Genomic DNA, 56,440 nt, shown 5'->3' on the forward strand with positions numbered 1-56,440 from the left:
TTCGGAAAGAAATCAAAACGGTTGCTGATCTCAAGGGCCTTAAGTTTCGGATTGCTGGGTTTGCCGGCAACATTCTTTCCAAATTAGGGGTTGTGCCACAGCAGCTACCCGCCGGTGAAATTTATTCCGCTTTAGAAAAAGGCACAATCGATGCTGCCGAATTTGTCGGTCCTTACGATGACGAAAAGCTTGGCCTAGCCAAAGTAGCTAAAAATTACTACTACCCTGCGTGGTGGGAAGGTGGTGCGTCACTCTCTTTTCTGGTGAATAAAAAGAAGTGGGATGAATTGCCTCCTGCCTATCAAGCTGCATGGGAAGCGGCTTGCTTTTTGGCGCATACCGAGATGTGCGCGAAGTACGACGCCCTCAATCCTCCAGCACTCCAGCGCTTACTGCAAAACGGCGCCGTATTGCGCAAGTTCAATACGCAAATACTCGATGCGTGCTTCACTGCAACCCAAGAGGCCTATGCCGAGGAGGCTGCAAAAAATCCCCGCTTCAAAGCCATTTATGAAGACTACCGGCGCTTTCGGAACATGGAGGCGCAGTGGTTTAATGTGGCCGAACAGGCATTTGCACAGTACAGCTTCAATAAAAAACTGTAGCAATCAAGCGCAACACAAACTTATTTTGACTTACGCTCCAAGGTAACAAAGTCGAAATGGATGTCGCCTTCGTGTGCGGGGGTGCGCTCTAGTTCGCGCCATTGTTCTGGGTGGGGGACGGCAAAAAAGGTATCGCCGCCGTCAACCTCAATGTCAATTTCGGTAATGTAAAGGCGGTCAGCTAAATCAAAGGCCTGAGTAAAAAGTTGCTCTCCGCCAATCACGAAGACCCGCTCCAGGTCACTCAAGCGCTCGAGCGCATCGCCTAAGGAGCTAGCTACTTCCGCGCCAGTGAGCTGCAAGTCGGGGTTACGGCTCACCACAACATTGCGCCTGCCGGGCAAAGGGCGGCCAATCGATTCCCAAGTTTTACGGCCCATGATGACGGGGTAGCCCATGGTGACGCGCTTAAAAAATTGCAGGTCAGCGGATATTTTCCAGGGCATTTGATTGTCACGCCCGATCACGTGGTTACGGGCGCGGGCCACAATCATAGAGATAGCAGGTTGAGTCATGGTTTATCGAATCAATTAAATGGCAACAGGTGCTTTGATGTGGGGATGGCATTCATAACCCACAATTTCAAAGTCCTCAAACGCATAGTCAAAGAGTGATGCAGGCTTGCGCCCGATCTTGAGCTGCGGCAGTGGGAATGGCTTACGTGAGAGTTGTAATTCGACCTGCTCGAGGTGATTGCTGTAGAGATGGCAATCGCCCCCCGTCCAAATAAACTCACCCGGCTCTAAGTCGCACTGCTGCGCAACCATGTGCGTTAACAGGGCGTAGCTGGCAATATTAAATGGCACTCCTAAGAAGATATCGGCACTGCGTTGATACAGCTGGCAGGATAATTTACCATCGGCAACATAAAACTGGAAAAAAGCATGGCATGGGGCCAGGGCCATGCGCGGAATATCAGCCACATTCCATGCCGAGACAATCAGGCGGCGCGAATCAGGATTGGTTTTGATGCTGTTTACGACTTCGCTGATTTGATCGATGTGCTGACCATTGGGCGCTGGCCATGAACGCCATTGGTAACCGTAGATCGGGCCCAATTCGCCATCGGGGGCTGCCCACTCATTCCAAATCGAAACGCCGCGCTCTTTTAACCAATTATTGTTGGTACTACCGTTGAGAAACCACAGTAATTCATAGATGATGGATTTGAGGTGTAACTTTTTGGTCGTTACCATCGGAAAACCGTCAGCTAGATTAAAGCGCATTTGATAGCCAAAAACCGAGAGGGTGCCAGTGCCGGTTCGATCGGATTTTTGGACGCCCTGGTTTAGGACGTGCTGCATAAGTTCGTGATATTGATGCATTCGTTTAACTGTTCAATCAAATGGGAATAGGTAGAGATTAACTCAATCTGACGCAGGCTTCTGTAGGCCCAGTAATTGCTGTAATTTGGGGGATGTCGTGGTGTATTGCAACTGCACTGGCCGGTCGGGAAAAATGACCTGGGCTGCCGCAAAGGCCGCCAATGTCGCCTCATGAAAGCCCGATAGGATCAGTTTTTTCTTGCCGGGATAGGTGTTGATGTCACCGACGGCAAAAATCCCTGGGATGCTGCTTTCAAAGCGGGCGGTATCCACCTCAATTTGCTTGCGACTGAGTGCGAGGCCCCAATCGGCAATCGGCCCTAATTTGGGTGACAGGCCAAAAAAGACCAGTAGGGCATCGAGTGGGATGGTTTGCGTATGGCCATCAAGATCCTCAACTTCAAGCGCCGTTAGCTGATCATCACTGCTTGCATAGCCAGTGGCTTGCCCAATGCAAAAGGTAATTTTTCCAGCGGCGTGCAGATCATGAAACTGATCCAGGATGTGTTTGTCTGCCTTCAATTCACTGCGGCGATGTACTAGGGTGACGTGCTTGGCGGTGGACGCAAAATGAATGGCCCATTCCACAGCAGTCTCGTCGCCGCCGCAAATGACGATGGTGCGCTGATTAAATTGCTCGGGCTCTTCCACGTAATAGAAGAGTTGCTTGTTCTCAAATACAGCAATACCATCGAGCGCTAACTTACGGGCTTGAAATGCCCCCACTCCAGCCGCAATAAAAATGGTTTTACTGACAAAGGATTGACCTGCGCTAGTGCGGATAAAAAAGCGGGAATCGTCTTCTTGTTGTAATTCCGTCACCGCTTGACTCAGGTGTATTGGCGGATCAAAGGGAGCAATCTGCTGCAGGAGATTATTGACTAGCTCACGGCCAGTACAAACCGGAATGCCTGGGATATCGTAAATGGGTTTGTTGGGGTAGAGGGCAACGCACTGGCCGCCCGCTTCTGGCAATGCATCTATGATGTGTGCCTGAATTTCGAGTAAACCCAATTCAAATGCTTGAAATAAACCGACTGGACCCGCGCCAATAATGAGGGCATCGGTCTCAATTGCCTGCACAGCAGCCTCGTTTGGATTGAATGCAATCCATTACATCTGCTTTACTTGACGAGTTGATCTAGTTTGGCAGTAACGTCTTTCCATTCCTCTGCATCGGGAAGGGCGCCTTTGGATTTGGTAATTGATGGCCAGCCCTGCGCCAGATCTAAATTCATTTTGATGAATGCTTGCTGATCGCCGGGTACATCGTCTTCAGCATAAATCGCATTGACTGGGCACTCCGGAACGCAGACGGCGCAATCGATGCACTCATCGGGATCAATCACTAAAAAGTTCGGTCCTTCGCGAAAGCAATCAACCGGACAGACATCAACGCAGTCGGTATATTTGCAGCGAATACAGGCTTCAGTAACAACGTAGGTCATGGCATTTAACGAGTTGGATAGCGAAAAGGACCAGAAGCTAGGAGCCAACAGGGGATGGCATAGCAACCAGCATACGATCCCATTTTAGCCGAATTGCCTCTTTTTCCAAGAAAGACCCATTAGGCTTGGTGTAAAGTGCCAAGAATGAATACCACCTCAAAACCTAAAATCCTTGTCTCCAGAGCTATTTTCCCTGAGGCGCTGGCTGAGCTAGAACAATCCTTTGATGTCATCTCCAACCAAGCAGATGTCGTGATGACCCCGGAAGCCCTTGCCTCCCAGTTGGCTGGGGTTTCTGCTGCATTGGTCACGGGCAGTGAGCGCATTGATGCCAAAGCCCTTGCGCAGGCTAAAGACCTGAAGATTGTGGCTAACATTTCGGTGGGGTATAACAATTTTGATGTGCCTGCGATGACGGCTGCTGGGGTGATGGCAACGAATACCCCTGATGTGCTCACGGATACAACCGCAGACTTTGGCTTTGCCTTGCTAATGGCAACCGCGCGCCGCGTAACCGAGTCCGAGCGCTGGATTCGGGACGGCCATTGGAATCAGTGGTCGATTGTCACCAATCCCTTAGGAATGGATATCCACCACACTACGCTTGGCATTATTGGTATGGGCCGTATCGGTCAAGGCATTGCCAAGCGCGCTTTGGGCTTTGGTATGAATGTGATTTACCACAATCGCAGTCGCTTGCCCGGGGTCGATGAAAAAGCCTGCCAAGCGCGCTATGTCGATAAAGAAACTCTGCTCAAGGAAGCCGATCACGTTATTTTGGTGCTGCCCTATTCAGCCGAGAGTCATCACACGATTGGTGCAAAAGAAATTGCCTTAATGAAACCCACCGCAACGCTGGTGAACATTGCCCGCGGCGGTATTGTGGATGACGTTGCTTTGGCTGCGGCACTGAAAGCCAAGACCATCTTTGCAGCGGGCCTCGATGTATTTGAGGGCGAGCCCAAAGTGCATCCGGATTTATTGGCCTGTTCGAATATCGTGTTAGCACCGCATATCGCCAGCGCGAGCGAAAAAACCCGCAGGGCCATGATTGCGCTAGCCGCCCGAAACGTTCGAGCGGCACTGGCTGGCGATAAACCACCAAGCCTGATTAATACAGAAGTATTGACGAAGTAAGCGATGCCGTTGTTAGGCCCTTGCTAGTAAAACCCTAGCAAGGATTAATCGGTTTCGATTTCGTCGGGTAATTCGCGCAGGGCGAGCTCAATGCCACCAAACTTGTCGGCCACCCAGTTGTAGACTTTGCATGCAATCCACAGCAAGCCAAAGCCAAGTAGGGCATTCAGAATTAAAGCCGATACGACGGTAAATCCGGGAATGGACCCGTCGCGCACGAATGCCACAAACAAAGCCAATAAAACGATCGGAACCGAGAAGCAGAGGTAGACCAAAACCAAGGTTTTGGCGGTATGCAGCGGGTCTAAATAGACAATTTCTTTTTTCGTGAATTTCATAATTGCTGCAATCTTAAAGCAGTCCCTCAAAAAGCACCACATTTACTAGGTCGCCGGCCGCAATATTGCCTTGCTCGTGGCCCAAAACAATAAAGCAGTTGGCTTCACTCATCGAGCGCAAGATGCCCGCACCTTGACTGCCGGTGATTCGAACCTGCGCCCTGCCATCGGGGCCGATTTCTAAAATGCCCCGTTGGTATTCGGTTCTACCCGGCTTTTTACGAATCGCTGCCGATGCAATGGCCTGGGTCAGTGGCGGCCTAAGCTGCGTTGCGCCGCTCAGCTGCAATAGCGCCGATTGAACAAATTGATAGAAGGTCACCATAACCGCAACGGGGTTGCCGGGCAAACCAAAAAATAGGGTGCTACGCGGGGGATGTTGATTGGGAACCGGTTTGAGAATGCCAAATGCCATTGGCCGTCCAGGGCGCATGGCAATTTTCCAAAAGCCCACATCCCCTAATTCCTGCATGACCTGTTTGGTGAAATCAGCCTCACCAACCGAGACCCCGCCCGAGGAAATGATCACATCCGCCGTTAATGCTGCTTTTGTAAAGGCGGTCTTTAATGCCAGTGGATCATCCTGAATGATTCCGCAATCGAGCACATCCAGGCCCAGGCGATTAAGCAGCCCCATCAGGCTATAGCGATTGCTGTCATAAATACTGCCTGAGTCTAGAGCCGCCCCAAGGGGCCGTAACTCATTACCCGATGAGAGGATAGCTACCCGTAATTTGCGTTTTACCGTCAACGTATTAATGCCAAGCGATGCAGCCAAACCTAAATCCGATGGCCGTAGCATGCGTCCCGCCGCAATCGCTACAGAGCCTTGTGCTAGATCTTCACCGCGCAAGCGTCGATTCTCCCCAGTCGACACTGCACTCGATTCAAATTGAATGCGTTCAATGCCGTCGGCGGCAAGGGGAGGTTTTTGCGTCATTTCCTGCGGTATGACGGTATCGCATTGATTAGGCATCAATGCCCCCGTCATGATCTTGAGGCATTGGCCTGCTGCGAGCGAACCGGTAAAAGGGGTGCCTGCAAAAACAGTGCCCACAACCATCAATTGAGTGAGGGGACCACTACTGAGTTCTGTTCCCCGAAAGGCAAACCCATCCATCGCTGAGTTGTCAGCGGCGGGAACGTCAATCGGCGACAACACATCGCTTGCCAAAACGCGATTGAGACCTTGATCGAGTGAAACCGATTCGGTCTCAGCAACTACGCCTGTGCGGAGTAGTTGATCTACGAGATCAGAAATGGCTGCGCGGGTTTCTTCAACTGTGAGGCCAGTGCTGAGTAAGTGCGGAGCATTGGGCGAGAGGGGTGAGGAGCTCATCGTGGACGATCCTAAAATAGAATTCAGTTTGAGGCGCGTAAGACTTGCTCTAAGGCCTGCAACTCTTCTGGCGTGTTGGTGTTAGCAAACGCCGCTTCATCGGCAAAGACAACCGTGCTCGAGGGCAGGGCTTCGAACCAGCGGTCAATTTTGCGCCCGCCTTGATCTAAAAATTCTTGAAGAGATTGCTGAACGCTGCGACGCATCAGGCAAAAAACCGGCTGCGTCCAAGTTGCACCCGCCGAATCTATGCTGGAGGCATAGACGAGATCGGATTGCGTGGAGTTCATTTCCTCTAGTAGCTTCTGACTTAAATTGAGAGGAAAGACCGGCGAGTCACAGGGTACGGACAGAAGGTATTCGGTTTTGCACTGCTTGAGGCCAGCCGCAAAGCCAGCAAGTGGACCGGCAAAATCCGGGTGATGGTCGGCTATGACAGCATGACCATATTGCACGTAGCGATCATGATTACGATTGGCATTAATCAGGATGGTGGTGACTTGAGGGCTTAACCTGGCAATGGCATGCTCTATCAATGGCTTTCCCATGAAGGAGACTAAACCTTTGTCGATGCCGCCCATTCGCTGGGCGCGGCCGCCCGCCAAAATCAGGCCGGTAATCTCAGCATGCGCAGTCATTAACCACCAATGTAGGACATCTCTACTTTGTGTGCCGAGCGCCCAAGCTCTGTAGTCGCTTGGCCACGGATTTCGGAGTAGTTATCGTTGCGGACAGACCAGGTGCCCATGATGGCATTGGCAATCTCTAAATCGCTGCAGCCAGAGCGCAACATCGTCTTGAAGTCGTAGCCTTGACTGGCAAATAAACAGAGGTAGAGTTGACCGTCCGTCGAGATGCGGGCGCGACTGCACTCATGGCAAAAGGTTTGGGTCACGCTGGAAATAACACCGATTTCGCCGGCACCATCAAGGTAGCGCCAGCGCTGCGCAACTTCACCAGCATAGTTGGCTTCAATGGGTTCTAGTGGATACATCGCGTGAATGCGCTCAATCACTTCTTTGGATGGTAGAACTTCTTTCATATCCCAACCATTCGAACTGCCGACATCCATAAACTCGATAAAGCGCAAGGTGACGCCAGTGTTGCGAAAGTGACTCGCCATCGCAATGATCTCCTGATCATTCGTGCCTTTTTTCACCACCATATTGACTTTAATCGACTCAAATCCAACTTCTTGAGCCGCAGCAATGCCATCCAGTACATCACCCACTGGAAAATCCACATCATTCATTTTTTTAAAGATGGCATCGTTCAAACCATCTAAGCTAATGGTGAGGCGATGTAAGCCAGCCGCCTTGAGTTGCCCTGCCTTTTTTCGCAACAGGCTACCGTTGGTGGTGAGCGTTAACTCCAGGGGATTGCCATCCGGTTTTTTAATTTCCGCCAGCATTGCGATTAAGGTCTCGACATTCTTGCGAAGCAATGGCTCGCCACCCGTCAAGCGAATTTTTTCAACGCCAAGCGATGCAAAAATGACTGTGAGGCGTGTCATCTCTTCAAAGCTCAGTAGCGCACTTTGTGACAGGTAAGGATAGTCCTGATCAAACACTTCTTTTGGCATGCAGTAGGTACACCGAAAGTTGCAGCGGTCCGTTACCGAAATCCGTAAATCACGCAAAGGACGCCCACGCAAATCGACTGATCGGCTCGTGGGAGCGGCCAGACTGGACGGCATTACAGGGGCAAGGCCCTTGCCTTCGTCGATGCGGATGGGGATAACGCGTTCAACCATGACTCAATTATGGCGGTGATTAGAAAGGGATGCTGAATTAAACAAAACCCCAATAAAGGGGCTTTGTTTGTTTTAGATTTCTTTCGGTACCGATTTTTCCTGGCCGCCGGTTTCGATCAGAACCATGGGGCCCTGAGGAAGTGCGGCTGGTGGCTTGGGTTCACGTACAACCCGCATTGGGGCTGGTTCAGACTGGATCTGGGTTTGGACTTCAGCTAATTTAGCTGTGTCTGTACCAACCCAAACCATGCCTGCTGATTCGATGACTTGCTGCAGAGGCTTTTCTTCGAGCGGGGTGAAAGCTACTTTTGGTAGCTCAGGCGCTGGAGCTGACATGACCGGCGCTACTGCCACCACCGGCTTCGCAGGCGCTGGTGCGGGTGCACTCGCTGCGGACACGAAACTGGCCGAAGAAGATTCCGAGGGTTGCTGAGCTGCGCCGTTATTACGATCACCATGGTTACGCTCGCCGTTATTGGAGCGTGGCGGGCGAGATCCGCGACTGCCCGATTGTGGGCTTGCTTTGCGAGCAGTAAAGCTGGCAGTCAGTTCACTTGTAGGAATGGTTGCCGATGATCCAGCCATGCCGGATGGGGGCCATGCACCACCAGCAGAGTAACTAGTGATCACTGTTGCATGCGCTTCTGGAGCACCTTCAGTACGCTCGGTGCGTTGCCCACGACCACGACCGCGTCGATTGCGACCGCGACCCCGGCGTTCATCGCTGCCCTCAGCTGCTGAATTGCTATCAGCGGTGGATGGAGTATCGCTTGGCTTGGTGCTTACAGCATCTGCATCGCTGCGCGCGACTTCAGGCCGCTCGGTGCGACCATTGCGATTGCGACCACGACCTTCTTGACGGGGTTTTGCTTCACGTGCACCCTCGGTATTCGAGGTGGCATCGGGAGTTGCACCTGCTGGCCGCTCACCGCGCTCACTGCGTTCGCCGCGACGTCCACGATTGCGTCCGCCACGATCACCGCCATTGCGATTACCGTCGCGGCCCTGGGCATTGCGGCCGCGTGGAGCAGGAGCTGCTGGTTTCACTTCAGGTTCGCTAGAGGAGAACAGTTTTTTGATGAAACCAAAGAAACCGCCCGAGCTGGATTGCGTATCCGCACTCGCAGCGCGCGCTGGACGTGGCTGGGTAACCGGTGCAGGTTGGCTTGGAGTAATGCCTTTTACGGCAGCCTCAGGACGCGCTTTTACATCGCCTTCTTTGCGGCTGACTACCGTATCGGCTTCGAGTTCACGCGCGGCTTCTTCGGCCATAACGTAACTGGCTTTTTGATCGTCGAGACGAACGTCGTCATGGCGCAAGCGCTCTAATTTGTAATGTGGCGTTTCCAAATGCTTATTTGGAATCATCAAGACATTGACTTTGAAACGGCTCTCGATCTTAATTACTTCAGCACGCTTTTCATTCAAGAGGAAGGCAGCCACCTCAACGGGAACTTGCGTATGAATCGCGGCCGTATTTTCTTTCATGGCCTCTTCTTGAATAATCCGCAAGACTTGCAATGCAGACGATTCGGTATCGCGAATGTGGCCCGTACCATTACAACGTGGGCAGGCAACGTGGCTACCTTCGGATAAAGCAGGGCGCAAACGTTGGCGTGACATTTCCATCAGGCCAAATTTAGAAATCTTGCCCATCTGAACGCGAGCACGATCGTGACGCAGAGCATCACGCAAGCGATTTTCTACATCCTTTTGACTCTTGCTGGACTCCATATCAATGAAGTCAATCACAATCAGACCGCCAAGGTCACGTAAGCGTGCTTGACGTGCAATCTCATCGGCTGCTTCAAGGTTTGTACGTGTAGCAGTCTCTTCAATATCCGATCCGCGGGTAGCGCGTGCGGAGTTGACGTCGACCGAAACCAAGGCTTCAGTATGGTCGATCACAATCGCGCCGCCAGAAGGCAGGGGAACGGTACGGGAGTAGGCCGTCTCAATTTGGTGCTCAATCTGGAACCGCGAAAAGAGCGGCACATCGTCTTGGTAGCGTTTAACGCGCGGCAAGTTATCCGGCATGACGACTGACATAAAGGCCTGCGCCTGCTCAAAAATGTCGTCGGTGTCGATTAGGATTTCGCCAATATCGGGCTGGAAGTAGTCACGAATCGCACGAATAACCAGACTGGACTCTAAATAAATCAAGAGTGGCGCGGAATTACCTTGGGCCGCCTCATCAATGGCCTTCCACAACTGCATTAAGTAACTTAAGTCCCATTGCAATTCAGTAGCGTCGCGGCCAATACCGGCAGTACGGGCAATGATGCTCATGCCGTCGGGGATTTCAAGCTGAGCCATGGCCTCACGTAATTCCTGACGATCTTCGCCCTCAATGCGGCGCGATACGCCACCGCCGCGGGGGTTATTTGGCATTAATACCAAGTAGCGGCCAGCCAAGGAGACAAAAGAGGTCAGTGCAGCGCCTTTTTGGCCACGCTCTTCTTTTTCTACCTGAACAATGATTTCTTGGCCTTCGCGCAGGGCTTCTTTAATAGTGGCATTGCGAACATCCACTCCATCTTTAAAGTAGGTTCGCGCTACTTCTTTAAATGGCAGGAAGCCGTGGCGTTCTTCGCCGTAATTGACAAAACACGCTTCGAGCGAAGGCTCAATGCGCGTAATAACGCCTTTGTAAATATTGCCTTTGCGTTGTTCACGACCGGCAGCTTCAATATCAATATCGATTAATTTTTGACCATCGACGATGGCGACTCTCAACTCTTCTTGTTGAGTTGCATTAAATAACATGCGTTTCATAACACTCTCCTATGGGGGAGGATGTCGCTGCGCGGTGCGGTCGGGGACAGAGTTGGCGCCATCATGGGGATGTATTCCCAAGTGGCTTTACGAGTGTGGAACAAGCTTTTGCCTAGCGCTGAGCCGGGCTTTAACCGATCTAAAGGGTATGAAGGTCGGTGCCACACTGGACACTCGCCGCAGAGACCTCCTTAAGGCCATCAATGCAGGCGCGTGCCTAAAAACTGTCTTCTAATCGCGGGTCGCGGCAAACGGCACACCAACCCTGCGCCTCATTAAAACGGGAGAGGGGCAACCCCGGGAGTCTTTTTAAGGGCGACTCCAAGCTCCACGATGAATTTCTGCATCGGGCCAATTAATTGGCTAGTGCCTTGATTATACGGTAGAAGTAGTTTGACAATAAGGGTATTCTTAGTTTCTTTGCTATTTTGGCGAAGAAATCCCCCCTTTATGAAATCCGACCCTACTCTAAGCCCAAGCCCTAGCCCAAGCGCTCCAAAAGCAGCTGCACAGGTCCTATTTCAGACGATTGGACCGGAAGAGGCTGGGCAGCGCCTGGATAATTACCTCCTCAAATGGGCTAAAGGGGTTCCTAAGAGCCACCTCTATCGCATCATTCGCTCAGGCGAAGTTCGGGTCAACAAGAAACGCGCAGAGCCCACTACCCGCCTAATGGAGGGGGACTTAATCCGCATTCCGCCAGTACGCTTAGCCGCCCCCGATCGCGGACCTGCTGAAAACGCCTTTAAAGACCAATCGCGCGCGCAGCTCTATTCCGCCAAAATGCCGATTTTGTTCGAAGATGAGGCGTTGCTCATTGTGGATAAGCCATCTGGTCTGGCAGTTCATGGTGGCTCCGGTATTTCTCTTGGCGTGATTGAGACCTTACGCATGACGCGGCCCGAGTTGCATTTCCTGGAGCTAGTACACCGGCTGGATCGCGATACCTCGGGTGTGTTGATGCTCGCAAAAAAGCGCAGCGCCCTGGTTGAGCTCCATCGGCAGATTCGAGAAGGCCTGACTGATAAACGGTATTACTTAGTCACGCATGGGCAGATCGCACTCGCAAGCCCAACGGTGCAATTGAAGTTCCCCCTGCATAAATACTTGTTAGCCAATGGTGAACGTCGCGTGAAAGTGGATCCGCAAGGATTGCCGAGCCATACTTCGCTGCGCGTGACCCAGACTTATGAGCGGGGCGAAGACCGGGTAAGCATGGCAGAGGCTCAATTAAAAACGGGTCGCACCCACCAAATTCGAGTGCACTTGCAAAAAATAGGACATCCGATTTTGGGGGATGATAAATACGGAATCGATGACGAGGATCGCCGCTTAAGGCCCAAACGCCTTTTATTGCATGCCCACCTTGCTGGATTTATTCATCCGCGTAGTGGAGAGAAGATGCGGATTGAGTCTCCCTTACCGCCTGACTTCACCGCTTTTCTGAAGGGCTTTCACCCCATTAAGCCAGAAACGGTATAGTGATTCCTCGATATTCAGCAAGGTCCCCAGCAATGCCGCAAGTCCAGTCATCCCCTAAAGCAAGTCATAGTAAAGACCAAGAACGACGCTATGAGCTGATTGTGTGGGACTGGGATGGCACCATCATCGACTCCACTCCAACGATTGTGTTTTGCATTCAGCAGGCTTGCCGCGATCTTGGCTTTCCAGAGCCAGATGATTCTTTGGCAAGTTCAGTGATCGGATTGGGCATTCAGGATTCACTGCGCAGGGCGGTGCCATGGATTGAGCCGGTGCATTTCCCCAAATTAGTAGATCGCTTTCGCCACCATTATTTAGCGCGTGATCATGATCTGCATTTATTTGGCGGTATTCGTGAACTACTAGAGGAACTTCGTGCTGCCGGTTTTCGTCTGGGCGTAGCAACGGGTAAATCGCGCGTTGGTTTAGATCGTTCATTGACTCACCATGGCCTTGGCCATCTGTTTGATGAAACACGTACTGCCGATGAATCGTTTTCAAAGCCGCATCCCGGTATGTTACTTGAGCTCTCTGATGTGCTGCAAGTGCCGGTACGTCGAATGTTGATGGTGGGGGATACCACCCATGATTTGCAAATGGCGATCAATGCGGGTGTGGATGGGGTTGCTGTCACCTATGGCGCTCATCCACTCGATACCTTACAAACAACCGATTCCCTAGGCTATGTGCACAGCGTGCCAGAGCTTAGCGCTTGGCTTCAACACAATACCTACATTGATTTAGCTGCTGCAAAACCTGCTTAAGGATTACACATGGAACAAGAAAAAAATTGGGAGCGTCAAGCACTTGAGCACCTGCTTTTAGAAAATCTAAAAGAGAGTCGGAAAGCGCGGCGTTGGAAAACCCTATTGCGGGTTCTATCTCTCATCCTCATTGTTGGTTTCATTTTGCAGGTATTTGATTTACGCCCTTTTGGCGGCAGCTTTGGTAGCGAGCGCCATACAGCGATGGTCAGCATCGAAGGAGAAATTAGTCCAAACGCCATCGCTAACGCTTTGGATGTTGGATCCGCGTTGCAGGCTGCCTTTGAAAATGACAACAGCGTAGGCGTGATTCTGCGCATCAATAGTCCAGGTGGATCGCCAGTGCAATCCGGAATTATTAATGATGAGATTCGGCGTTTACGTGCGCTGTATCCGAATAAGCCCCTGCATGTGGTGGTAGAAGATATCTGCGCCTCCGGCGGTTATTACATTGCGGTTGCGGGCGATCAAATTTTGGTCGATAAAGCCAGCATTGTGGGTTCGATCGGGGTAGTGATGGATAGCTTTGGCTTTACTGGACTCATGGACAAGCTCGGCATCTCACGCCGCATGATTACAGCAGGTTCCAACAAGGGCATGCTCGATCCGTTTAGCAAGGAAGATCCCAAGCAAGTTGAAATGGTGCAAACCATGCTCAATGAAATTCATCAGCAGTTTATTGAGGTGGTAAAAGCAGGCCGCGGTGATCGCCTCAAAGACAATCCCGAGATATTTTCTGGTCGTGTGTGGAGTGGCGAGCAAGCAGTAAAACTGGGGCTAGCCGATGGTTTTGGTACGGTCGATACCGTGGCGCGTGATGTCTTTAAAGCGCCGAATATTCTTGACTACACCATGAAAGAAAACTTTGCCGAGCGGGTTGCCAAACGCTTTGGTGCTGAGATGGGTACTGCCGCCGGTAAAGCCTTGGTGAAGACAGGCGATATCAAATAAGGTTTAGTGCGCCAGCAATAAAAACACGCAGGGCCGATTTTGCAAGGCAGCAGAGGCTGCTTCGCTAGCGAATAGTTTCTTCCAGTCTGCAAGTGCCATGCTTCTGATTTCTTCGGTCGGTAGACTCAAGTCAAGTGCAAGGCATAGGTATGTTTGTGGCGCAAGGGCCTGCAGGCAACTCGCCATCATGGCTGCGTTTCGATAGGGCGTTTCAATCCAGAGCTGGGTTTGCTGCAACTTGCGTGATTGAGACTCTAATTGCTTGAGGCATGCAGTGCGTTCACCGCCATCTTGCGGCAGATACCCCTGAAATGCGAAACGCTGTCCATTTAGTCCGCTTGCCATTAAAGCCAAGAGCAAGGAGCTTGGGCCAATCAGTGGTTTAACGCAAGCACCTAGCCGATGTGCTGCCCACACCAACTCTGCTCCAGGATCGGCAACTCCAGGTACGCCCGCCTCAGACATCAGGCCAATATCGATGCCACGCAGCAAAGGCTCGAGGAGCGCTTCCGGTTTGATCTTGTCGCCGTACTTGGCATTACGCGCAGCACCACGCCATTCGGTCATCTGCATTTCTTGAATGGAGCAAGTTAAAGGCGCGAGGCTATCCATCGACTTTAGCAAGGCGCGTGCTGTTTTGGCGTCCTCGACAATCCAGTGCGTGAGTTGCGATGCGCAGCGCATCGTTTCAATGGGCATGACGTGGGGAAGTTGCGCTGAGCGCGCATCATCACCCAAGGTATTGGGTACTAAATAGAGTGTTCCTAGTTTCGATGCAGTCTTCATTGCAGATCATTTCGTGAGGGAGGAATTTCAAAACCGGCATCCCGCAGCAGTGCACTTAATGTAATCAAGGGGAGACCAATGAGCGCAGTAGGATCATCTGAGCGAATGGATTCCAGTAGGGCAATACCCATACCCTCACACTTTGCGCTTCCCGCGCAATCATAGGGCTGCTCTAACTTGAGATAGTTGCTCAAAGTGGCATCGGGCAAGTCCCGAAATCGAACTTCGGTAGTGACATTCATGGCAACAGAATAGTCTGCTCGCATAAGGCAGACGGCAGTATGGAAGTGCACAGTTTGGCCGCGCATGCGCTGCAATTGCGAAAGCGCATTGTCAAAATTACCCGGCTTGCCAATCGCTTCACCGTGGAGATCGGCCGCTTGGTCTGAGCCGATGACCCAGGCATTCGGATGAAGCTTTGCAATGACAGCCGCTTTTGCAATGGCCAGGCGCAGTGCCATAGCATCAACTCCTTCATTTGGAAGCGGGCGCTCATCGACCTCAGGCGAAATGGCCTCAAAAGGCAGGCCCAAGCGCGCCAAAAGGTCGCGACGGTAAATCGAGCTCGAAGCCAAAATGAGCGGCTGTGTTTGTAGGTTACCCATGCAGTAAGCGTACCTTCATTTAGACTAAGAGCATGAATCGTAATCCCGTTTTACCTACCCTGACTCTGCCCACCGAGCCCAAGGCCTTGCGCTCAATTGATCTACTGGTATCGCAAACCTATGCTGGGCATGGATTTCTCGCACTGGATGACTTGCCGCGAGTCGCTTTAGAAGCCGCCGCACGCTCCGCAGGCGATGGCTTTGAATGGGCGGTAAAGACCTATTTTGATGGGCTTGCAGGGGGTGAGCCCCGACTCAAAATGAATTTAAGCCTAAAGGGCCAGATGCACCTAATCTGCCAGCGGTGCATGCAGCCCTGCTTGGTTCAGATTGAGGAATCGCGCCAGTTCGTGTTTTTCGCGAATGAAGCCCTGGCGGATGCGTTTCCGATCGAGGATGATGCGCTTGAACCCCTGGTGGCGAGTTCGCAGTTTGATCTGCTGGGAACCATTGAGGATGAGGTTTTGCTCTCCCTGCCGCTGATTCCAAAGCACCCCGAGGGTGCGTGTGAGGCGGCTAGCTTGGGGGCCGGGGCAGACGATATCCTCAACCAAGGCGAAACCCTAAAAAAACCAGATAATCCATTTAACATATTGAAAAATATGAAGAAAAAAGACTAGATCGAGGCACCAAATCGACCTATTAAGGGCTTTAATCCCACTCCGAAAGCCTGGTTTTCGGCTGTTTCTATGTTAGAATCTTCTATTGCTTAGGAGTTCAATATGGCCGTCCAACAAAACAAAAAATCCCCTTCCAAGCGTGGCATGCACCGTGCGCACGACTTTTTAACTGCACCTGCTACTGCTGTTGAGGCGACTACTGGTGAGGCGCATTTGCGTCACCACATTTCCCCAAACGGCTACTACCGTGGTCGCAAAGTCGTTAAAACCAAGAACGATTAATTCCTCGAATCATCTGATCGAAGCGGCTTGAATTCAATTAAGCCGCTTTTTTCTTAAAACCGATTTGCCGCAATGACCGAACCCAAGAGTGTGACTCTCGCAGTCGATGCCATGGGCGGAGATCACGGTATTTCAATCACCGTTCCCGCAAGCTGTGCTTTTTTAGCCAGCCACGCGGATGCCAAAATCACCTTAGTTGGTAATGTCGATGCAATCGAGCAAGCCTTGAGCGGGCTCGGAGACGTTCCGCGTGATCGCATTCAAATTATTGCAGCTACCGAAGTGGTCTTAATGGATGATTCCATTGAGGTCGCCTTGCGGCGCAAAAAAGATTCATCGATGCGGGTTGCAATTGAGCAAGTCAAGGATCAAAAAGCCGATGCCATTATTTCTTCTGGTAATACGGGCGCCTTGATGGCCATCTCGCGATATGTTCTCAAAACCCTCGATGGCATTGATCGCCCAGCGATTGCAACGGGCATGCCCAATGAACTCGGTGGGGCCACCACCGTTTTGGACCTGGGCGCTAACGCCGATTGTGAGCCTCTGCACTTAATGCAATTTGCACAGATGGCGGACGTGATGGTGCGGGTCGTCGAAGGAAAGCCAAGCCCAACAATCGGTTTACTCAATATTGGTGAGGAAGTGATTAAAGGCAACGAGGTTGTCAAACTCACGGGTGAGTTATTGCGTGCCAGCAATCTCAACTTTTATGGCAATGTTGAGGGCAATGATATTTTTAAGGGCACAACGGACATTGTGGTGTGCGATGGTTTTGTCGGTAATGTGGTCTTGAAGGCCAGTGAAGGATTGGCAAAAATGATGAGTGGCTTGATTCGCCAGGAATTCAATCGGTCATGGTTAACCAAAATAATGGCCATGTGCGCCATGCTGCCGCTGCTGCGCGTGCGCAAGCGAGTCGACCACCGGCGTTATAACGGCGCCGTTTTATTGGGTCTGCGCGGATGCGTGATTAAAAGCCATGGCTCTGCGGATAGTTTCAGTTTTGGCTTTGCTCTGGAGCGGGCATATGAAGCAGCCAAAGGCAATATGGTGGAACGCATTGCCGAGGCATTTGCAATGAGGGCGCCAGCATGACAATCTATTCCCGTATTGCCGGCACTGGCAGTTATTTGCCTGCGCTGCGCCTAAGTAATGATGATCTCGTGGCACGCCTGGCAAAGTCAGGCCTTGAGACCAGTGACGAGTGGATTAAGACGCGCAGCGGTATTGAGGCGCGCCACTTTGCAAGCGATAGCGAGCTCACTAGCGACCTTGGTATGAAAGCAGCTCAAGCTGCAATGGCGAGTGCCAATTGCACTGCTGCTGATCTGGATCTGATTATTTTGGCCACCTCCACGCCAGACCATTTGGGCGGCTTTCCGAGTACTGCGTGCGTGATTCAAGATAAGTTGGGCGCCCACCACGGCTGCGCCGCTTTTGATGTGCAAGCCGTATGCGCCGGATTTATGTATGCCATGTCAGTTGCCGATGCCATGATTCGAACCGGTGGCTATCGTAAGGTCTTGGTGATTGGTGCGGAAGTGTTTTCCCGTATCCTCGATTTTCAAGATCGCACCACCTGCGTCTTGTTTGGTGATGGCGCAGGCGCAGTTATTTTGGAGGCTAGCAGTGAGCCAGGCATCTTGGCCAGTGCATTGCATGCCGATGGAAGTCAGCGCGATATTCTGTGCGTTCCTGGCCGAGCAGTTAGCGGCGGCATTACAGGATCGCCGTTTATGACCATGGATGGTCAGGCCGTGTTTAAGCTTGCCGTCAAAGTACTCGAGCAAGTTGCCCATGAAGTGCTCGATCGTGCAAACCTAAAACCCGAACAAATTGATTGGCTCGTGCCACACCAAGCCAATATTCGCATCATGGAGGGCACAGCCCGCAAGATGGGCATGTCGATGGATAAAGTGATCGTGACTGTTTCTGAGCATGGCAATACATCGGCCGCATCAATTCCACTCGCGCTGGATGCGGGTGTGCGATCGGGGCAAATTCAGCGCGGTCAGCATCTCTTACTTGAAGGCGTGGGCGGTGGTTTTGCCTGGGGCGCGGTCGTCCTAAAATATTAATTCAGCGATTCTTTGGAATTTTTCATATGACATTTGCATTTGTTTTTCCAGGTCAAGGCTCCCAGTCAGTGGGAATGCTCAACACCATTGCCGATCGTCCTGAAGTGCGTGCCACGATTGAAGAGGCATCCGACGCCTTAGGTGAGGACATTGGTAAATTAATTGCCGAGGGTCCTGCTGAGGCCTTATCGCTCACCACCAATACACAACCCGTGATGCTCACGGCCGGAGTCGCCTTTTATCGCGCTTGGTTAGCCGCGGGCGGACCCAAGCCTGCAGTGATGGCGGGACATAGCTTAGGCGAGTACTCTGCTTTAGTGGCATCGAATGCATTGGCATTCAAAGACGCAGTTCCCTTGGTGCGCTTTCGTGCAGAAGCGATGCAAAGTGCTGTCCCTGTTGGTACTGGCGGCATGGCAGCCATCTTGGGCTTGGACGACGCCACTGTAGTTGAGGTTTGCCGCGCTGCAAGCCAGGCTGCAGGTGGAGTGGTAGAGGCCGTCAATTTCAATGCCCCTGGGCAGGTGGTTATTGCCGGCGCTAATTCCGCAGTGACTAAGGCCTGTGAGTTACTAAAAGAGGCGGGCGCGAAGCGTGCCTTACCGCTGCCGGTATCAGCACCATTCCATTCATCGCTCTTGCAGCCGGCCTCTGAGAAACTAAAAACGTATTTTGAAAACCTGGCAATCCTTACTCCAGAAATTCCAGTGATTAACAATGTGGATGTCACTATCCTCAGCAGCCCGGCTGACATCAAAGAATCCCTGGTGCGCCAAGCTGCCAAACCCGTACGCTGGCAAGAAATTATTCATGCGATGGCAGGGCAGGGTGTTACGCAGGTATATGAATGCGGCCCCGGCAAAGTTTTGGCGGGCCTGACTAAGCGCATTCATGAAGGCGTCATCGGCCTACCAATTTTTGATGCAGTGAGCTTGAATGAAGCCCTAGAGGCAGCCAAGCAACAATAAGTACAAGGAAGAAAGATGAATCTGGATCTAACAGGACAAATCGCGCTGGTGACCGGCGCCTCCCGTGGTATTGGGCAAGCCATCGCGGATGCCTTGATGCAATCGGGCGCCAAGGTCATTGGTACCGCAACCACGGCAGAAGGTGCTGCTGCGATTGACGTGCGCGTAAAGGCGAATGGCGGCCGTGGAGTTGCGCTGAACGTGACGGACCCAAAGGCATGCGAAGACATTATTGATTTAATTGTGAAGGACTTTGGCGGCATTCAGATTTTGGTGAACAATGCCGGTATCACGCGTGACCAGTTGGCGATGCGCATGAAGTCCGAAGAATGGACCGATGTGATCGATACCAATTTAAGTGCGGTGTTTCGTTTGTCGCAGGCCGTATTGCGTCCAATGATGAAGGCGCGTTCCGGTCGCATTATTAACATCACCTCGATTGTTGGGCATATGGGAAATCCAGGTCAAGCGAACTATGCGGCTGCAAAGGCTGGGGTGTCTGGCATGACCCGGGCCTTGGCTCGCGAGATTGGCAGTCGCAACATTACCGTCAATTGCGTTGCCCCTGGCTTTATTGATACCGATATGACCCGCGCTTTAAGCGAGGAGCAGCAAAATGCGCTCAAGGCGAACATTCCATTGGCTCGCTTGGGGACCCCCGAAGATGTGGCTCAGGCAGTGGCGTTTTTGGCCTCTTCGGCGGCGGCTTACATCACTGGAAACACCCTCCACGTCAATGGTGGCCTATATTTAGCTTAATTTTACTAATCTGGAAAGAGGCAGTTCTGCCAGTGTTTGTGCCAAACTGCTAAAATCCTTGAATCATTTTTTACAACCCCTGGGGGACTTAATGGATAACATCGAACAACGCGTTAAGAAGATCGTCGCTGAACAATTAGGCGTGGCTGAGGGAGACATCAAAAATGAGTCATCCTTTGTTAATGACTTAGGCGCTGACTCGCTTGACACAGTTGAATTGGTTATGGCTTTGGAAGATGAGTTTGGTATTGAAATTCCAGACGAAGAAGCTGAAAAAATTACGACCGTTCAACTCGCAATCGATTTTGCTAAATCAAAAGCCCAGGGTTAATTCCTGAGCTAGGCCCAAGGCTGTGTCCGCTATGAAAAACCAGCGCCGCGTGGTTGTCACCGGCCTGGGGATTATTTCCCCGGTAGGCAATTCGGTTGACACGGCATGGGCTAGCGTCGTGAGTGGTAAAAGCGGTATTGCCACCATTACCAAGTTTGATCACACTCCGCTGAGCGTTCATTTTGCGGGTGAAGTGAAAGACTTCAATGTAGAAGAATATGTCTCGGCCAAAGAAGCGCGTCACATGGATACCTTTATCCATTACGGCATTGCTGCTGGCGCGCAGGCAATTCGAGACAGTGGCATTGAAATCACCGAAGAAAACGCGGAGCGTATTGGCGTTCTAGTGGGCTCTGGCATTGGCGGTCTGCCAATGATCGAAGACACCGGTGCTGAATTGCTAGCCCGTGGCCCACGCCGAATTTCCCCATTCTTTGTTCCTGGCTCCATCATCAATATGATTTCGGGGCATTTGAGTATTTTGTTTAATCTCAAAGGCCCGAACGTAGCTGCGGTGACTGCCTGCACAACCGGCTTGCACAGCATCGGCCTGGCCGCACGATTGATTCAATACGGTGATGCAGACATGATGGTCGCCGGCGGTGCAGAGTCGACTATTTCCGCCTTAGGTGTCGGTGGCTTTGCTGCTGCCAGGGCCTTATCAACCCGTAATGATGACCCAGCCACTGCTTCCCGTCCTTGGGATAAAGATCGCGATGGGTTTGTATTAGGCGAAGGCGCTGGCGTTGTCGTACTCGAAGAGTATGAGCATGCACGCGCGCGTGGCGCCACCATTTACTGCGAATTACTCGGCTTTGGTATGAGTGGGGATGCATATCATATGACCGCCCCCAATATGGATGGACCGAAGCGCTGTATGCAAAACGCGATGCGTGATGCAGGCCTCAATGCAGATCAAATTCAGTACGTAAACGCGCATGGCACCTCAACGCCGCTCGGCGATAAGAATGAGACTGAAGCCATTAAAGCGGCCTTGGGTGATCATGCCAAAAAGGTGGTGGTCAATTCAACCAAGTCCATGACGGGTCATTTATTAGGCGGCGCTGGTGGCCTTGAATCCGTCTTTACTATTTTGGCTCTGCACCACCAAAAATCACCGCCCACGATTAATATTTTTAACCAAGATCCCGAGTGCGACTTGGATTACTGCGCGAATACCGCGCGCGACGTCAAAATCGACCATGCCATCAAAAACAACTTTGGCTTTGGGGGTACTAACGGTACCTTGATTTTTGGTAAGTTGACCTAATATCTAGTCATCTACCCCTTTTAAGGCCCGCAGGGCTGCACACAATATGAAAAAGACTGTTTTAGCGGTATTGACTGCCTTGAGTTTGGGTCAGCTTGCGTTTATGCCTGCTTCGATGGCGCAGCCGGCAAGGATATTGGCGCCGGATTTTGCCGATTTGGTCGAAAAGGCCAGTCCTGCCGTGGTTAATATTCGGACAACCGAGCAGCGGGCTGCAGCGCAACAAGCGCAAGGCGGACTTCCCCCTGGCATTCCGGAAGAGCAGGCAGAGTTTTTTCGTCGCTTCTTTGGTGTACCGATGCCAGGCGCTCCTAAATCTGGACCCTCTACGCCTGGGCAGCCACGCGAAGCAGAGCGCGGCGTTGGCTCTGGTTTCATTATCGATTCCAATGGTTTGATTTTGACCAATGCCCACGTGGTCGAAGGCGCCGATAAGATTTACGTCACCCTGACTGATAAGCGGGAATTTACAGCCAAGTTATTGGGTGCAGACAAGCGTACCGATGTTGCCGTGCTCAAGATTGAGGCCACTGGTTTGCCGAAACTTCCGTTGGGCGATTCCTCTAAGTTGCGGGTCGGCGAGTGGGTCTTGGCGATTGGTTCCCCATTTGGCCTTGAGAACACCGTTACTGCTGGAATTGTGTCGGCCAAAAGCCGCGATACCGGCGACTACTTGCCCTTCATTCAAACCGATGTGGCCGTGAATCCCGGTAACTCCGGTGGCCCGTTGATTAATACTGCTGGCCAGGTCATCGGTATTAATTCTCAAATCTTTAGTCGCTCGGGTGGCTATATGGGAATTTCATTTGCTATTCCGATCGATGAGGCGATGCGCGTTGCTGATCAGTTACGCACGACAGGTAAGCTGGTGCGTGGCCGGATTGGTGTTGCCTTGGGTGACCTAAGCAAAGAAATGGCTGAGACCTTGGGTCTTGGACGGCCGCGTGGTGCATACGTGCGCAATGTCGAACCCAACGGTCCAGCAGCGAGTGGCGGGATCGAAGCCGGTGATGTGATTTTGACATTCGGTGGGCGCGACATTAGCAAATCAAGCGATCTCCCACGCATCGTTGGCGAAACGAAGCCAGGCACGAAGGCAAGCGTTCAGGTTTGGCGTAAAGGATCCGCGCGCGACCTCTCCGTCGTGGTGGCAGATGCCGAGGCCAGCACAAAAACGGCTGCGGCAAAAAAGCCAGATAGTTCGGCATCTGCAGCAACCAGCAATAACCCCTTTGGACTGGGCGTAACCGAATTGTCTGACGCCAAAAAACGGGAGCTAAACGTCAAGTCTGGGGTTGAGATTACAAGCCTAGGCGAGGGAGCTGCTGCCCGGTCCGGGATTCGCGTGGGTGATGTGATTGTGCGGGTTGGTGATAGCGATGTGACGAGCGTAAAGCAGTTTGAGGGGCTAACCAAAGGTTTGGATGCCAATCGGGCTGTGGCGCTGTTTGTACGCCGCGCTGACAGTACCTTGATTGTCCCGCTGAGGCCCAAAGCCCCCTAATTTGAGGCTAATCCCCCAAAAAAGCCTAAAACCAATGGGTTTTAGGCTCAACCAGTACAATTAATCCAAGACAACTTATTGCAGCGCATCATCCTGTGCGCTGCGACAAGGTGTTTTTGCCAATCTAAATAAAACACCATGGATTTAATCCGCAACTTTTCTATCATCGCCCATATTGACCATGGTAAATCGACCCTTGCGGATCGAATTATTCAGCTGTGTGGCGGCTTATCCGATCGCGAGATGGAGGCCCAGGTCTTGGACTCCATGGACATTGAGCGGGAGCGTGGGATCACCATTAAAGCCCAAACCGCAGCCCTTAGTTACAAAGCTAAGGATGGCAAAACATATAACCTGAATCTGATTGATACCCCTGGACACGTCGACTTTTCCTATGAGGTGAGTCGCTCGCTATCTGCTTGCGAGGGGGCATTGCTGGTCGTTGATGCCAGCCAAGGCGTTGAAGCGCAAACTGTTGCCAATTGCTACACCGCCATCGAATTGGGCGTGGAGGTTGTGCCCGTTTTGAACAAAATCGATTTGCCACAGGCTGATCCAGATCGCGCCAAACAAGAGATTGAAGATGTAATCGGCATTGACGCGACAGATGCATTGACTTGCTCTGCCAAAACAGGCCTCGGTGTTGCCGATGTGCTGGAAGAGATGATCCGGCGCGTGCCGCCGCCCAAGGGCAGTGTTACCGAACCCTTGCAGGCCTTGATTATTGATTCGTGGTTTGATAACTACGTTGGTGTCGTCATGCTAGTACGCGTCGTCAACGGTGTTCTTAAGCCCAAAGATAAGATCACCTTGATGGCTAATGGCTCAACCCATTTAGTGGAGCATGTAGGTGTCTTTAGCCCGAAGTCGGTTGATCGCCCTGACTTAAGTGCAGGTCAGGTCGGTTTTATTATTGCCGGCATCAAGGAGTTAAAGGCCGCTAAAGTTGGCGACACCGTAACCCACGCAACAGGGCAACAGGGCCGTACCCCCGCGAGCGCTCCATTACCTGGATTTAAAGAAGTGAAGTCCCAGGTGTTTGCAGGTCTTTATCCCGTTGAAGCGAATGAATACGATCAGCTGCGCGAGTCACTTGAAAAGCTTAAGTTAAATGATGCATCGCTGCTCTATGAGCCTGAGGTATCGCAAGCCTTGGGATTTGGATTCCGCTGCGGATTTTTAGGTTTGTTGCACATGGAAATTGTGCAAGAGCGTTTAGAGCGCCAATACGATATGAACTTGATTACCACCGCACCTACGGTGGTGTATCAAGTGCAGCAACGGGATGGCACCCTATTGGTGGTCGATAACCCATCGAAGATGCCAGACCCTTCGAAGATCGAGGCCATCCTAGAGCCGATCGTGACGGTTAATTTATACATGCCACAAGAGTATGTTGGATCGGTGATTACGCTCTGTACCGGTAAGCGCGGCGTGCAAACCAATATGAACTACTTGGGTAGGCAGGTGCAGTTGACCTATGAAATTCCGATGGCAGAAATCGTGCTGGATTTCTTTGATCGTTTGAAGTCAGTCTCGCGTGGCTATGCCTCTATGGATTACGAATTTAAAGAGTACCGCGTGGCCGACGTGGTCAAAGTCGATATTTTGATTAACAGTGAAAAGGTTGATGCCTTATCCGTGATCGTACACCGCAGTAATAGCCAATCGCGTGGCCGTGAGGTAGTTTCCAAGATGCGCGGCATTATTCCGCGGCAGATGTTTGATGTAGCGATTCAGGCGGCCATCGGTAGTGGCATTGTCGCACGCGAAAACGTCAAAGCCTTGCGTAAAAATGTGTTGGCCAAATGCTACGGTGGCGATATTTCGCGTAAGCGTAAGTTACTTGAAAAGCAAAAAGAAGGTAAGAAGCGCATGAAGCAAGTCGGCAACGTTGAAATTCCGCAGGAAGCCTTCCTAGCTATTTTGCAGGTAGACGATAAATGAACTTCGCTCTCATACTATTCATTCTGGTGGTGGTTACTGGCGTCGCTTGGGTTGCAGACAAGCTCGTATTTGCACCACAACGAAAAGCAGCGGGCATTGCACGCATGCCTTTGTGGCTTGAATATTCAGCGAGTTTTTTCCCGGTCATTTGCGCAGTGTTTTTTCTGCGCTCATTTTTGATCGAGCCATTTAAGATTCCATCGGGATCCATGATCCCAACGCTACAAATTGGCGATTTTATTTTGGTGAACAAATACACCTACGGTATTCGTTTGCCGGTGATCAACAAAAAGATCGTCGCCTTGGGGGATCCCAAGCGCGGTGATGTGGTTGTATTTCGCTACCCACTGGATCAGTCGGTTGACTACATCAAACGCGTCGTTGCCATTCCTGGTGATACGATTACCTACCAAGACAAGCGCATTACGGTAAATGGCCAGCCTTTGGAATATACCGGTGGCGAGAACTATTTAGATCAGGAGAGCATGCGCTACGCTAAGCTCTATACCGAAACCTTTCCAGCTGATTTGGGTGGTAATCGCCATGGTATCCTCAATGATCCTGATCGCACATCTGGCATGTTTATGCCGGAGCGCTTTCCTGGGATTGAGAACTGCCAATTCTTGCCGAACAGCATGACCTGTAAGGTTCCAGCTGGGCATTACTTCACCATGGGTGACAACCGCGATAACAGTGCTGATTCCCGATTTTGGGGTTTTGTGCCCGATCAAAATATTGTCGGCCGGGCTTTCTTCGTGTGGCTCAATTTGGGCTCTCTGAGTCGCATTGGCGGATTTCAATAAACATGAATGCGCGCGCTGCCATAGACCTAGAGCCGCTTCAAGAGCGCCTGGGTTATGTGTTTAAAAAGCCAGAGCTGTTACAGCAAGCATTAACGCATCGTAGCCATAGCAAGAAAAACAATGAGCGCCTGGAGTTTTTGGGTGACTCGATTTTAAATTGCGTAGTCGCCGAATTGCTGTACGAGCGTTACGCCGATTTAGATGAAGGCGATTTATCCCGCGTACGCGCTAATTTAGTAAAGCAGCAGGCTTTGTATGAGATAGCGCAGCTTCTATCCTTATCGGATTACTTGCGCTTGGGCGAGGGTGAGCTCAAAAGTGGTGGCTTTCGGCGCCCATCGATTTTGGCCGATACATTAGAGGCAGTAGCTGGGGCGGTTTTCCTCGATGGCGGTTTTGAGGCGGCTAAATCGAGTTTACGCAAACTCTATTCCGTGATTTTGGCGCAAGTCGATCCTAAGACATTGGGTAAAGACGATAAGACCTTGCTGCAAGAATATCTCCAAGGCTTTCAGATGCCATTGCCTAGCTATACCGTCACTGCGACAACAGGCGCAGCGCACAATCAGCAATTTGAGGTCGAGTGCGTGATCCAGAGCCTGAAAATCAAGGTAAAGGGATTTGGGGCGTCGCGCAGAGCAGCCGAACAAGGTGCCGCCAAGTTAGCCTTGCTAGCCATTACCAAGGCCTTGCCGCAAGAAACGCGCAAACCTAAAAAGACCCGCTCTGCGAAGAAAAAAGCAGCAAAGTCGGATGTCGCAGATGAACAACTGAATTTAAAGCTAAAGGCATAAGTGTGGAAACAGGTACGCCGTTTCGGTGTGGAACGATTGCGATTGTAGGCAGGCCCAATATGGGCAAATCAACCCTGCTCAATGCCTTGGTTGGTCAAAAAATCAGCATCACGTCACGCAAGGCGCAGACAACCCGTCATCGTATTTTAGGGATTCAAACGCGCGAACACGCGCAATTTATTTTTAGCGATACGCCTGGATTTCAGACGCGCAAAATGAATACCCTGAATCAGGCTTTAAACCGTTCAGTAACCAGCGCCTTGCAGGATGTTGATGTTGCCTGTTTTATTGTCGAGGCAGGCTATTTTGGCGAGGATGATGCCAAAGTATTGCGTCTTTTACCCAAAGATCTTCCCGTTATCCTAGTACTGAATAAATTGGATTTGTTTGCCAGTCGCTTTGAGTTGCCAGCCGATCGCGATGTCGCCTTATTGGATTTCATGAAAAAAATGGGTCAGGCTTGGAGCGAGATTGGCGGAAGACCTGACCAGTCTGAGCAGCATTTTGCGGAAATCATTCCGATGAGCGGCAAGAATCCAACGGATGTGCAGCGTTTGCTCGATGTCCTTGAGGAGTATTTACCAGAGGGTGAGGCGCGCTATGATGCGGACACCTTGACTGATCGCAGTGAACGTTTTCTCGCCGCTGAAATTCTGCGCGAGAAGGTCTTTCGCTTTACCGGTGAAGAATTGCCCTATGCAAGCTCGGTAGTGATTGATCAGTTCAAGATGGACGGCACCATGCGACGAATTGCAGCGACCATTTTGGTGGACCGCGATAATCACAAGGCCATGATCATTGGCGATAAGGGCGAGCGCCTGAAAAAGATTTCCACTGAAGCACGACTCGATATGGAAAAGCTGTTTGATGGCAAAGTCTTTTTAGAGACCTGGGTCAAAGTCAAACGCGGCTGGGCAGATGATCGCGCTGAATTACGGGCACAAGGCTTGGAATAAATGGCATCCACTCGTGTAGCCGATGAGCCTGCTTTTGTTCTGCACAGCATTCCATATAAAGAAACGAGCCTAATACTGGATGTATTCACTCGGCAGTACGGGCGTATGGCCCTCATTGCCAAGGGCGCCAAGCGGCCCCATTCTGTATTAAGGCCAGTATTGCAACGTTTTCAGCCGCTCCTGGTTTCATGGAGCGGCAAGTCGGAGCTGCGCACCTTAACCAAGTCCGAGTGGGTTGGTGGCACTCCGGCATTAGTCGGTGATGCACTGCTCTGCGGTTTTTATCTGAATGAATTGCTAGTCAAATTTTTAGCTCGCGAAGATGAATATGAGACCCTCTACGACCATTACATGGCCACCATTTCAGCCTTATCGGAGATAGATACAGGCAGCAGTCGTCTAGAGCAGATCCTAAGGCCTTTTGAATTGGCTCTCCTGCAAGAGACAGGCTATGCGGCTGCGCTTGATTATTGCGTTGAAAGCAATGCCTCTCCAATCGAGGCTGAGAAATATGTTTATCAGCCAGAGCGGGGTATTCGCCCATGGCAAGCGGATGATCCTGGGCATTGGCCTATCTTAAGTGGTCGTGCCTTACTGGAAATGGCTGCCGGTAACTTTTCCGAGACCGATACCCTCCTTGAGAGCAAGCAACTGATGCGCTTTTTGCTTAGCCTGCATTTGCAAGATCAGGTCTTAACAACCCGTCAAATCCTGATTGATCTCAAGAAAATCTAGTACCCTATACCTATGAATATCCTTGAGCTCGGCATCAACATTGATCATGTCGCAACCCTGCGCAATGCTCGAGGTACAACTTATCCGGATCCGATTCGAGCTGCGCGCTTGGCAGAAGAAGTAGGCGCAGACTTGATTACATTGCATTTGCGTGAGGATCGACGTCACATTAAAGATGCGGATTTAATCGCGCTACGCCCTTTGATTACAACGCGTATGAATCTGGAGTGTGCCGTTACTCCGGAGATGATTGCAATTGCGTGCCAAATCAAGCCGCATGATGTTTGCCTTGTGCCCGAAAAGCGCGAAGAGGTCACCACCGAGGGAGGCCTCGATGTTGTCGGTCATTTTGAGGTGGTCAAACAGGCTACCGCCCAGCTCGTCGATGCGGGCATTCGGGTATCGCTCTTTATCGATCCTGAAGAAAAGCAAATACTGGCCGCTAGTAATGCAGGCGCCACTGTTATTGAATTACATACGGGCCGTTACGCAGACCTAGCAGGCGATGCGCAGGTACGCGAGTTGGAGCGCATTCGGACTGCAGCGCAATACGGAAAACAGCTTGGCTTACGCGTCAATGCTGGTCATGGCCTAAATGAAAGCAACGTCACCCCGATTGCCAAGATCGCCGAGTTATCAGAGCTGAACATTGGGCACGCGATTGTGGCTGAGGCGCTGTTTAAAGGTTGGCAGCAAGCCATTTTTGATATGAAGGCTTTAATGGTGCGCGCCCGCGCCTCTTCCGCTTAGGTATAGCGCCATGATCGTCGGCATCGGTACGGATATCTTGCAAATGGAGCGTTTGATTGCTGCGTATGAACGGACGCAGGGGCGATTGGCCGAGCGTATTCTAGGCAAAGAAGAATTGGTAGTGTTTCATCAACGTTTAGCGCGCAATCAGAAGCGGGGCATGGCTTATTTGGCTACGCGCTTTGCTGCTAAAGAGGCATTCTCAAAGGCGATTGGTTTGGGTATGCGTATGCCGATGACCTGGCGCTCACTGCAAACATTAAATGAACCCAGCGGTAAGCCAGTCACCCATTATTCCGGCCCGCTTGCACTCTTTATGGAAGAGCGCGATTGGCATGCGGAAGTGACGGTGAGTGACGAGCAAGATATGGCCATTGCATTTGTGGTGGTGAGCCACGGTACGCCGATTGTCACCACACACGATCCCAGTAATTACATTGGCTAGTGAATATAGATAATTTTGTCGGTATTGATTTAGAAATTACCTTAGTCCCCTCCCTACTACCTAAAGGAAATCACCAGTGGCATCCACTCATCAACCTGGCCCCATTACCTTAGATGTCGTTGGCTTAGAACTCACTCCAGAAGACTGCCGTCGTATTGAGCACTCCTCTACCGGGGGCGTCATTTTGTTTGGCAGAAACTTTGCTAATCGCAAGCAGCTTACTGCGCTGACCCGCAGCATTAAAGGAATACGACCAGATGTGTTGATATCGATAGACCATGAGGGTGGTCGCGTGCAGCGCTGCAAGGCCGATGGCTTTACACATTTACCTGCCATGCGTAAATTAGGTGAGCTGTGGATGCAAGCTCCCAAGAAAAGCAAGACCACCTATACCTCGGAGCCTGCGGTTGCAGCAATGGCTACGGCAACGGCCTGTGGCTATATTTTGGCAGCAGAGCTGCGTGCCTGCGGAGTCGATTTTAGTTTTACCCCGGTACTCGATCTTGATTTTGGTCGTAGCGGAGTGATTGGCGATCGTTCATTTAGTTCGGATCCACAGATTGTGTATGCTCTTGCCAAGGCCCTGAACTCTGGACTGCAACTGGCTGGAATGGCTAACTGCGGCAAGCACTTTCCGGGGCACGGCTGGGCAGAAGCGGATTCGCATGTCGCTATTCCAGTAGATGAGCGCCCCCTCAATGCCATCTTGCAATGCGATGCAAAACCCTACGAATGGCTTGACTTAAGCCTAGCTGCGGTGATGCCGGCCCACGTGATTTACCCCAAAGTAGACAGTCTTCCTGCAGGATTTTCTAAGACGTGGTTGCAAACCATCTTGCGCCAGCAATTGGCATTTGAGGGCGTGATCTTCAGTGATGATTTATCGATGGAGGGTGCCAGCGTTGCTGGTGACGTCGTTAAGGGTGCAGAGTTAGCCTTATCAGCGGGCTGCGATGCAGTATTAATTTGCAATCGCCCTGACTTAGCCGATCGCTTGCTCTCTGAGCTGCGGGTATCTAAGGTGAAAAAAGCAGAGTCAGCGCAGCGTCAAACGAAGTTAATGCCATCTGCTCCATTTATGAATTGGACTGAACTGCAGGCCCACGCGGAATACCTGCATGCGCAAGCATTACTTAAGAGACATGGCTTAATTTAGCGCCATAAAAAAAGCCGGGACTGTTTAGATCCCGGCTTTTGGTAAAACGAATTACAGCTTAGTTCGCGCGACTGCGGTACTCACCAGTGCGGGTATCAATTTCAATCTTGTCGCCGGTATTGCAAAAGAGGGGAACTTGCAATTCATAGCCGGTAGCCAGCTTAGCTGTCTTTAATACTTTGCCAGAGCTGGTGTCGCCCTTGACAGCGGGCTCGGTGTAGATAATTTCACGAACCAACGAGGTTGGCATTGAAACAGACAGCGCCTTACCTTCGTAGAACACCACTTCAACTGGCATTGCCTCTTCCAGGTAGTTCAGGGCGTCGCCCATAAACTCAGCCTCCACTTCGTATTGGTTGTAATCGCCGTCCATAAAGCAATACATTGGGTCGGCAAAATACGAATAGGTACATTCTTTTTTGTCCAAAATGACGATATCAAATTTGTCGTCGGCTTTATAAACACCCTCGTTTGGGGCGCCCGTTAAAAGATTCTTGAACTTCATTTTGACGACCGAAGAATTGCGACCGGAGCGGCTGTATTCCGCTTTGAGTACAACCATGGCATCGGCGCCAATCATCACTACGTTGCCTACGCGGAGTTCTTGTGCTGTTTTCATCTGTGGTATTCCTGGAGGCAGAACTGAATTCTGCAGTATTTAATAAAGGTGACATTGTAACCGCCCCCGCAGGACTCTATCTAGAGGGGCTCAGGCCACAAAACGCAGCATTCTGGCTGCAAGGCCCCCGTCTTGATTAGTCTCCAGTAAGGTCTCGCGCCATCTACGGGCGTGGGCCTGCCACTCTGTACGCTGATTCCACCAGCGCGACGGCATCTGCCAATCCATGGCCATTCGGCAGGATTCTTGGGTTGATGGACTGGCTTTTTCAAGGTACAGATCCAAAAAGGCCTGTAATTTCACCGTATGGGCCATATCATCTTGCGGGTAAATATGCCAAATAAATGGCTTTTCAGCGAGCTGTGCTCGGATAAAGGAATCTTCACCCCGGACAATATTGAAGTCACATTGCGATAAGAGCCAATCGTAGTCATCTTGCGGCACAAACGGTAGAGAAATCAACTGAATGGATGGGGGTAGTTCTAATGGTCGGCCAATGCTATGGCCAATCATTTCAGCATGACCAAAGGTGAGGAGGACATCAATCTTCGCCTGTGTATTGCCAAGATCCTCAAGCCATTGCCGTAGCGGCGCTCCTGGGTAACAAAAGAGGCTGATACGTTCTGCGTCAGGGCGGAGCAGGGCCCAGCTCGGCGCTAGGCTAGCAGGTATGGTGGCGCTAGACTCGCCGCCTTGCGCTGGAATGGGGTCGAGTGATAGTCCGCCTGTATTGGCCCCAAACCCGGGAAAGAAAAAATACTTCAATAAGCCGCTGGACTGAGGAGATGCCTTAGCGTGGTACTCGCTAATCCAGGGTTCGGCGCTGAGGTACTCTAAATTGAGAATGATGGGTTTTTTGGCGGCAACCAATAAACCAGTTTGATATCGCTCTGGCAGGTGGCAGCCAAAGGCCTCAATCACCACATCGGGCGCATCCAGTGGGTGACGTGCATTTTCAAAACTAGCCTCCCACGGCAGAATCTGCACCTGTGGCATGCGAGAGGAGTCGGAAGCGAGTAAATTAAGGGTCGGTAGATCATCGCAAAACAGGCGGACCTGTTGCTGATGGCGTGTGGCTAGGCTACGGGCCAGGCGCCAACAGACACCGGCATCACCGTAGTTATCAACGATTTGGCAGAATATATCCCAACGCATGCGTAATTCGCTTTTTGAAACCCTCAAGCAAGACATTAAACGGCTTCCCGGATTGCCGGGGGTATATCGTTTTTTCGACGAAGCGGATCAGATACTTTACGTGGGTAAAGCCCGCGACCTAAAAAAGCGAGTATCCAGCTATTTTCAACGAACTGCATTATCGCCGCGCATTGAGCGTATGGTGGGCCGGATTGCGCGCTATGAAACTACGGTAACGCGAACGGAGTCCGAGGCCTTGATTCTGGAGAACAACTTAATTAAAGAGTTGGCACCGCCTTTTAATATTTTGTTTCGTGACGATAAGTCCTACCCTTATGTGATGCTGACAGGGCACGCATTCCCGCGCCTGTCGTCCTACCGCGGCAAAGTGGATCGGCGTAATCGCTATTTTGGACCCTTCCCGAATTCATCGGCGGTGCGCAATAGCGTTCAGATTTTGCAGAAAGTATTTCGCTTGCGTACCTGTGAAGATACGGTCTTTAAAAACCGCACACGACCCTGCCTGTTGCACCAAATTCACCGTTGCAGTGCGCCATGCGTTGGCATGCTGACTGCCGGACAATATGCCAGTGATGTGAATCAAGCAACCCGATTTTTAGAAGGGGATCACGGCCAAGTTCTATCGGAACTCGAGCGTGAAATGCTTCAGCATAGCGACGCATTGGATTTTGAGATGGCTGCAGTGATTCGGGATCGAATTGCTGACCTCTCCAGTGTGCTCCAGCAGCAATCGATGGACACCGTCGCCGACGGCGAGGGCGACGTTGATATTTTGGCAACAGCCGAACTGGAAGGAATGATTTGCGTCAATTTAGCAATGGTGCGCGGCGGTCGGCATTTGGGCGATCGCACTTACTTCCCTAAAAATCTACGCTCAGCGGCGGGCGAGTTACCTAGCCCCGTCGAAATCTTGGATGCATTTATTCAGCAACATTATTTGGATGGCGATGCCAGTAATGCCAAGCTGATACCCGGCGTTATTGTTTTGAGTCATGCCATCTCTACCGGCGAAGAGCAATCGCTTTTGCAAGACAGCTTAAATGTGCAAGCAGGAAAAAAGATCACCTTTTTGCACCAGCCTCAAGGCCAACGCCGCCACTGGCTTGGTATGGCAGAGGGCAACGCCAAGATTGCTTTAGCCAAGCGCTTGGTTGAGACCGGTGGCCAGCTAGCCAAGGCGCGTGCCTTGCTGGATGTCCTCGGCTTGGATCTCGAGGGTGTGGAGCAATTGCGTGTCGAGTGCTTTGATATCAGCCACACCTCCGGCGAAGCAACCCAAGCCTCGTGCGTGGTGTACGCAAAAAATGAAATGCAATCGAGCGAGTACCGTCGCTTCAATATCAACGACATTACACCGGGCGATGATTACGCAGCCATGCGGCAGGTATTGCAACGCCGTTATGCCAATTACCAAGAAATTCCGCCAGAAAAAATGCCACAGCTCATCCTGATTGACGGCGGTAAAGGTCAAGTTGAAATGGCCCGCCAAGTGTTTGCAGAGCTGGGTATGGATCTTGGATTAATTGTGGGCGTTGCCAAAGGCGAGGCCCGAAAGGTTGGCCTTGAGTCCCTGATCTTTGCCGATGGCCGACCATCACTTGAGCTTGGGCGGGAGAGTGCGGCGCTGATGCTGATTGCCCAAATACGGGATGAGGCACATCGCTTTGCCATTACCGGAATGCGGGCAAAGCGGGCAAAGGCGCGCACAGTCTCGCGTCTCGAGGAGATTGAAGGTATCGGCGCCAAACGACGGCAGGCCTTGCTGGCCCGTTTTGGAGGGCTGCGTGGCGTCTCCAATGCCAGCATGGAAGAGCTGGCTACGGTAGATGGTATTTCCTTGACCTTGGCGGAGCAGATTTACCAGCAATTACATTAAGCAAGACCGGTGCCTTCGGTTATCCTAGCGCCATGCCGTTTAATCTCCCTATCGCCTTAACGTGGTTGCGCGTCGCAGCGATACCGCTCTTGGTCACCATTTTTTATCTGCCTGCAAGCTGGCTCAGCATGCCGGAAAAAAATGTATTGGCTACTGGCCTTTTTATCTTTGCCGCTTTGACCGATTGGCTCGATGGCTATTTGGCCCGCCGCATGAAACAAGAATCGGCTTTTGGGCAATTTTTAGACCCAGTCGCCGATAAGCTAATCGTCGCTGCAGCCTTACTTGTGCTCCTGAATATGGACCGGGTGCAAGTGTGGGTGGCGCTCGTCATTATTGGTCGCGAAATTACCATCTCTGCATTGCGGGAGTGGATGGCGCAAGTGGGCGCAAGCAAAAGCGTGGCAGTGCACATGGTGGGTAAATTAAAAACCACCGCACAGCTGGTAGCAATTCCGTTCCTTTTGTTTAATGGCACGCTCTTTGGTTGGTTGAATGCCGCTTTAATTGGTACATGGCTAATCTGGGTGGCGGCATTTTTAACCCTATGGTCCATGTTCTATTATTTGCAAAAAGCGCTGCCCCAATTGCTGGGTAAGTCGGAGTAGGGGCTTGATTACATAAGACTCCGGGGCCTTAAATTTACGAATGGGCATTAAATACGGCGCAGAGTTCAATAGTTTGCTAAACTGTTGCCCTGTTATGCGGGAATAGCTCAGCTGGTAGAGCGATACCTTGCCAAGGTATAGGTCGGGAGTTCGAACCTCCTTTCCCGCTCCAAGTTCGATGGGAAGCCCTGAAAAGCTTCCCATTTTGTTTCAAAGTATGTGGCGCGTTGGCCGAGTGGTTAGGCAGGAGCCTGCAAAGCTTCGTACGGGGGTTCGATTCCCTCACGCGCCTCCAGCAGCTCAAATGAACCTTGTATCTATTGACCTGAAGGTTGCATTCCCTACAATATGACTATTGCTGATTTCAACGGACGAACGCTTTAATCATGACAACAACACCCAAGTTAAAAACTAACGCTGCTTCGGCCATTGCATTGAGCCTCGTTTTGTTATTGGGTGGTTGCGCCGCTTCCGGTGACTCTCCAACCGGTACGCCGGATGAAGTCAATCAAATTCAGGCGCAGCTTTTGGGTGACATGCCACTTCCAGCAGGCGCTCGCATTATGGGCACTGACTCTTTAATTATTGGCCGTGGTGATAACTGGGTTGGCCGTGTGGTCCTCAATGGCTTACAAAGCCCGACGGATATTTATGCTTTTTTTCAGGCCGAGTATCCAAAATCGGGATGGACTACCGTCACAGCGGTTAAATCGAAGACCAGCATTTTGGTGTTTACTAAAGGCGAGCGAACCTCGACAGTTGAGATCAATGAAGGTTCTTTAACCGGACCAAAGTCCATCATCATCATTACGGCTTCGCCTAAAAATGCGAATGTCGTCGCGCCAAGTAAGCGCTAAGAGAACCTTTTGTATTAGAGGCCGTTTGCCCGAATTAGGCCAACGGCCTGACCTTCAATCGCAAAATTAGGCTGCCTTGCATCTACGGTGATGTTTTTGAAGTCCGGGTTCTCCGCTTGCAACTCAATCACCATGCCATTGCTGCCTTTTTTCTGTAACCAGCGTTTAACAGTGACCTCATCATCAATGCGAGCCACCACAATATCGCCATTACGCACTTCCGTTGTCTTGTGCACAGCTAAATAATCGCCGTCCAAAATGCCAGCGTCGCGCATGCTCATGCCTTTAACTTTCAGCAAGTAATCCGCTCCTTTGGTGAAGAGGCTTGGATCAATCGGCACGTGTTTTTCAATGTGCTCTACAGCCATGATGGGCGAGCCCGCGGCAACGCGACCAATCAATGGAAGTGTGAGTTGCTGAAGCGCCCCAGAAGGTAGCGACATTTGCTGGGATCGGCCAAATTGAAACGGATGGCTGTGCTGCTGCGCAATGCGGATGCCGCGCGAGGTACCTGGCGTTAGTTCGATGTAGCCTTTGCGAGCCAGAGCGCGCAAGTGTTCCTCTGCCGCATTGGCCGAGGCGAATCCAAGACAGGTGGCGATTTCAGCGCGGGTCGGCGGTAAACCACTTTCCTGGATGGCTGATGTGATCAAAGCCAGGATTTCTGCCTGGCGGGGTGTTAATTTGGGTAAATCGAGCAATTCAGCTGTGTTTATGTCCATGCTGTGATTGTATACAGTATTTTTGTTATTTCAAGAAGTTTTGTTAAATGGATAATGGGCTCATGAAATCCCCCAATCAGCATGTTTTGGTTATTGGCATGGGCGGCACAATTGCCGGTCTTGCCGAAGATCCAGAAAATCCATCTGCCTACCGTGCCGGTCAGGTAGCCCTTGAAGCCCTCATTTCGACCTCAAAACCGAGTATTGGGGTTGCGCAGGGTGAAATCCGGACGCAGCAGCTTGCCAACATCGACAGCCGGGATTTGAGTGAGGCACTACTAACCCAGCTAGGCTTAGCAGTACGGGCAGCGCTCGACAATCCTTTGGTTCTTGGGGTAGTGGTCACCCACGGCACCGACACCATTGAGGAGACTGGGCTCTTTTTGGATGCTATTTGCAGAAAGCAGGCCGAGCGCCTAGGCAAGCGGGTTATTTTGACTGGGGCAATGCTGCCATCGAATCATCCCCAAGCGGATGGCCCACTCAATCTGCAGGCATCCCTGTATTGGGCCCAAATGGATCTTGAAACTTGTCCGGCTGGTGTCTTTGGCATCTTTGCTGGCCGGGTCTGCTTGGCTCGCGACCTGGCTAAGCGCCATACCAATGAACTCAATGCACCACTCCGTGATGCACCCAGCAGCCCGGTTCATTTGATTAATCCCTCTTGGTTATCGCGCATTCGGCGAATTCAGGCAGATTCGGGCCCAGATCTGCCTATTCCAGCGGAGGACGCTTGGCCTTGGGTGGAGATTCTGACTAGCCACACTGGTGCCAGATCAGAAACAGTCTTGCATTGGCTGACTCAGCCAATTCAGGGGTTAGTGATTGCGGGTACCGGGATGGGCGGAGTCCATGCTGCTTGGCATAAGCCCTTGAATGCACTGGCAGAGAAGGGGGTAGCCATTGCCAAGGCCTCTCGCGTAGGTGCGGGGCATGTTCACCTAAATTTGCCAGAAACGGATCCCGCGGGCTGGGTGGCTGCAGGCAGTCTAACCGCCCCTAAAGCCAGAATTGCCTTGCAATTGGCCTTATATGCTGCCGTGGAAGCCAAGCAGGGCGGTAAATCCATGACTTGGCAGGATTTTTTTGCTAGAATCGCAGTCTTGCCTGAATAAAGCAAGAGTACGTAATTCCTGTTTTTACAATTTGTTTTCACCCTTGCTGCACTGGTTTCCAAATCAACACCATCTGATTTGGATGACGCCCAGGTAGCTTTACCCTTAAGGAGTGTTAGATGCGTCATTATGAAATCGTTTTTATCGTCCATCCGGACCAAAGCGAGCAAGTGCCCGCGATGATTGATCGTTACAAAGCCGTCTTGGCTACCAGTGGCGGCAAAGTTCATCGCATTGAAGATTGGGGTCGTCGTCAGATGGCTTACATGATCGACAAGTTGGCCAAAGCCCACTACGTTTGCATGAATATCGAGTGTGACCAGAAGACTCTGGAAGAGCTTGAGCATGCGTTCAAATTTAATGATGCTGTTTTGCGTCACCTCATCATCAAGATGAAGAAGGCCGAGTCTGAGCCATCGATCATGATGAAAGAAGTGCAGCGCGAAGAAGCCCGCAAGCAAGCTCAAACCGACGCACCTGTTGCAACGGCCTAAGCATTTTTGAAGAGAGACTCGGAGGCGATAGAGCGTAAACCAGTGGCGGAACGGCGTTGAATCAATTCACCCTAACTGCTGCCTTGGTATCCAAAGACGCAATTCGATTTACCCCAGCCGGTTTGCCCGTTGTTTATTGCCAGCTTGATTATGTTGGCGAAGTGATGGAAGTAGAGCGGCCGAGGAAAATCCAAATGAGCGTTGAAGCCATTGCAATTGGCCCTGTACATCAGGTCCTAGCGCAAATGGACTTAGGAGCCCAGGCAGTATTTACCGGATTCATGGCTCCCAAAACGATACGCAATCAGCGCTTGGTCTTTCATATAAACCACATTCAATTACAAAGTTAAAAGAGGAAATCATCATGGCGTTTGGAAAGAAACCCGATTTCAAAAAGAAGCCCGCGCAAAACCCATTGTTTAAGCGCAAGCGCTATTGCCGTTTCACCGTTGGCGGAGTTGAGCAGATTGACTACAAAGACGTTGATACATTAAAAGACTTTATTGGCGAGAATGCCAAGATCACGCCAGCGCGTTTGACTGGTACGAAAGCGAAATTTCAGCGTCAGCTGGATACCGCAATTAAGCGTGCGCGCTATTTGGCTTTATTGCCTTTCTCCGATCAACACAAGAAATAATTAGGAGCCCTCAATGCAAATTATCCTTTTAGAAAAAGTTATCAATCTGGGCAACCTTGGTGATGTGGTTCGCGTCAAAGACGGTTACGCTCGCAATTTCTTAATCCCACAACGCAAAGCCCGTCGTGCGACTGAAGCAGCGATTGCTGACTTTGCCACGCGCCGTGCCGAGCTCGAGAAAGTGGCCGCTGAAAAATTAGCTGCTGCACAAGCAATTGGTCAAAAGCTGGCTGGCTTGGTATTGGAAATCGGTCAAAAGGCCGGTGTTGATGGTCGTTTGTTTGGTTCTGTAACCAACCACGACATCGCCGATGCCATGAAAGCCAAAGGCTTTGTGGTTGAGAAAGCCTCTGTACGCATGCCAACTGGCCCATTGAAAATGGTCGGCGATCATCCCGTTGCAGTCGCAGTGCACACCGATGTCGTAGTCGATATCAACATTCGTGTTGTTGGTGAGCAGGCCTAAGTTTTAATCGAGTCGCCTCATGGCTGATCAACGTCCCCGTTCCGTTACGCTAAATCCTGGCATGGCGGGATCTGGGGATGCAGCTGTGCAGGCCCTCAAGGTACCTCCCCATTCAGTAGAGGCCGAGCAATCCCTACTTGGTGGATTGCTACTCGATAACACCGCCTGGGATCGCCTGGGCGCAGCGTTGTCGGACAAAGACTTTTATCGTCCTGAGCACGCCTTAATTTACAAAGTGATTCAGCGCCTGGTTGGTGATAACCACCCAGCCGATGTCATTACCGTTCATGAAGCCATTAAATCCGAGCAGGGCGGTGATTTAGTTGGGATTGATTACCTGAACTCATTGGCACAAAGTACGCCTAGTGCTGCCAATATCAAAGGTTATGCCGAGATCGTGCGCGACCGCAGTATTCTGCGTCGCTTAATTGAAGTTTCAGACAACATTGTTAACTCTGCTTTTGTGCCTGAGGGTCGTTCTGTGCGAACGCTCCTCGATGAAGCGGAATCCCGTATTTTGCAAATCGGTGAAGAGGGTAATCGCAAAGCCGATTACCTCGAAATCGAACCCTTACTGCGCGAGGTGGTTGCACGCATTGATGAACTCTATAACCGCCAAGGCGGTAGCGACATCACTGGTATTGCAACCGGCTTTATTGACCTTGATAAGCAAACCAGCGGCCTGCAAAAGGGTGACTTAGTCATTGTGGCGGGAAGACCCTCGATGGGTAAGGCCCAGCCTTTAGACGCCAAAATTAAGACCCCGGATGGCTGGAAGTCCATGGGTGAGCTGCGCTTTGGTGACAAACTCGCATCGATTGATGGGTTGAGTTCATTTGTTACTGGCGTATATCCACAAGGTCAAAAACAAATTTATCAAGTGACGTTTTCAGATGGTCGTCAAGCGGAATGTTGTGACGAACATCTTTGGCGCGTGATGTACCGCGATTGGGCAGAGCCTCGCGTCATTAGCACGGCACGTTTAATTGAAATGCTTGCTTGCGTGCGTTATCGCAATCGCCTATGGATTGAGCCAGTGTCGGGTGACTTTGGCCACTCGGAAGAGTTGCCGATACATCCTTGGGTGCTAGGCGCGCTTTTGGGTGATGGTACTTTAGCCTTGTCTCATAGCAGCGTGATGTTCTCGACGAAATCCCCTGAGCTAGTTGAGCGTATCAATGCGCTTGCAGGTTACGAGATGGAGCTAGTTCATGCGCATGCCTACGATTGGCGCCTCGTTTCAAAAGAGCGAATTGCAGTCAATGGCGAACGAGTTGCCGTCAAGACTAATTACTTTAGGTCGGCCCTTGATGACCTTGGTGTTTTGTGCTCTCGAAGTTTTGATAAGAGTATTCCCGCCTTGTATTTGGAGGCCAATAAGTCGGCGCGCCTTGCTTTATTTCAGGGTCTGATGGATACCGATGGCTGGATCGAGAAGTGGGGCTCCATTCGGTTCTGTACTGTAAGTAAGCAATTGGCTGATGACGTCACTGCTTTGGCTCGATCCTTAGGTGGGTTTTGTTCGATTGCAACTAAACAAAGCAACTACACCTATAAGGGTGAAAAAAAGCAGGGCCGCTTGGCATACGTGTTGAACATGAGTTTTGCGTCGGGCTTTGAAGCTTTTACACTGCCTGAGAAAAAAGCGCGACTGAGAAGTAGTTGGGATCGGCAACGCAGGCTGACCTTTCAATCGATTAAGCCATCCCGAATTGCACAAGCGCAATGCATATCGGTAAGCCATCCCTCGCGCACCTATGTCACCAATGAGTACGTCGTGACACACAATACGGCCTTCGCACTGAACATCGCCGAGAACGTTGCGCTAGCTGAAGGTCTACCAGTCGTCGTGTTCTCGATGGAGATGTCGGGCTCACAATTGGCATCGCGTTTACTGGGTTCCGTTGGGCGCGTTGATCAGTCCAGAATGCGTACCGGCAAACTCAATGACGATGAGTGGCCACGCGTAACGGATGCGATTGCACGCCTCAGCAATACCCAAATTTTGATTGATGAGACGGGATCACTATCCAGTCTAGAGTTACGTGCACGAGCACGGCGCATTGCCCGTAATTTTGGTGGCACACTGGGTTTAGTGGTGATCGATTACCTGCAACTCATGAGTGGTAGCGGTGGATCCAGTTCTGAAAACCGCGCTACCGAAATCTCGGAGATCTCGCGCTCACTAAAGTCGCTTGCCAAAGAACTGCAGTGCCCCGTAGTTGCACTGTCGCAGTTAAACCGCGGCCTGGAGCAGCGTCCCAATAAGCGTCCCATTATGTCTGACCTACGCGAATCCGGCGCGATCGAGCAAGATGCCGATTTAATTATGTTTATCTATCGGGATGAGGTTTATCACGCCGACGCCACGACTGACAAAGGCATTGCTGAGATCATTATCGGTAAGCAACGTAACGGCCCAATTGGTACCATTCGGCTAAGCTGGCAAGGCCCCTATACGAAGTTTGATAACTTGGCGATGGGTGCGCCTGGCTTTTCTTCAGGTGGTTACGAGCCGTTTTAATCCAGCCTTTTAGTACTTAGAAGATTATGTCCACATTTGATTTAGCCAAAGTCCAAGATCTCATTATTGATACAGCGACGGATGTAGGCATCAAAATACTGGGCGCCATTGCGCTCTGGGTCATTGGGCGCTGGTTAATCGGCATTGTCCTGCGTATGGTTCGCGGCGGTCTTGAGCGCCAACAGATTGATCCAACGGTTGTACGCTATGTTGGCTCGATCGTCAGCGTGACCTTAAATATCTTATTGGTCGTTGGTATTTTGGGTTACTTCGGCATCCAGACCACGACCTTTGCGGCTTTATTTGCCACTGCAGGTATTGCGATTGGTGCCGCTTGGGCGGGGCTTTTATCTAATTTTGCGGCTGGCGTTTTCTTGATTGTGCTGCGCCCGTTTAAGGTAGGTGATTTTGTTATTGCTGGTGGCGTAAATGGCACCATCAAAGAAATTGGTCTCTTTTCATCGACCATTATTACGCCAGATAACGTGTCAACGATCGTGGGTAATAGCAAGATATTGGGCGAAACCATTCAAAACTTCAGCAATACAACGTATCGTAGAGTAGATTTAAAGTGCCAACTTCCGAATACAGCAAGCCATGATGCTGCTATTACTTTATTAAAGCAGCGTATTGCTGCGCTCCCCAATGTCTTGACTACTCCCGCAGTAGAAGTCAGCATCTTGGAGGTGACTCCAGCCGGGCCGGTCTTAGCGGTTCGTCCATATTGCCACAATGACCATTACTGGCAAGTGTATTTTGATACCAATGCTGTTCTCAATACCTTGCTTATTTCGAACACGGCCTGAGCTCTGTTAATCAGGGTTTAGTGTTGGCAATTCGGCGCGCTTCGGTATAACGTGCCGCCCAATACGGGCTTGTCATTTGGTCTAAGCGTACCGTGCCCCCTTTGCTTGGGGCGTGCACGAACCGACCGTGCCCTACATAGATTCCGGCATGGGAGTAGCGTTCTCCAGTTGTATTGAAAAACACCAAATCACCGGGAGCTGGAGCGGTACCCTGAATACTTTGGCCGGCACGACTCATTTCCTGAACTGTGCGTGGTAGCTTAAGGCCCGCAGCGTTGTTGTAGACATAGACAATGAGGCCGCTGCAATCAAAACCGCCTGCTGGAGTGTTGCCGCCAAAACGATAGGGCACTCCCACTAGACCCATAGCGGCGATGGAAATTCCTTCTGTACCAACGCTGGTATCTTCCTTGAATTTCGCAATCTTGCCTGGAGGTGTTGGTTTGCGTGCAGGCGTACTGCATCCGGTGAGGATTAGGCCAGACAGTAGCAGCGCAAGGCCGCCAACACAGGCGCGTCTTGATGAAAGATCAGCGCCCCCATGTTGGTCAATGCTAGAGGGCCTCTGCAGCATGGTCTGCTAAACGCGAACGCTCACCGCGCGCCAAGGTGATATGCCCACCATGGCGCCAGCCTTTGAAGCGATCGACTACGTAGGTAAGGCCAGACGAGCCCTCTGTCAGGTAGGGGGTGTCAATCTGCGCAATATTACCTAGGCAGATAATTTTGGTTCCAGGGCCCGCACGCGTCACCAAGGTTTTCATTTGTTTGGGGGTTAAGTTCTGCGCTTCATCAATAATTACAAACTTACTGACAAAGGTTCTGCCACGCATGAAGTTCATACTCTTCACTTTAATGCGCGACCGAATTAACTCCTGAGTAGCGGCGCGACCCCATTCGCCGGCGCCATCTTCATTGCGCTGGAGTACCTCTAGGTTGTCATCAAACGCACCCATCCACGGCTGCATTTTCTCTTCTTCAGTGCCAGGTAAAAAGCCAATATCCTCACCTACTGGTACGGTAGCGCGGGTAATAATAATTTCGTTATAACGCTTGCTATCGAGCACCTGCTCAAGACCTGCCGCCAATGCCAAGAGGGTTTTTCCGGTACCTGCTTGACCCAATAAGGTCACAAAATCAACCTCTGGGTTCATCAGCAGATTCATGGCAAAGTTTTGCTCACGATTGCGGGCAGTGACGCTCCAGACATTATTTTTTTGATGGGAAAAATCACGGAGGGTTTGCAAGAGCGCAGACTTTCCATTCACTTCGCGTACTTGCGCATAAAAAGGAGTGGAGCCATCGGGATTTTCTTGATAAACAAATTGGTTCACTAGCATGCTGGGCACAAGCGGACCGGATACCCGATAGAACATCGTGCCGCTTTTACTGTCGGCCCAGCTCTCCATGGATTTACCGTGCTTGGGCCAAAAATCAGCAGGCAATGTCATGACCCCGGAGTACATCAAATCGCGGTCTTCTAGTACCTGGTCGTTGAAGTAATCTTCGGCAGGCAGGCCTAATGCTCTGGCCTTGATGCGCATGTTGATATCTTTTGATACCAACACCACTTCTTTATCCGCATGCTTTTGTTGCAGCTCACTGACAACCGCCAAGATGAGGTTGTCTCCCTTGCCCTCGGGCAGTCCTTCGGGTAGGGTGGCGGTAGTGAGGTGGGTCTGAAAATACAATTTTCCAGAAACATCCTGGTGGCCCAGCTTATTTAAAGGGATGCCATCATCTAAGGTTCCACTGGTCCCAGCAATCAATTGATCTAATGAGCGGCTCACAGTACGGGCATTGCGCGCGACCTCACTCATGCCTTTTTTATGGTTATCGAGCTCCTCCAGAGTTGTCATCGGCAAATACAGATCATGCTCTGCAAAGCGGAAAAGGGATGCTGGATCGTGCATTAATACATTGGTATCAAGCACAAAGAGTGAGGGTGGGCCGGTGCGGGTAATGCGTTTTGCCTTGGGCTCCAGTAATGCCTTTTTATCGCCTTGTCTGGCTCGGTGATCCGCCTTGATGCGCTCGAGTGCTACTTCAGCTGCAGATAAGTCTGCCGGCGCCTCTTCAGCCCACTCGGCAGTTTCGCTCGGGACAGCAGTAATTTCATTAATTAGGCTATCTACCTCAACCACCTTCATAGGCGTAGGCCGTTTCTTTAAGTCCGGCGCATCCTTGCGGTTCAATTTCACTTGATCAGCAATTTGGGTTGGGCTTGGGGGCAAAGGCATTCAGACTCTCCTAAATAAAAAACCACCCGAGGCAATGCGGTGGCTAAGGTCAGTGCAACAATTACGATAAAAGTGGAGAGGGGCGCACACCACGCTTGCCGTCAACAGGTCAAGCAGGGGTAGGACACGGATCGAGAATCTGTCTCGTCGCCAACGCTGCATATGTTTCACTTTACCGTAAATTTGGATCAAAGCAAGTGCCTTTAACGAAAAAAAGCCCCAGATTGGGGCTTTTTATGAGGGCAATTCCCTAGATAGAATTAAGGCATATTGATTACAAAGCTTGGGCTGCCTTCAAGACCTCATCCACGTGACCCGTTACCTTAATGCCGCGCCATTCTTTGGCCAGTTTGCCGTTGATGTCGAACAAGAAAGTGCTGCGCTCAACGCCACGAACCTGTTTGCCATACATGTTCTTCATTTTCATGACGCCGAATAGTTGGCAGAGTACTTCTTCCGTATCGGCAACGAGCTCAAACGGCAGCTCTAATTTTTGCCGGAAATTATCATGGGATTTGAGGGTGTCACGCGAGACGCCAATCACCAAAGTATTGGCCTTAGTAAATGCCTCGATGCGGTCACGAAACTCACCAGACTCAGCAGTGCAGCCAGGAGTCATGTCCTTGGGATAAAAGTACAGTACTAACTTTTTTCCTTTGGCAGCCAATGGTGAAAAAGTCAGCTGGGACGTTGCCGGCACTTCGCACGGTGGAATGGGTTGGCCGATAGCAATTGACATGGGTTTTCCTTTTTTTAAATCAGTTCGCAGGCTGAATCATCAGCTCGCCGCTGCGATTGGGTATCTCACCCCAGGTCAGCGGCAATACTGCTATTTTATCGAGTTGTTTAGTAGCCGCCCAAGATTGGTGTAGTTCCCCCATCGTTACTAGGTCATGGCCTTGATCAAGCCAGCCAGCCAGCAGGCATTCAAAGGCAGGCAGGAGTTTTTGCCCCTCTAGCTCGGCATGCAGGGTAAAAACTTGGTCATTAGGATTGCTTTGCGTCAGAGACAGAATGTGGCGGACCGCACCCAGCGCATCCATGCCGTCCACGCCGATTAACTCATCGAAGGTGGGTAAGGTAGTGGGGTATTGCACATGCTTGCTTTTGCCATGGCCAAACGCAATGCGGTAGGGAACTAGATTCGGCAGAGCCCTACCGTCGGAAGAGTACTGAATACCCCAGGCATCGAGCTGCTCTAAAGCAGCCTCATTCATTTGCCAGCCGGCGGCGCCATAGGTTAAGGGGCTATGCCCAAAGACATCAACGAAGCGATCAATACTTTTTTGCATTTGGGCCTTGGTCCAGGCCGCATCGCGATAGCGTACGCCATCTTGCCAGTCAACGTGATCCCAAGTATGAATGCCTGTCTCATGTCCGGCGCGATCAATTGCTTGCATTTCCTTTGCTGCTTCACGTCCAATGTCCGGACCAGGCAGCAATACCCCATAGAGTAAGGTTTTGATGCCGTAATGCTCCACCACGGACGTCCTACTCACTTTTTTCAAAAAGCCAGGCCGAAAGACTCGCTTTAAAGCCCAGCCGGTATGGTCTGGGCCCATGCTAAACAAAAAGGTAGCCTTAATACCAAGGCGATCAAAAGTACGACCTAAATTGGGCGTTCCTTCACGGGTTCCTCGCAGGGTATCGACATCGACCTTGAGGGCAATTTTGGCCATGCCTTTTTACTCTTGGTCCATTAAGTGACGGGCTTTTTCGACATCATGGCGATAGGCTTCAAAAATATTCTTTAAGGCGTCGCCCATGGTGGTGGACGGCTTCCAGCCCAGCTCGCTCATGGTGTTATCGATCGCGGGCACGCGGTTTTGCACGTCTTGATAACCTACGCCATAGTAGGCGCCCGAGGTGGTTTCGACAATCTTGACCTGATCTGCAGTCTTGGCGTATTCGGGAATCTTACGGGCAATTGCCAGCATTTGATTGGCGAGATCGCGCACAGAATGATTATTGGCAGGGTTACCGATGTTATAGATTTTGCCGTTGGCGATATCGCCTTCGTTGGCAATGATGCGCATGAGTGCGTCAATGCCATCATCGATGTAGGTGAAGGCGCGTTTTTGCTCGCCGCCATCGACTAAGTTAATGGGTTCGCCGCGCACAATGTGGCCCAAGAACTGGGTTACCACGCGGGAAGAGCCTTCTTTGGGTGTATAGATACTATCTAGACCTGGGCCAATCCAGTTGAATGGCCTAAATAAGGTAAAGCGCAGGCCTTCCATGCCGTAACCCCAAATGACGCGATCCATTAACTGCTTGGAGCAGGCATAAATCCAGCGGGGTTTGTTGATTGGGCCATAGACCATATTGGAGTGGGCTGGATCAAACTCAGCGTCTTCACACATGCCATAGACTTCCGAGGTTGATGGAAAGACTAAGTGCTTTTTATATTTAACCGCCGACCTTACGATGGGTAGATTGGCTTCGAAGTCGAGCTCAAATACACGCAAGGGTTGCTGTACATAGGTAGCTGGTGTCGCAATGGCTACGAGCGGTAGGATCACATCACATTTACGAATGTGGTACTCAACCCACTCCCGATTAATTGTGATGTCACCCTCAAAGAAATGCATGCGGGGATGCGAGACTAAATCGCCCAAGCGATCATTTTGCATATCCATGCCATAGACATGCCAGTCGGTGGTTTCTAAAATGCGTTTCGAGAGGTGGTGACCAATAAATCCATTCACACCCAAAATCAGAACTTTTTTCATAATGCGACCCAGTTACCCGTGTTTTAAATGCATGCCAACTTAATTTGCGTTTGCACTTGCTGGTTGCCATGCCATGATTTCAATCGCTTGGCGATTCCCGCAAATGCCGAATACTCGATTATCAACTACCTGGATGCCGGGCCGGCCAAGATCAATGGAGCTGGGTAGTAGGGGGTTGAGCTTGGACTTGGCTATAACCATCTGCGCGCCTTGCCAGTCGGTAAATGCGCCGGGGTAGGGCGGGGCTACAGCGCGGATCAGGTTATGCACCTGTAGTGCATCCTGAGACCATTGGATGCGGCCATCCTCGGGTTTGCGACCACCAAAATAGCTACCGTTGGCGAGTACATTGGAGGTTCTTGGAACGCGGCCTTGCAAAAGCTCTGGTAGGGCGGCACGCATCACCTCAATTGCAGCATTACTCACCTTGGCAAATACAGCAGTCGCATCTTCATCGGGGCCGATGGGCACTGCCACTTGACCAACAATATCGCCGGCATCGGGTTTGGCTTCCATGACATGCAAGCTTGCCCCTGTTTCTATTTCTCCATGCAGGACTGCCCAGTTCACAGGCGCGCGACCGCGATACTTTGGCAACAGGGAGCCGTGCATATTGAGTGCGGCGATACCGGCAGTCGCAAGAATCTCCGAGGCAATCATATAGCGGTAATAAAACGAAAAAATATAATCCGGAGCGATCTTTTGAAACTGCGGCAGTAACTTAAAGAGTTCGCTTGCTTCGGGTTGGATATGCGGAATGCCGCGCTCTTGGCAAAGGGCAGCAACACTGCCAAACCAGATATTTTCATGCGGGTCATCGGCATGGGTTACCACTAACTCAATCTGAATGCCGGCATCCAAAAGAGCCTTGATGCAGCCGACACCCACATTGTGGTACGCAAAGACAAGCGCCCGAATTGGTGCCTTGGCTGTATTCAAAGACTAAGGCCGTTCTAAAACAGTTTGAACCACATAGCGCGGGCGTTCACGCACTTGCTGATAGATGCGGCCAATGTATTCGCCTAAAAGACCGAGACCAAAGAGCATTACGCCAATTAAGAAGAAGGTCAAGGCAAATAGGGTAAATACACCTTCCACCTCTGAGCCCAGAACAAAGCGACGTACTAAGAGAAGGGCGAAGAGAGTGCCCGATCCCAGTGCGAGCAGCATGCCAAAAATAGAAAAGAGTTGCAGCGGCATCACAGAAAAGCCAGTGACCAAGTCAAAGTTCAGACGGATGAGTTGGTACAAGCTGTACTTGGATTCACCAGCAAAACGCTCCTCGTGTTTCACCTCAATTTCTGTCGGGTTTGCTGCAAAGGTGTAAGCGAGTGCCGGAATGAAGGTATTGCTTTCATTGCACTGACGTACCAAATTCACAATACGGCGACTGTAACCGCGTAGCATGCAGCCTTGATCGGTCATGGTGATGCGCGTGATCCGCTGCCGTAAGTGATTCATCGCACGCGATGCTGTTTTGCGGAACCAACTGTCTTGTCGATTGGAGCGGATGGTGCCCACATAATCGTGGCCTTTGATTAATTCCGCTGCAAGTAAGGCGATTTCCTCGGGTGGATTTTGCAGGTCTGCATCGAGGGTAATAATGGATTCGCCACGGGCGTATTCAAAGCCAGCCATGATGGCCATGTGCTGACCAAAGTTGTTCTGAAACAAGACTACCCGAGTGACATCTGGTCGTAAGTCATATTGGCCAGCCAACATCCCTGCAGAGCGATCTCTGCTGCCATCGTTCACAAAAACAATTTCGTAGCGAAGATTTAATTTCGCTTGCAATTGATCCATTGCGGGATACAGGCGATCAAATAGGGCTTGAAGCCCCTCTTCCTCGTTGTATACCGGAATGACAATACTCAGTTGGGGTGCTTGCAGTAACGGGTTTGCAGTCATACCGCAATTTTGCCTGATGTCGACCCAGGGGTCTAATTTAAGTCATGCCACCAATAGAGCTAGGCTAGATCAAGCTACCCTAGCTGCTTTTGCGGTATTTTGCTAAAAGACCCAGTAAAGCATTCACAACGCGCTCCACGTCTAGATTGCTCATGCCCGGAAAGAGCGGCAAGGTCAGAATGGATTTGCCAATGCGCGCTGCTATCGGTGTATCGCTGGGCCGGTAGCCCTTTTGCTGGTAAAGGCTGAAGCCGGTAATGGCTGGGTAGTGAACGCCGGTACCGATGCCCTGTTCTTTTAAATCAGCCATGATATGGGCACGGTCAACCGTGAGTTGCTCAAGGGGCAATATGACCTGAAACATATGCCAGTTTGATCTGCTTTCACCATCCGATTGGACCGGCAGCTCCAGTTCCAATCCCAATAGATTGGCTTGTTTTAAGCCGGAGTTCAGTACCGTAAAGTAGTGTGCTGCAAGGAGAGTGCGTTTTTCATGAAATTGCGCAATGTGTTTGAGTTGATGCAAACCAATCACTGCATTCACATCAGTCAAGTTATCTTTTCCGCCCAGCATATCAACATCCATGCCATCCATACCGGACCGGGTGAGGCCTTGTAGGCGCAGCTTTTCTGCAAGACGCGCTTCGTCCGCATTATTTAAAACTAAACAACCGCCTTCAACAGTCGAGAGATTTTTATTCGCCTGAAAACTAAAGCTCACCAGATCACCAATGCTGCCAATGCGTTGCCCTTTCCATTCCGAGCCAAAGGCTTGGGCTGCATCCTCAATTACCCGCAATCCATTCTCTTTCGCGAGGGCATAAAGTATGTCCATATTGACGGGGAGTCCAGCCAAGTAGACGGGCATGATTGCGCGCGTTTTGGAAGTAATGGCCGCGGTTACTTTATCGAGGTCGATATTGCGAGTGCGGGGATCAATATCCACAAATACGGGCGTAGCGCCAACGGAGAGAATCACATTAGATGTGGCAACCCAGGAAATCGGTGTAGTAATCACCTCATCACCAGGACCGATGCCTGCTACCTGCAAGGCAATTTTCATAGTGGCAGTACCGTTGGCAAAACAGCGCACCGGCCGATTGCCAAAATAGGCACTGAGCGCCGCTTCAAATTCCGCTAACTTAGGGCCTGATGTCACCCAACCAGAACGCAATACCTCAGCAACGGCTGCAATGGTTGCTTCATCAAAGCTGGGCTGCGTAAATGGAATAAACGGTAATGGAGCGGTGTCTGACATAGAGGGCCTTTGCCTATCGATTGGTCTAGCGTGGCGATTCAGGGCTTGTTGCAGTGCTTGGGTGCTTGACGATGATGCGGCGCGAATCCCGGTCAACGATTTCCATCGGCAAGCCTAAGCGTTCAAGTTCAGCGTATTGTGAGGGCACCATAAGTGCATAGGCATTGGACTGGGCTTTCCAGCGCTCTATAAAATCATTCAAGGTGGGCGCCCAGCGCTCGGGCTCTTGATCTACACCGAACTGCAGCTCATCCGGGAACTCCACCATGATCATGGTTCGGCCTAAATAAAAGGGCAGGGTGTGATCCAAAATGCGAACCGAATAGATGGGCGCATCGGCTGGGATCGCATGACGTACCCGGCTGGCTAAATCAACCCCCGACACTGCGCGGCCCAGTGTTTCATGGCCAGTGCCTGCAACCATGCTGGTCAAATAAAAGCCAATCGCCAGACTAGCAATGCTCGTAATGCCATTGCGTCTTGCTTGCCATGCCGCCACGCCGCTAAAGAAAATCAAGATGACTAAAGCGACAGCAATCCATTGCGTATATTCCGCATAGGCGGTGATCTCATCGGGCTGCGCTTGTACACCCACAAAAGATAAAAAGAAGAAGCCAACAAAGCCGACGATAGCAAAGCATGCTGTTTGCAAGATCCAGCTTATTGGCAGGACATTAGTTTGACCTAATTGGCGATCCAAATAGCGGCCGACCAACATGGCCAGTGCTGGAAAAATTGGGATGATATAACCCGGCAATTTAGAGCGCGACACACTAAAAAAGGCAAAGATGATGACAAACCAGCACACCAGCATCCAGCCTGAGGAAAAATGCCCTTGCCGTGCCTTCCAGGCTTCTATAACCGCTCCAGGCAATTGAAACAAAAACGGCAAAAATCCAGCAACCAGTAGCGGAACAAAAAAGTAAATCGGACCTGGGCGACGGTGGGTGTCTTGGGTAAAGCGCTCAAAATGCTCGTGGATAAAGAAGAACTCAAAAAATTCGGGGTGACGGATTGACATCACAATGAACCAGGGGGCAGTAATCGCGAAAAACAGCAATAAACCACTGACGATATGGAGGCGCTTCCAAATCCGCCAATCCCAAGCGCTAAGCGAATACGCAATCAATACTAGGGTAGGCAGTGCCGCCCCAATTAAGCCTTTGGATAGTGTTGCCAGTGCCATGAATGTCCAGCAAAGCAACATCCAGCCGCGTGTACCGTTCGTTGTTTTGCTGTCTTGAGCGAGGAGCAGTGCGCACAAGGCGGATGCTAAAAATGCCGACAGGGCCATATCGAGCGAGTTCACGTGACCGCTAATAATCCACATGGGGCTTGCGGCCAAGGCTACTGCTGCAATCCAGCCGGCCCTTGCACCGTCAAGCCGAGTGCTGGTGTAGCCAACAAAAAGAATAGTTAAAAAGCCGGTCAGCGCCCCCCACAAGCGGGCCTGCCATTCGCCTACCCCAAACCAATCAAATGCAATGACAGTGGCCCAGAGTTGCAGTGGCGGTTTGAAAAAATACTTGTAGTCGTGGTAACGCGGAGTGATCCAATCCCCGCTGACAAGCATTTCACGGGCAATCTCAGCGTAACGACCCTCGTCGGATGGAATGAGGTGTCGGTAATCGAGACTGCCAAACCACACGAGGGCATAGAGCACCCCCAATATCAAAATCCCAACTGGCGTTAATAGGGCGGGCTTTTTATTGATGGGTCCAAACATGGTTATTGGGGGTCCAGTAATAAGGCTGCCATCGCCTGGCGACCTTCGCCTACCAAAATGTTGTACGTTCGGCAGGCTGCCTGGGTATCCATAATCTCAAAGCCAATTTTGGCATTTATGAGGGCCCGCAACAAATCGGGGCGAGGAAAGCGCTGAACGGATCCACTACCAAAAATCACCAGTTCCGGCTTGAGATCAGCTATCTGGGCAAAGTGACTGGGTTCAAGGGCTGCAAAGGAGGAGGCTGCCCATTGGCCCACTGCACCGCTGGGTCCAACCAATACCGCATGGTGATATGGGACCCGATTGACCTCAATGTAGTCCTTGCCGTAGCCGGTGATCGTATTGATGCCAAGAGGGGTATCAGAATGGAGTTTCACGTGTGCGCTCTGTCATAATTGAGTAAATTATAACTAGTCGCTTTTTTGCCTAGTTTTCAAGTACTTAACCCTTACCAATTTATCAGTATTTACAAAAACCACCGTGAAACCGATCCTGAAGTCTGAAAAGCTAAATCACGTTTGTTATGACATTCGTGGACCCGTCCTTGAGCTTGCTCAGCGCATGGAGGAAGAGGGTCACAAAATCATCAAATTAAACATCGGCAATGTCGGTGTGTTTGGTTTTGATCCGCCTGAAGAAATTCAGCTCGACATGATTCGAAATTTAAGTAATGCGTCTGCTTATTCGGATTCAAAAGGCATTTTCGCGGCCCGCAAAGCAATCATGCAGTATTGCCAAGAAAAAGGCATTCAGGGTGTTACCTTGGATGACATCTACACCGGCAACGGCGTCTCGGAATTAATCGTGCTTGCAATGAATGCATTGCTGAACAATGGTGATGAAGTCTTGGTTCCCGCACCAGACTACCCCCTGTGGACTGCTGCAGTGAGTTTGTCGGGCGGCACTCCGATTCATTATTTATGTGACGAAGCGAAAGAGTGGGCCCCAGACTTGGCCGACTTGCGCTCCAAGATCACGCCGCGCACCAAAGCGATTGTGATGATTAATCCAAACAATCCAACCGGGGCAATTTATTCCAAAGCAGTGCTGACGGAGCTTACGCAAATTGCGCGCGAGCATGGCCTCATTCTCTTTGCTGATGAAATCTACGACAAGATGCTGTACGACGAGGAGCAGCATGTTTCCCTCGCCTCATTGTCATCCGATGTCGTCATCATTACCTTTAACGGACTATCCAAGAATTACCGCTCCTGCGGCTACCGCTCTGGCTGGATGGTGGTTTCAGGGGATAAGTCACGCATCAAGGATTACATCGAAGGACTGAACATGCTGTCCTCGATGCGTCTGTGCGCCAACGTTCCAGGGCAGTACGCCATTCAAACAGCGCTGGGCGGCTATCAAAGCATTGATGATCTGGTTGCCAAAGGCGGGCGTCTGGCACGGCAACGTGACCTCGCTTGGGAATTGATTACCGCCATCCCGGGAGTGAGTTGTGTGAAGCCAAAATCGGCGCTGTATTTATTTCCCAAATTAGACCCAGAGATGTACCCGATTGAGAACGATCAAGAATTCATTGCCGACTTGTTGCGCGAAGAAAAGGTATTGATGGTTCAGGGGTCCGGCTTTAATTGGGTGAAGCCAGATCATTTCCGTGTTGTTTTCTTACCCCATGAAGATGTGCTTAAAGATGCCATTGGCCGCTTTGCACGTTTTCTGGAGCGTTATCGTCAAAAGCATGGCAAGTCATCTGCCACTGCATCACTCGCTACAAAGGCATCATGAAGCCGATTCAAGTTGGATTACTAGGTATTGGAACTGTTGGTGGGGGCGTTTTCACGGTCCTAGAGCGCAATCAAGATGAGATTCTGCGCCGTGCCGGCCGCGGCATTCGCATTCACACCGTCGCCGATCTCAATGTGGAGCGCGCTAAAGAGCTCGTGCACGATCGCGCACAGATCGTTAGCGATGCCCGCGCAGTCATTGCAAACCCCGAGATTGATATCGTGGTTGAGCTCATTGGCGGTTATGGGATTGCGAAAGAGTTGGTGCTCGAGGCCATTGCCGCAGGCAAGCATGTTGTGACAGCCAATAAGGCCTTAATTGCAGTGCATGGCAATGAAATCTTCAAAGCAGCCCATGCGAAAGGTGTGATGGTCGCATTTGAAGCTGCAGTTGCTGGCGGCATTCCGATCATCAAGGCCTTGCGTGAAGGCTTAACGGCCAATCGAATCGAATGGATTGCCGGCATCATTAATGGCACGACCAATTTCATCTTGTCGGAGATGCGCGACAAGGGATCCGACTTTGCCACTGTATTAAAGGAAGCTCAGCGCCTAGGCTATGCCGAAGCTGATCCGACGTTTGATATTGAAGGCATTGATGCTGCCCATAAAGTCAGCATCATGAGCGCAATTGCATTTGGTATTCCGATGCAGTTTGATAAAGCCTATGTCGAAGGCATCACGAATTTAGCAGCAACCGATATTAAATATGCGGAGCAACTGGGCTATCGGATTAAGTTGCTTGGTATTACCAAGAAAACCAAATCCGGAATTGAGCTGCGAGTCCATCCGACCTTGATACCCAGCAAACGCTTGATTGCCAATGTAGAAGGTGCCATGAATGCGGTTCAAGTGTTCGGTGATGCGGTTGGTACTACGCTCTACTACGGCAAAGGTGCCGGCTCAGAGCCAACTGCTTCCGCCGTAATTGCTGACTTAGTGGATGTCACCCGTTTAATGACGGCTGACCCTGAAAACCGGGTACCGCATTTGGCATTCCAGCCGGATGCCGTGCGCGATACCGTTGTTTTGCCTATCGGCGAAATCACTACCAGTTACTACTTACGTCTGCGCGTTGCGGATCAAGCTGGGGTTTTGGCAGACATTACGAAAATACTGGCATCCCATGGCGTTTCGATCGACGCACTCTTGCAAAAAGAGGCGAATGAGGGCGAGAGTCAAACCGACCTGGTCATGCTGACGCACGAAACCAAGGAAAAGAATATGTTGGCAGCGATTGCTGATATGCAAGACTTGAAAACCGTCGTTGGTGAGATCGTTAAAATTCGCCTCGAAAATTTATCCTAAAACACCATGCGTTATCAGTCGACCCGCGGCAATAGCCCAGAGCAATCTTTTCTCGAAATTCTCTTGGGCGGCCTCGCTCCAGACGGCGGTCTTTATCTGCCGATGGAGTACCCGAAGGTTGCTCCAGCCCAATTAGATTCGTGGCGAGGCCTTTCTTACGCTGATTTGGCGTTTGAAGTCTTGAGCTTATATTGTCCCGATATTCCAGAGAGCGATTTGCGCGCATTGTTGCGTAAAACCTATACTGCCGCCGTTTATAGCAATGGCCGCCCTGAAGACAAAGCGAGTGATATTACGCCGCTCCACTGGCTGGGCGAAGAGGGCGGTACGCGCATTGGCCTGTTGAGCTTATCCAATGGCCCTACCTTGGCATTTAAAGACATGGCTATGCAGTTGCTGGGTAATTTGTTCGAATATGCATTGCAACGTGCGGGCCAGCATCTCAATATCTTGGGCGCCACCTCCGGCGATACGGGCAGCGCCGCTGAATATGCCATGCGCGGTAAAGCAGGTGTCCGCGTCTTCATGCTTTCCCCCAAGGGGAAGATGAGCGCCTTCCAGTCGGCACAAATGTATTCCCTGCAAGACCCGAATATTTTTAATCTTGCGATAGATGGTGTCTTTGACGACTGCCAAGATATTGTCAAGGCCGTCAGTAACGATTTGGAATACAAAGCCAAATATCAGATTGGTACAGTTAACTCGATTAATTGGGGGCGCGTTCTTGCGCAGGTGGTCTATTACTTTCAGGGCTATTTGCTGGCGACGCAATCCAGTGCTGAAAAAGTATCGTTCACCGTTCCCTCGGGCAACTTCGGTAATGTGTGTGCGGGGCACATTGCCCGCATGATGGGTTTGCCGATCGAGCGTTTAGTGGTTGCCACCAACGAAAATGATGTACTCGATGAGTTTTTCCGAACGGGCGTCTATCGTGC

Annotated in this window: 59 protein-coding genes and 2 tRNA genes (2 of these 61 only partly in view); 37 read left to right on the forward strand and 24 right to left on the reverse strand. The window is 51.0% G+C overall.

Translation table 11 applies throughout. From position 1 onward, the window contains the following. Window positions 1-605, forward strand: the 3' portion of a protein-coding gene (locus Q8M75_RS05655) for a TRAP transporter substrate-binding protein (RefSeq protein ID WP_305487170.1). 484 nt of this gene lie to the left of the window's left edge; only the last 605 of its 1,089 coding nucleotides appear in the window; the start codon falls outside the window, past its left edge; the stop codon is at window positions 603-605. 20 nt (window positions 606-625) lie between these two features. Here the strand turns inward: Q8M75_RS05655 and Q8M75_RS05660 are convergent, their stop codons facing one another. From Q8M75_RS05660 to fdxA, 4 genes are read right to left on the reverse strand one after another with little or no spacing between them, the layout of a single operon-like run. Beyond that, on the reverse strand, window positions 626-1,120 hold the full coding sequence (locus Q8M75_RS05660; protein WP_305487172.1) for a dihydrofolate reductase: 495 nt from the start codon (window positions 1,118-1,120) through the stop codon (window positions 626-628). A 15-nt stretch (window positions 1,121-1,135) separates the two neighbouring features. After that, window positions 1,136-1,930, reverse strand: a complete 795-nt coding sequence (locus tag Q8M75_RS05665) for a thymidylate synthase (RefSeq protein WP_305487174.1) — start codon at window positions 1,928-1,930, stop codon at window positions 1,136-1,138. A 42-nt stretch (window positions 1,931-1,972) separates the two neighbouring features. After that, window positions 1,973-3,013, reverse strand: coding sequence for an NAD(P)/FAD-dependent oxidoreductase (locus tag Q8M75_RS05670; protein WP_305487176.1), 1,041 nt, complete (start codon window positions 3,011-3,013; stop codon window positions 1,973-1,975). Between the two features lie 41 nt (window positions 3,014-3,054). After that, window positions 3,055-3,378 carry a ferredoxin FdxA gene (gene fdxA / locus Q8M75_RS05675; RefSeq protein ID WP_305487178.1) on the reverse strand — a complete coding sequence of 108 codons (324 nt, stop codon included), beginning with the start codon at window positions 3,376-3,378 and terminating at the stop codon, window positions 3,055-3,057. A gap of 144 nt (window positions 3,379-3,522) precedes the next feature. Between fdxA and Q8M75_RS05680 the strand changes: the two genes are divergently transcribed. Further along, window positions 3,523-4,515 (forward strand): D-glycerate dehydrogenase, encoded by a 993-nt coding sequence (locus Q8M75_RS05680; RefSeq protein WP_305487179.1) that lies wholly within the window; start codon window positions 3,523-3,525, stop codon window positions 4,513-4,515. A 44-nt stretch (window positions 4,516-4,559) separates the two neighbouring features. Here the strand turns inward: Q8M75_RS05680 and Q8M75_RS05685 are convergent, their stop codons facing one another. The 5 genes from Q8M75_RS05685 to Q8M75_RS05705 all read right to left on the reverse strand — a co-directional run bounded on the left by Q8M75_RS05685 (window position 4,560) and on the right by Q8M75_RS05705 (window position 10,720). Further along, window positions 4,560-4,853 carry a hypothetical protein gene (locus tag Q8M75_RS05685; protein WP_108469451.1) on the reverse strand — a complete coding sequence of 98 codons (294 nt, stop codon included), beginning with the start codon at window positions 4,851-4,853 and terminating at the stop codon, window positions 4,560-4,562. A gap of 13 nt (window positions 4,854-4,866) precedes the next feature. Continuing rightward, window positions 4,867-6,192 carry a gephyrin-like molybdotransferase Glp gene (gene glp / locus Q8M75_RS05690; RefSeq protein ID WP_305487182.1) on the reverse strand — a complete coding sequence of 442 codons (1,326 nt, stop codon included), beginning with the start codon at window positions 6,190-6,192 and terminating at the stop codon, window positions 4,867-4,869. Between the two features lie 23 nt (window positions 6,193-6,215). Beyond that, a complete protein-coding gene (gene mobA / locus Q8M75_RS05695; RefSeq protein ID WP_305487185.1) occupies window positions 6,216-6,830 on the reverse strand; it encodes a molybdenum cofactor guanylyltransferase MobA in 615 nt (204 codons plus the stop codon). Next, window positions 6,830-7,945 carry a GTP 3',8-cyclase MoaA gene (moaA, locus tag Q8M75_RS05700; RefSeq protein ID WP_305487187.1) on the reverse strand — a complete coding sequence of 372 codons (1,116 nt, stop codon included), beginning with the start codon at window positions 7,943-7,945 and terminating at the stop codon, window positions 6,830-6,832. Before moaA ends, mobA begins: the two co-directional genes overlap by 1 nt. Window positions 7,946-8,017: 72 nt before the next feature. Then, window positions 8,018-10,720 (reverse strand): Rne/Rng family ribonuclease, encoded by a 2,703-nt coding sequence (locus Q8M75_RS05705; protein ID WP_305487189.1) that lies wholly within the window; start codon window positions 10,718-10,720, stop codon window positions 8,018-8,020. Between the two features lie 450 nt (window positions 10,721-11,170). Between Q8M75_RS05705 and Q8M75_RS05710 the strand changes: the two genes are divergently transcribed. From Q8M75_RS05710 to sppA, 3 genes are read left to right on the forward strand one after another with little or no spacing between them, the layout of a single operon-like run. Further along, the gene (locus Q8M75_RS05710) at window positions 11,171-12,202 is read left to right on the forward strand and encodes an RluA family pseudouridine synthase (protein WP_305487190.1); all 1,032 of its coding nucleotides are present in this window, start codon (window positions 11,171-11,173) and stop codon (window positions 12,200-12,202) included. A gap of 32 nt (window positions 12,203-12,234) precedes the next feature. After that, the gene (locus tag Q8M75_RS05715; RefSeq protein ID WP_305487193.1) at window positions 12,235-12,966 is read left to right on the forward strand and encodes an HAD-IA family hydrolase; all 732 of its coding nucleotides are present in this window, start codon (window positions 12,235-12,237) and stop codon (window positions 12,964-12,966) included. A gap of 9 nt (window positions 12,967-12,975) precedes the next feature. Next, window positions 12,976-13,917 carry a signal peptide peptidase SppA gene (gene sppA, locus Q8M75_RS05720; protein ID WP_305487195.1) on the forward strand — a complete coding sequence of 314 codons (942 nt, stop codon included), beginning with the start codon at window positions 12,976-12,978 and terminating at the stop codon, window positions 13,915-13,917. A gap of 3 nt (window positions 13,918-13,920) precedes the next feature. On the opposite strand, the gene Q8M75_RS05725 is transcribed toward sppA, so the two are convergent. Together Q8M75_RS05725 and Q8M75_RS05730 are read right to left on the reverse strand one after the other, a co-directional pair. Further along, on the reverse strand, window positions 13,921-14,703 hold the full coding sequence (locus Q8M75_RS05725; RefSeq protein WP_305487198.1) for an SAM-dependent methyltransferase: 783 nt from the start codon (window positions 14,701-14,703) through the stop codon (window positions 13,921-13,923). Further along, window positions 14,700-15,308, reverse strand: coding sequence for a Maf family nucleotide pyrophosphatase (locus Q8M75_RS05730; protein ID WP_305487200.1), 609 nt, complete (start codon window positions 15,306-15,308; stop codon window positions 14,700-14,702). The genes Q8M75_RS05725 and Q8M75_RS05730 overlap by 4 nt, the downstream gene beginning before the upstream one ends. A 32-nt stretch (window positions 15,309-15,340) precedes the next feature. On the opposite strand from Q8M75_RS05730, the gene Q8M75_RS05735 reads away from it, so the two are divergent. The 17 genes from Q8M75_RS05735 (at window position 15,341) to nagZ (ending at window position 30,709) form a co-directional block, all read left to right on the forward strand. Then, on the forward strand, window positions 15,341-15,928 hold the full coding sequence (locus Q8M75_RS05735) for a DUF177 domain-containing protein (protein ID WP_305487201.1): 588 nt from the start codon (window positions 15,341-15,343) through the stop codon (window positions 15,926-15,928). Window positions 15,929-16,030: 102 nt separating this feature from the next. Continuing rightward, window positions 16,031-16,210, forward strand: coding sequence for a 50S ribosomal protein L32 (gene rpmF / locus Q8M75_RS05740; RefSeq protein ID WP_011902241.1), 180 nt, complete (start codon window positions 16,031-16,033; stop codon window positions 16,208-16,210). Between the two features lie 72 nt (window positions 16,211-16,282). After that, window positions 16,283-17,308: a phosphate acyltransferase PlsX gene (gene plsX / locus Q8M75_RS05745; protein ID WP_305487253.1), complete on the forward strand. Its 1,026-nt coding sequence runs from the start codon at window positions 16,283-16,285 to the stop codon at window positions 17,306-17,308. Then, window positions 17,305-18,291 (forward strand): beta-ketoacyl-ACP synthase III, encoded by a 987-nt coding sequence (locus Q8M75_RS05750; protein ID WP_305487254.1) that lies wholly within the window; start codon window positions 17,305-17,307, stop codon window positions 18,289-18,291. The genes plsX and Q8M75_RS05750 overlap by 4 nt, the downstream gene beginning before the upstream one ends. 26 nt (window positions 18,292-18,317) lie before the next feature. Next, window positions 18,318-19,259 carry an ACP S-malonyltransferase gene (gene fabD / locus Q8M75_RS05755; RefSeq protein WP_305487257.1) on the forward strand — a complete coding sequence of 314 codons (942 nt, stop codon included), beginning with the start codon at window positions 18,318-18,320 and terminating at the stop codon, window positions 19,257-19,259. 15 nt (window positions 19,260-19,274) lie between these two features. Continuing rightward, complete coding sequence (fabG, locus tag Q8M75_RS05760) at window positions 19,275-20,018, forward strand: 3-oxoacyl-ACP reductase FabG (protein WP_305487259.1); 744 nt, start codon at window positions 19,275-19,277, stop codon at window positions 20,016-20,018. A 91-nt stretch (window positions 20,019-20,109) separates the two neighbouring features. Next, complete coding sequence (gene acpP / locus Q8M75_RS05765) at window positions 20,110-20,349, forward strand: acyl carrier protein (RefSeq protein WP_028819177.1); 240 nt, start codon at window positions 20,110-20,112, stop codon at window positions 20,347-20,349. Between the two features lie 31 nt (window positions 20,350-20,380). Then, on the forward strand, window positions 20,381-21,619 hold the full coding sequence (fabF, locus tag Q8M75_RS05770) for a beta-ketoacyl-ACP synthase II (RefSeq protein ID WP_305487280.1): 1,239 nt from the start codon (window positions 20,381-20,383) through the stop codon (window positions 21,617-21,619). A 46-nt stretch (window positions 21,620-21,665) separates the two neighbouring features. Beyond that, entirely contained in the window at window positions 21,666-23,123 is a 1,458-nt protein-coding gene (locus tag Q8M75_RS05775; protein ID WP_371131753.1) for a DegQ family serine endoprotease, read from the forward strand. Between the two features lie 138 nt (window positions 23,124-23,261). Then, window positions 23,262-25,070: a translation elongation factor 4 gene (gene lepA, locus Q8M75_RS05780; protein ID WP_305487282.1), complete on the forward strand. Its 1,809-nt coding sequence runs from the start codon at window positions 23,262-23,264 to the stop codon at window positions 25,068-25,070. Beyond that, the gene (lepB, locus tag Q8M75_RS05785) at window positions 25,067-25,873 is read left to right on the forward strand and encodes a signal peptidase I (RefSeq protein ID WP_305487284.1); all 807 of its coding nucleotides are present in this window, start codon (window positions 25,067-25,069) and stop codon (window positions 25,871-25,873) included. Before lepA ends, lepB begins: the two co-directional genes overlap by 4 nt. A 20-nt stretch (window positions 25,874-25,893) precedes the next feature. Continuing rightward, window positions 25,894-26,667, forward strand: coding sequence for a ribonuclease III (rnc, locus tag Q8M75_RS05790; protein ID WP_305488204.1), 774 nt, complete (start codon window positions 25,894-25,896; stop codon window positions 26,665-26,667). 59 nt (window positions 26,668-26,726) lie between these two features. Continuing rightward, the gene (gene era / locus Q8M75_RS05795) at window positions 26,727-27,623 is read left to right on the forward strand and encodes a GTPase Era (protein WP_371131772.1); all 897 of its coding nucleotides are present in this window, start codon (window positions 26,727-26,729) and stop codon (window positions 27,621-27,623) included. Further along, window positions 27,624-28,358, forward strand: a complete 735-nt coding sequence (gene recO, locus Q8M75_RS05800; RefSeq protein ID WP_305487286.1) for a DNA repair protein RecO — start codon at window positions 27,624-27,626, stop codon at window positions 28,356-28,358. It begins immediately after the preceding gene. A 12-nt stretch (window positions 28,359-28,370) separates the two neighbouring features. Further along, entirely contained in the window at window positions 28,371-29,108 is a 738-nt protein-coding gene (gene pdxJ / locus Q8M75_RS05805) for a pyridoxine 5'-phosphate synthase (RefSeq protein WP_305487287.1), read from the forward strand. 10 nt (window positions 29,109-29,118) lie between these two features. After that, a complete protein-coding gene (acpS, locus tag Q8M75_RS05810; RefSeq protein ID WP_305487289.1) occupies window positions 29,119-29,553 on the forward strand; it encodes a holo-ACP synthase in 435 nt (144 codons plus the stop codon). A 76-nt stretch (window positions 29,554-29,629) separates the two neighbouring features. After that, window positions 29,630-30,709: a beta-N-acetylhexosaminidase gene (nagZ, locus tag Q8M75_RS05815; protein WP_305487291.1), complete on the forward strand. Its 1,080-nt coding sequence runs from the start codon at window positions 29,630-29,632 to the stop codon at window positions 30,707-30,709. Window positions 30,710-30,767: 58 nt separating this feature from the next. Here nagZ and efp read toward each other — a convergent pair whose 3' ends face one another. Together efp and earP are read right to left on the reverse strand one after the other, a co-directional pair. Continuing rightward, a complete protein-coding gene (gene efp, locus Q8M75_RS05820) occupies window positions 30,768-31,328 on the reverse strand; it encodes an elongation factor P (RefSeq protein WP_108469425.1) in 561 nt (186 codons plus the stop codon). 90 nt (window positions 31,329-31,418) lie between these two features. Then, window positions 31,419-32,483: an elongation factor P maturation arginine rhamnosyltransferase EarP gene (gene earP / locus Q8M75_RS05825; RefSeq protein ID WP_305487293.1), complete on the reverse strand. Its 1,065-nt coding sequence runs from the start codon at window positions 32,481-32,483 to the stop codon at window positions 31,419-31,421. On the opposite strand from earP, the gene uvrC reads away from it, so the two are divergent. From uvrC to Q8M75_RS05850, 5 genes are all read left to right on the forward strand, one after another. Next, window positions 32,482-34,359: an excinuclease ABC subunit UvrC gene (gene uvrC / locus Q8M75_RS05830; RefSeq protein WP_305487296.1), complete on the forward strand. Its 1,878-nt coding sequence runs from the start codon at window positions 32,482-32,484 to the stop codon at window positions 34,357-34,359. The two genes, earP and uvrC, sit on opposite strands and share 2 nt — an antisense overlap. Before the next feature lie 32 nt (window positions 34,360-34,391). After that, window positions 34,392-34,967, forward strand: a complete 576-nt coding sequence (gene pgsA / locus Q8M75_RS05835) for a CDP-diacylglycerol--glycerol-3-phosphate 3-phosphatidyltransferase (RefSeq protein WP_305487298.1) — start codon at window positions 34,392-34,394, stop codon at window positions 34,965-34,967. 96 nt (window positions 34,968-35,063) lie between these two features. After that, window positions 35,064-35,139 (forward strand) — tRNA-Gly (locus tag Q8M75_RS05840). 49 nt (window positions 35,140-35,188) lie between these two features. After that, window positions 35,189-35,262: transfer RNA gene (locus tag Q8M75_RS05845), tRNA-Cys, on the forward strand. A gap of 91 nt (window positions 35,263-35,353) precedes the next feature. Further along, the gene (locus Q8M75_RS05850) at window positions 35,354-35,824 is read left to right on the forward strand and encodes a hypothetical protein (RefSeq protein ID WP_305487300.1); all 471 of its coding nucleotides are present in this window, start codon (window positions 35,354-35,356) and stop codon (window positions 35,822-35,824) included. A 14-nt stretch (window positions 35,825-35,838) separates the two neighbouring features. Here the strand turns inward: Q8M75_RS05850 and lexA are convergent, their stop codons facing one another. Further along, window positions 35,839-36,546: a transcriptional repressor LexA gene (lexA, locus tag Q8M75_RS05855; protein WP_305487301.1), complete on the reverse strand. Its 708-nt coding sequence runs from the start codon at window positions 36,544-36,546 to the stop codon at window positions 35,839-35,841. 62 nt (window positions 36,547-36,608) lie between these two features. Between lexA and Q8M75_RS05860 the strand changes: the two genes are divergently transcribed. The 7 genes from Q8M75_RS05860 (at window position 36,609) to Q8M75_RS05890 (ending at window position 42,588) form a co-directional block, all read left to right on the forward strand. Next, window positions 36,609-37,661 carry an asparaginase gene (locus Q8M75_RS05860; protein ID WP_305487303.1) on the forward strand — a complete coding sequence of 351 codons (1,053 nt, stop codon included), beginning with the start codon at window positions 36,609-36,611 and terminating at the stop codon, window positions 37,659-37,661. Window positions 37,662-37,780: 119 nt separating this feature from the next. After that, a complete protein-coding gene (gene rpsF / locus Q8M75_RS05865) occupies window positions 37,781-38,155 on the forward strand; it encodes a 30S ribosomal protein S6 (protein ID WP_108469415.1) in 375 nt (124 codons plus the stop codon). A 56-nt stretch (window positions 38,156-38,211) separates the two neighbouring features. After that, the gene (gene priB / locus Q8M75_RS05870; protein WP_108470107.1) at window positions 38,212-38,505 is read left to right on the forward strand and encodes a primosomal replication protein N; all 294 of its coding nucleotides are present in this window, start codon (window positions 38,212-38,214) and stop codon (window positions 38,503-38,505) included. 14 nt (window positions 38,506-38,519) lie between these two features. Continuing rightward, window positions 38,520-38,792, forward strand: coding sequence for a 30S ribosomal protein S18 (rpsR, locus tag Q8M75_RS05875; protein WP_108469414.1), 273 nt, complete (start codon window positions 38,520-38,522; stop codon window positions 38,790-38,792). A gap of 13 nt (window positions 38,793-38,805) precedes the next feature. Beyond that, a complete protein-coding gene (rplI, locus tag Q8M75_RS05880) occupies window positions 38,806-39,258 on the forward strand; it encodes a 50S ribosomal protein L9 (protein WP_305487308.1) in 453 nt (150 codons plus the stop codon). A gap of 61 nt (window positions 39,259-39,319) precedes the next feature. Then, entirely contained in the window at window positions 39,320-41,782 is a 2,463-nt protein-coding gene (gene dnaB / locus Q8M75_RS05885; protein ID WP_305488208.1) for a replicative DNA helicase, read from the forward strand. 26 nt (window positions 41,783-41,808) lie between these two features. Beyond that, window positions 41,809-42,588, forward strand: coding sequence for a mechanosensitive ion channel family protein (locus Q8M75_RS05890; protein WP_305487311.1), 780 nt, complete (start codon window positions 41,809-41,811; stop codon window positions 42,586-42,588). 10 nt (window positions 42,589-42,598) lie between these two features. On the opposite strand, the gene Q8M75_RS05895 is transcribed toward Q8M75_RS05890, so the two are convergent. The 10 genes from Q8M75_RS05895 to Q8M75_RS05940 all read right to left on the reverse strand — a co-directional run bounded on the left by Q8M75_RS05895 (window position 42,599) and on the right by Q8M75_RS05940 (window position 52,832). Then, the gene (locus Q8M75_RS05895; RefSeq protein WP_371131754.1) at window positions 42,599-43,162 is read right to left on the reverse strand and encodes a C40 family peptidase; all 564 of its coding nucleotides are present in this window, start codon (window positions 43,160-43,162) and stop codon (window positions 42,599-42,601) included. Continuing rightward, complete coding sequence (locus Q8M75_RS05900; RefSeq protein WP_305487312.1) at window positions 43,143-44,828, reverse strand: PhoH family protein; 1,686 nt, start codon at window positions 44,826-44,828, stop codon at window positions 43,143-43,145. The genes Q8M75_RS05895 and Q8M75_RS05900 overlap by 20 nt, the downstream gene beginning before the upstream one ends. Before the next feature lie 274 nt (window positions 44,829-45,102). Further along, window positions 45,103-45,567, reverse strand: coding sequence for a peroxiredoxin (locus Q8M75_RS05905; RefSeq protein ID WP_305487314.1), 465 nt, complete (start codon window positions 45,565-45,567; stop codon window positions 45,103-45,105). A 19-nt stretch (window positions 45,568-45,586) separates the two neighbouring features. Beyond that, window positions 45,587-46,507, reverse strand: coding sequence for a polysaccharide deacetylase family protein (locus tag Q8M75_RS05910; protein WP_305487317.1), 921 nt, complete (start codon window positions 46,505-46,507; stop codon window positions 45,587-45,589). A gap of 6 nt (window positions 46,508-46,513) precedes the next feature. Beyond that, window positions 46,514-47,560 carry a bifunctional UDP-4-keto-pentose/UDP-xylose synthase gene (locus tag Q8M75_RS05915; RefSeq protein ID WP_305487319.1) on the reverse strand — a complete coding sequence of 349 codons (1,047 nt, stop codon included), beginning with the start codon at window positions 47,558-47,560 and terminating at the stop codon, window positions 46,514-46,516. Between the two features lie 39 nt (window positions 47,561-47,599). After that, window positions 47,600-48,499, reverse strand: a complete 900-nt coding sequence (locus tag Q8M75_RS05920) for a formyltransferase (RefSeq protein WP_305487322.1) — start codon at window positions 48,497-48,499, stop codon at window positions 47,600-47,602. A gap of 3 nt (window positions 48,500-48,502) precedes the next feature. Further along, window positions 48,503-49,450, reverse strand: coding sequence for a glycosyltransferase (locus tag Q8M75_RS05925; RefSeq protein ID WP_305488210.1), 948 nt, complete (start codon window positions 49,448-49,450; stop codon window positions 48,503-48,505). Between the two features lie 97 nt (window positions 49,451-49,547). After that, a complete protein-coding gene (locus Q8M75_RS05930) occupies window positions 49,548-50,726 on the reverse strand; it encodes a DegT/DnrJ/EryC1/StrS aminotransferase family protein (RefSeq protein ID WP_305487325.1) in 1,179 nt (392 codons plus the stop codon). A gap of 25 nt (window positions 50,727-50,751) precedes the next feature. After that, window positions 50,752-52,452 carry a glycosyltransferase family 39 protein gene (locus tag Q8M75_RS05935; RefSeq protein ID WP_305487328.1) on the reverse strand — a complete coding sequence of 567 codons (1,701 nt, stop codon included), beginning with the start codon at window positions 52,450-52,452 and terminating at the stop codon, window positions 50,752-50,754. A gap of 2 nt (window positions 52,453-52,454) precedes the next feature. Continuing rightward, window positions 52,455-52,832 carry an Mth938-like domain-containing protein gene (locus Q8M75_RS05940; protein ID WP_305487330.1) on the reverse strand — a complete coding sequence of 126 codons (378 nt, stop codon included), beginning with the start codon at window positions 52,830-52,832 and terminating at the stop codon, window positions 52,455-52,457. Window positions 52,833-52,935: 103 nt separating this feature from the next. Here Q8M75_RS05940 and Q8M75_RS05945 point away from each other — a divergent pair, with 103 nt between their 5' ends. The 3 genes in view from Q8M75_RS05945 to thrC are tightly spaced (at most 6 nt apart) and all read left to right on the forward strand, a layout consistent with a single transcriptional unit that may run on beyond the window. Continuing rightward, the gene (locus Q8M75_RS05945; RefSeq protein ID WP_305487332.1) at window positions 52,936-54,198 is read left to right on the forward strand and encodes a pyridoxal phosphate-dependent aminotransferase; all 1,263 of its coding nucleotides are present in this window, start codon (window positions 52,936-52,938) and stop codon (window positions 54,196-54,198) included. Then, on the forward strand, window positions 54,195-55,505 hold the full coding sequence (locus Q8M75_RS05950) for a homoserine dehydrogenase (RefSeq protein ID WP_305487334.1): 1,311 nt from the start codon (window positions 54,195-54,197) through the stop codon (window positions 55,503-55,505). Before Q8M75_RS05945 ends, Q8M75_RS05950 begins: the two co-directional genes overlap by 4 nt. Before the next feature lie 6 nt (window positions 55,506-55,511). Then, window positions 55,512-56,440: the 5' portion of a threonine synthase gene (gene thrC, locus Q8M75_RS05955; protein ID WP_305487336.1), read on the forward strand. It continues 514 nt past the right edge of the window; only the first 929 of its 1,443 coding nucleotides appear in the window; it begins with the start codon at window positions 55,512-55,514; the stop codon falls past the right edge of the window.

The organism is Polynucleobacter sp., from assembly GCF_030693775.1.
Lineage (GTDB): Bacteria > Pseudomonadota > Gammaproteobacteria > Burkholderiales > Burkholderiaceae > Polynucleobacter.

Coding starts and splice junctions, on each gene's coding strand:
- uvrC (WP_305487296.1), top strand. CDS start 32,482: ATGCGTAATTCGCTTTTTGAAACCCTCAAGCAAGACATTAAACGGCTT.
- dnaB (WP_305488208.1), top strand. CDS start 39,320: ATGGCGGGATCTGGGGATGCAGCTGTGCAGGCCCTCAAGGTACCTCCC.
- Q8M75_RS05680 (WP_305487179.1), top strand. CDS start 3,523: ATGAATACCACCTCAAAACCTAAAATCCTTGTCTCCAGAGCTATTTTC.
- Q8M75_RS05895 (WP_371131754.1), bottom strand. CDS start 43,162: ATGCTGCAGAGGCCCTCTAGCATTGACCAACATGGGGGCGCTGATCTT.
- earP (WP_305487293.1), bottom strand. CDS start 32,483: ATGCGTTGGGATATATTCTGCCAAATCGTTGATAACTACGGTGATGCC.
- rpmF (WP_011902241.1), top strand. CDS start 16,031: ATGGCCGTCCAACAAAACAAAAAATCCCCTTCCAAGCGTGGCATGCAC.
- recO (WP_305487286.1), top strand. CDS start 27,624: ATGGCATCCACTCGTGTAGCCGATGAGCCTGCTTTTGTTCTGCACAGC.
- lepA (WP_305487282.1), top strand. CDS start 23,262: ATGGATTTAATCCGCAACTTTTCTATCATCGCCCATATTGACCATGGT.
- Q8M75_RS05890 (WP_305487311.1), top strand. CDS start 41,809: ATGTCCACATTTGATTTAGCCAAAGTCCAAGATCTCATTATTGATACA.
- fdxA (WP_305487178.1), bottom strand. CDS start 3,378: ATGACCTACGTTGTTACTGAAGCCTGTATTCGCTGCAAATATACCGAC.
- era (WP_371131772.1), top strand. CDS start 26,727: ATGGGCAAATCAACCCTGCTCAATGCCTTGGTTGGTCAAAAAATCAGC.
- sppA (WP_305487195.1), top strand. CDS start 12,976: ATGGAACAAGAAAAAAATTGGGAGCGTCAAGCACTTGAGCACCTGCTT.
- Q8M75_RS05860 (WP_305487303.1), top strand. CDS start 36,609: ATGAAATCCCCCAATCAGCATGTTTTGGTTATTGGCATGGGCGGCACA.
- Q8M75_RS05665 (WP_305487174.1), bottom strand. CDS start 1,930: ATGCATCAATATCACGAACTTATGCAGCACGTCCTAAACCAGGGCGTC.
- Q8M75_RS05935 (WP_305487328.1), bottom strand. CDS start 52,452: ATGTTTGGACCCATCAATAAAAAGCCCGCCCTATTAACGCCAGTTGGG.
- rpsR (WP_108469414.1), top strand. CDS start 38,520: ATGGCGTTTGGAAAGAAACCCGATTTCAAAAAGAAGCCCGCGCAAAAC.
- Q8M75_RS05775 (WP_371131753.1), top strand. CDS start 21,666: ATGAAAAAGACTGTTTTAGCGGTATTGACTGCCTTGAGTTTGGGTCAG.
- rpsF (WP_108469415.1), top strand. CDS start 37,781: ATGCGTCATTATGAAATCGTTTTTATCGTCCATCCGGACCAAAGCGAG.
- plsX (WP_305487253.1), top strand. CDS start 16,283: ATGACCGAACCCAAGAGTGTGACTCTCGCAGTCGATGCCATGGGCGGA.
- Q8M75_RS05685 (WP_108469451.1), bottom strand. CDS start 4,853: ATGAAATTCACGAAAAAAGAAATTGTCTATTTAGACCCGCTGCATACC.
- Q8M75_RS05905 (WP_305487314.1), bottom strand. CDS start 45,567: ATGTCAATTGCTATCGGCCAACCCATTCCACCGTGCGAAGTGCCGGCA.
- Q8M75_RS05715 (WP_305487193.1), top strand. CDS start 12,235: ATGCCGCAAGTCCAGTCATCCCCTAAAGCAAGTCATAGTAAAGACCAA.
- moaA (WP_305487187.1), bottom strand. CDS start 7,945: ATGGTTGAACGCGTTATCCCCATCCGCATCGACGAAGGCAAGGGCCTT.
- Q8M75_RS05950 (WP_305487334.1), top strand. CDS start 54,195: ATGAAGCCGATTCAAGTTGGATTACTAGGTATTGGAACTGTTGGTGGG.
- acpP (WP_028819177.1), top strand. CDS start 20,110: ATGGATAACATCGAACAACGCGTTAAGAAGATCGTCGCTGAACAATTA.
- lexA (WP_305487301.1), bottom strand. CDS start 36,546: ATGGACATAAACACAGCTGAATTGCTCGATTTACCCAAATTAACACCC.
- Q8M75_RS05660 (WP_305487172.1), bottom strand. CDS start 1,120: ATGACTCAACCTGCTATCTCTATGATTGTGGCCCGCGCCCGTAACCAC.
- Q8M75_RS05900 (WP_305487312.1), bottom strand. CDS start 44,828: ATGCCTTTGCCCCCAAGCCCAACCCAAATTGCTGATCAAGTGAAATTG.
- glp (WP_305487182.1), bottom strand. CDS start 6,192: ATGAGCTCCTCACCCCTCTCGCCCAATGCTCCGCACTTACTCAGCACT.
- fabD (WP_305487257.1), top strand. CDS start 18,318: ATGACATTTGCATTTGTTTTTCCAGGTCAAGGCTCCCAGTCAGTGGGA.
- Q8M75_RS05705 (WP_305487189.1), bottom strand. CDS start 10,720: ATGAAACGCATGTTATTTAATGCAACTCAACAAGAAGAGTTGAGAGTC.
- fabF (WP_305487280.1), top strand. CDS start 20,381: ATGAAAAACCAGCGCCGCGTGGTTGTCACCGGCCTGGGGATTATTTCC.
- Q8M75_RS05735 (WP_305487201.1), top strand. CDS start 15,341: ATGAATCGTAATCCCGTTTTACCTACCCTGACTCTGCCCACCGAGCCC.
- rplI (WP_305487308.1), top strand. CDS start 38,806: ATGCAAATTATCCTTTTAGAAAAAGTTATCAATCTGGGCAACCTTGGT.
- Q8M75_RS05850 (WP_305487300.1), top strand. CDS start 35,354: ATGACAACAACACCCAAGTTAAAAACTAACGCTGCTTCGGCCATTGCA.
- efp (WP_108469425.1), bottom strand. CDS start 31,328: ATGAAAACAGCACAAGAACTCCGCGTAGGCAACGTAGTGATGATTGGC.
- fabG (WP_305487259.1), top strand. CDS start 19,275: ATGAATCTGGATCTAACAGGACAAATCGCGCTGGTGACCGGCGCCTCC.
- mobA (WP_305487185.1), bottom strand. CDS start 6,830: ATGACTGCGCATGCTGAGATTACCGGCCTGATTTTGGCGGGCGGCCGC.
- Q8M75_RS05725 (WP_305487198.1), bottom strand. CDS start 14,703: ATGAAGACTGCATCGAAACTAGGAACACTCTATTTAGTACCCAATACC.
- acpS (WP_305487289.1), top strand. CDS start 29,119: ATGATCGTCGGCATCGGTACGGATATCTTGCAAATGGAGCGTTTGATT.
- Q8M75_RS05730 (WP_305487200.1), bottom strand. CDS start 15,308: ATGGGTAACCTACAAACACAGCCGCTCATTTTGGCTTCGAGCTCGATT.
- Q8M75_RS05930 (WP_305487325.1), bottom strand. CDS start 50,726: ATGTCAGACACCGCTCCATTACCGTTTATTCCATTTACGCAGCCCAGC.
- Q8M75_RS05910 (WP_305487317.1), bottom strand. CDS start 46,507: ATGGCCAAAATTGCCCTCAAGGTCGATGTCGATACCCTGCGAGGAACC.
- Q8M75_RS05915 (WP_305487319.1), bottom strand. CDS start 47,560: ATGAAAAAAGTTCTGATTTTGGGTGTGAATGGATTTATTGGTCACCAC.
- pgsA (WP_305487298.1), top strand. CDS start 34,392: ATGCCGTTTAATCTCCCTATCGCCTTAACGTGGTTGCGCGTCGCAGCG.
- Q8M75_RS05710 (WP_305487190.1), top strand. CDS start 11,171: ATGAAATCCGACCCTACTCTAAGCCCAAGCCCTAGCCCAAGCGCTCCA.
- lepB (WP_305487284.1), top strand. CDS start 25,067: ATGAACTTCGCTCTCATACTATTCATTCTGGTGGTGGTTACTGGCGTC.
- Q8M75_RS05750 (WP_305487254.1), top strand. CDS start 17,305: ATGACAATCTATTCCCGTATTGCCGGCACTGGCAGTTATTTGCCTGCG.
- pdxJ (WP_305487287.1), top strand. CDS start 28,371: ATGAATATCCTTGAGCTCGGCATCAACATTGATCATGTCGCAACCCTG.